This window comes from Sedimenticola selenatireducens, from assembly GCF_007625115.1.
GTDB classification, from domain to species: domain Bacteria; phylum Pseudomonadota; class Gammaproteobacteria; order Chromatiales; family Chromatiaceae; genus Sedimenticola; species Sedimenticola selenatireducens_A.
The window spans coordinates 1-57,671 of record NZ_VMNH01000001.1 but is presented as its reverse complement, the minus strand read 5'-3'; the positions used below and the strand labels follow the sequence as shown (position 1 = coordinate 57,671).

The 57,671-nt window shown below is 47.6% G+C and carries 49 protein-coding genes and 1 riboswitch (1 of these 50 running past the window's edge); of the genes, 32 read left to right on the top strand and 17 right to left on the bottom strand.

From position 1 onward, the window contains the following. The 4 genes in view from fliG to fliJ are tightly spaced (at most 55 nt apart) and all read left to right on the top strand, a layout consistent with a single transcriptional unit that may run on beyond the window. Positions 1-28, top strand: the final stretch of a protein-coding gene (gene fliG, locus FHP88_RS00245; RefSeq protein ID WP_144356986.1) for a flagellar motor switch protein FliG. It extends 986 nt beyond the left edge of the window; only the last 28 of its 1,014 coding nucleotides appear in the window; the start codon falls outside the window, past its left edge; it ends in the stop codon at positions 26-28. Continuing rightward, a complete protein-coding gene (locus tag FHP88_RS00240) occupies positions 9-701 on the top strand; it encodes a flagellar assembly protein FliH (protein WP_144356985.1) in 693 nt (230 codons plus the stop codon). Before fliG ends, FHP88_RS00240 begins: the two co-directional genes overlap by 20 nt. Next, positions 701-2,047, top strand: a complete 1,347-nt coding sequence (gene fliI / locus FHP88_RS00235; protein ID WP_144356984.1) for a flagellar protein export ATPase FliI — start codon at positions 701-703, stop codon at positions 2,045-2,047. The genes FHP88_RS00240 and fliI overlap by 1 nt, the downstream gene beginning before the upstream one ends. Positions 2,048-2,102: 55 nt before the next feature. Then, complete coding sequence (fliJ, locus tag FHP88_RS00230; RefSeq protein WP_144356983.1) at positions 2,103-2,540, top strand: flagellar export protein FliJ; 438 nt, start codon at positions 2,103-2,105, stop codon at positions 2,538-2,540. 3 nt (positions 2,541-2,543) lie between these two features. On the opposite strand, the gene FHP88_RS00225 is transcribed toward fliJ, so the two are convergent. Together FHP88_RS00225 and FHP88_RS00220 are read right to left on the bottom strand one after the other, a co-directional pair. Further along, the gene (locus tag FHP88_RS00225) at positions 2,544-2,840 is read right to left on the bottom strand and encodes an EscU/YscU/HrcU family type III secretion system export apparatus switch protein (RefSeq protein ID WP_144356982.1); all 297 of its coding nucleotides are present in this window, start codon (positions 2,838-2,840) and stop codon (positions 2,544-2,546) included. After that, positions 2,837-4,150, bottom strand: a complete 1,314-nt coding sequence (locus tag FHP88_RS00220) for a flagellar hook-length control protein FliK (protein WP_186297540.1) — start codon at positions 4,148-4,150, stop codon at positions 2,837-2,839. The genes FHP88_RS00225 and FHP88_RS00220 overlap by 4 nt, the downstream gene beginning before the upstream one ends. A 123-nt stretch (positions 4,151-4,273) precedes the next feature. Between FHP88_RS00220 and FHP88_RS00215 the strand changes: the two genes are divergently transcribed. Next, entirely contained in the window at positions 4,274-5,188 is a 915-nt protein-coding gene (locus FHP88_RS00215) for a pentapeptide repeat-containing protein (RefSeq protein WP_144356980.1), read from the top strand. Between the two features lie 18 nt (positions 5,189-5,206). Here the strand turns inward: FHP88_RS00215 and amrA are convergent, their stop codons facing one another. Both amrA and amrB read right to left on the bottom strand, forming a co-directional pair. Continuing rightward, positions 5,207-5,788, bottom strand: coding sequence for an AmmeMemoRadiSam system protein A (amrA, locus tag FHP88_RS00210; protein ID WP_144356979.1), 582 nt, complete (start codon positions 5,786-5,788; stop codon positions 5,207-5,209). Beyond that, positions 5,775-6,566 carry an AmmeMemoRadiSam system protein B gene (amrB, locus tag FHP88_RS00205; RefSeq protein ID WP_144356978.1) on the bottom strand — a complete coding sequence of 264 codons (792 nt, stop codon included), beginning with the start codon at positions 6,564-6,566 and terminating at the stop codon, positions 5,775-5,777. Before amrB ends, amrA begins: the two co-directional genes overlap by 14 nt. 78 nt (positions 6,567-6,644) lie before the next feature. On the opposite strand from amrB, the gene amrS reads away from it, so the two are divergent. Continuing rightward, positions 6,645-7,745, top strand: a complete 1,101-nt coding sequence (gene amrS, locus FHP88_RS00200; RefSeq protein ID WP_260843112.1) for an AmmeMemoRadiSam system radical SAM enzyme — start codon at positions 6,645-6,647, stop codon at positions 7,743-7,745. A 130-nt stretch (positions 7,746-7,875) separates the two neighbouring features. Continuing rightward, complete coding sequence (rdgC, locus tag FHP88_RS00195; RefSeq protein ID WP_144356977.1) at positions 7,876-8,787, top strand: recombination-associated protein RdgC; 912 nt, start codon at positions 7,876-7,878, stop codon at positions 8,785-8,787. Between the two features lie 64 nt (positions 8,788-8,851). Here rdgC and queF read toward each other — a convergent pair whose 3' ends face one another. Continuing rightward, on the bottom strand, positions 8,852-9,241 hold the full coding sequence (gene queF, locus FHP88_RS00190) for a preQ(1) synthase (RefSeq protein ID WP_144356976.1): 390 nt from the start codon (positions 9,239-9,241) through the stop codon (positions 8,852-8,854). Between the two features lie 210 nt (positions 9,242-9,451). On the opposite strand from queF, the gene smc reads away from it, so the two are divergent. From smc to ihfB, 7 genes are all read left to right on the top strand, one after another. Continuing rightward, complete coding sequence (gene smc, locus FHP88_RS00185) at positions 9,452-12,958, top strand: chromosome segregation protein SMC (RefSeq protein WP_144356975.1); 3,507 nt, start codon at positions 9,452-9,454, stop codon at positions 12,956-12,958. A gap of 90 nt (positions 12,959-13,048) precedes the next feature. Next, positions 13,049-13,897, top strand: a complete 849-nt coding sequence (zipA, locus tag FHP88_RS00180) for a cell division protein ZipA (RefSeq protein WP_144356974.1) — start codon at positions 13,049-13,051, stop codon at positions 13,895-13,897. Beyond that, the gene (ligA, locus tag FHP88_RS00175) at positions 13,894-15,909 is read left to right on the top strand and encodes an NAD-dependent DNA ligase LigA (protein WP_144356973.1); all 2,016 of its coding nucleotides are present in this window, start codon (positions 13,894-13,896) and stop codon (positions 15,907-15,909) included. The genes zipA and ligA overlap by 4 nt, the downstream gene beginning before the upstream one ends. 162 nt (positions 15,910-16,071) lie before the next feature. Next, a complete protein-coding gene (gene aroA, locus FHP88_RS00170; protein WP_144356972.1) occupies positions 16,072-17,397 on the top strand; it encodes a 3-phosphoshikimate 1-carboxyvinyltransferase in 1,326 nt (441 codons plus the stop codon). Continuing rightward, positions 17,398-18,063 (top strand): (d)CMP kinase, encoded by a 666-nt coding sequence (gene cmk / locus FHP88_RS00165; protein WP_144356971.1) that lies wholly within the window; start codon positions 17,398-17,400, stop codon positions 18,061-18,063. Positions 18,064-18,173: 110 nt separating this feature from the next. Beyond that, positions 18,174-19,850, top strand: coding sequence for a 30S ribosomal protein S1 (rpsA, locus tag FHP88_RS00160; protein WP_144356970.1), 1,677 nt, complete (start codon positions 18,174-18,176; stop codon positions 19,848-19,850). Between the two features lie 80 nt (positions 19,851-19,930). Further along, positions 19,931-20,239, top strand: a complete 309-nt coding sequence (ihfB, locus tag FHP88_RS00155; RefSeq protein ID WP_144356969.1) for an integration host factor subunit beta — start codon at positions 19,931-19,933, stop codon at positions 20,237-20,239. 145 nt (positions 20,240-20,384) lie between these two features. Here the strand turns inward: ihfB and FHP88_RS00150 are convergent, their stop codons facing one another. Beyond that, entirely contained in the window at positions 20,385-21,005 is a 621-nt protein-coding gene (locus tag FHP88_RS00150; RefSeq protein ID WP_144356968.1) for a glutathione S-transferase family protein, read from the bottom strand. A 103-nt stretch (positions 21,006-21,108) separates the two neighbouring features. Between FHP88_RS00150 and FHP88_RS00145 the strand changes: the two genes are divergently transcribed. The 5 genes from FHP88_RS00145 (at position 21,109) to FHP88_RS00125 (ending at position 26,257) form a co-directional block, all read left to right on the top strand. Further along, a complete protein-coding gene (locus tag FHP88_RS00145) occupies positions 21,109-21,690 on the top strand; it encodes a TetR/AcrR family transcriptional regulator (RefSeq protein ID WP_186297539.1) in 582 nt (193 codons plus the stop codon). Positions 21,691-22,214: 524 nt separating this feature from the next. Continuing rightward, positions 22,215-22,412 carry a hypothetical protein gene (locus FHP88_RS00140; RefSeq protein ID WP_144356966.1) on the top strand — a complete coding sequence of 66 codons (198 nt, stop codon included), beginning with the start codon at positions 22,215-22,217 and terminating at the stop codon, positions 22,410-22,412. Between the two features lie 137 nt (positions 22,413-22,549). Beyond that, the gene (locus tag FHP88_RS00135; protein ID WP_144356965.1) at positions 22,550-24,862 is read left to right on the top strand and encodes a Tex family protein; all 2,313 of its coding nucleotides are present in this window, start codon (positions 22,550-22,552) and stop codon (positions 24,860-24,862) included. A 110-nt stretch (positions 24,863-24,972) separates the two neighbouring features. Continuing rightward, positions 24,973-25,827: a polysaccharide deacetylase family protein gene (locus FHP88_RS00130; protein ID WP_144356964.1), complete on the top strand. Its 855-nt coding sequence runs from the start codon at positions 24,973-24,975 to the stop codon at positions 25,825-25,827. A gap of 88 nt (positions 25,828-25,915) precedes the next feature. Continuing rightward, a complete protein-coding gene (locus FHP88_RS00125) occupies positions 25,916-26,257 on the top strand; it encodes an SET domain-containing protein (RefSeq protein ID WP_260843111.1) in 342 nt (113 codons plus the stop codon). A 35-nt stretch (positions 26,258-26,292) separates the two neighbouring features. On the opposite strand, the gene lexA is transcribed toward FHP88_RS00125, so the two are convergent. The 5 genes from lexA to bluB all read right to left on the bottom strand — a co-directional run bounded on the left by lexA (position 26,293) and on the right by bluB (position 33,054). Beyond that, positions 26,293-26,904, bottom strand: coding sequence for a transcriptional repressor LexA (gene lexA, locus FHP88_RS00120; RefSeq protein WP_144356963.1), 612 nt, complete (start codon positions 26,902-26,904; stop codon positions 26,293-26,295). A gap of 328 nt (positions 26,905-27,232) precedes the next feature. Next, positions 27,233-29,020 (bottom strand): fused response regulator/phosphatase, encoded by a 1,788-nt coding sequence (locus FHP88_RS00115; protein ID WP_144356962.1) that lies wholly within the window; start codon positions 29,018-29,020, stop codon positions 27,233-27,235. Positions 29,021-29,169: 149 nt separating this feature from the next. Then, positions 29,170-29,613, bottom strand: coding sequence for an RNA-binding protein (locus FHP88_RS00110; protein WP_144356961.1), 444 nt, complete (start codon positions 29,611-29,613; stop codon positions 29,170-29,172). Between the two features lie 287 nt (positions 29,614-29,900). Further along, complete coding sequence (locus FHP88_RS00105; protein WP_144356960.1) at positions 29,901-31,907, bottom strand: sodium-translocating pyrophosphatase; 2,007 nt, start codon at positions 31,905-31,907, stop codon at positions 29,901-29,903. Positions 31,908-32,232: 325 nt separating this feature from the next. Further along, entirely contained in the window at positions 32,233-33,054 is an 822-nt protein-coding gene (bluB, locus tag FHP88_RS00100; RefSeq protein ID WP_335341524.1) for a 5,6-dimethylbenzimidazole synthase, read from the bottom strand. Continuing rightward, positions 33,012-33,218: riboswitch (cobalamin riboswitch) on the bottom strand. Its footprint overlaps the gene before it by 43 nt. Before the next feature lie 85 nt (positions 33,219-33,303). Between bluB and cobU the strand changes: the two genes are divergently transcribed. From cobU to FHP88_RS00070, 6 genes are all read left to right on the top strand, one after another. After that, positions 33,304-33,831 carry a bifunctional adenosylcobinamide kinase/adenosylcobinamide-phosphate guanylyltransferase gene (gene cobU, locus FHP88_RS00095; RefSeq protein WP_144356958.1) on the top strand — a complete coding sequence of 176 codons (528 nt, stop codon included), beginning with the start codon at positions 33,304-33,306 and terminating at the stop codon, positions 33,829-33,831. Continuing rightward, on the top strand, positions 33,828-34,877 hold the full coding sequence (gene cobT / locus FHP88_RS00090) for a nicotinate-nucleotide--dimethylbenzimidazole phosphoribosyltransferase (protein WP_144356957.1): 1,050 nt from the start codon (positions 33,828-33,830) through the stop codon (positions 34,875-34,877). The genes cobU and cobT overlap by 4 nt, the downstream gene beginning before the upstream one ends. 24 nt (positions 34,878-34,901) lie before the next feature. Next, entirely contained in the window at positions 34,902-35,495 is a 594-nt protein-coding gene (cobC, locus tag FHP88_RS00085) for an alpha-ribazole phosphatase family protein (protein ID WP_144356956.1), read from the top strand. A 52-nt stretch (positions 35,496-35,547) separates the two neighbouring features. Continuing rightward, complete coding sequence (locus tag FHP88_RS00080) at positions 35,548-36,288, top strand: adenosylcobinamide-GDP ribazoletransferase (RefSeq protein WP_144356955.1); 741 nt, start codon at positions 35,548-35,550, stop codon at positions 36,286-36,288. A 411-nt stretch (positions 36,289-36,699) separates the two neighbouring features. Further along, positions 36,700-37,134: a hypothetical protein gene (locus tag FHP88_RS00075; RefSeq protein WP_144356954.1), complete on the top strand. Its 435-nt coding sequence runs from the start codon at positions 36,700-36,702 to the stop codon at positions 37,132-37,134. A 362-nt stretch (positions 37,135-37,496) separates the two neighbouring features. Next, entirely contained in the window at positions 37,497-39,038 is a 1,542-nt protein-coding gene (locus FHP88_RS00070) for a TIGR03013 family XrtA/PEP-CTERM system glycosyltransferase (protein WP_186297538.1), read from the top strand. A 29-nt stretch (positions 39,039-39,067) separates the two neighbouring features. Here the strand turns inward: FHP88_RS00070 and prsR are convergent, their stop codons facing one another. Together prsR and prsK are read right to left on the bottom strand one after the other, a co-directional pair. After that, positions 39,068-40,423, bottom strand: coding sequence for a PEP-CTERM-box response regulator transcription factor (gene prsR / locus FHP88_RS00065; RefSeq protein WP_144356952.1), 1,356 nt, complete (start codon positions 40,421-40,423; stop codon positions 39,068-39,070). Positions 40,424-40,462: 39 nt separating this feature from the next. After that, entirely contained in the window at positions 40,463-42,475 is a 2,013-nt protein-coding gene (gene prsK, locus FHP88_RS00060) for an XrtA/PEP-CTERM system histidine kinase PrsK (protein WP_260843114.1), read from the bottom strand. Between the two features lie 364 nt (positions 42,476-42,839). Here prsK and FHP88_RS00055 point away from each other — a divergent pair, with 364 nt between their 5' ends. Then, positions 42,840-43,892, top strand: coding sequence for an SDR family oxidoreductase (locus FHP88_RS00055; protein ID WP_144356950.1), 1,053 nt, complete (start codon positions 42,840-42,842; stop codon positions 43,890-43,892). Between the two features lie 122 nt (positions 43,893-44,014). Next, entirely contained in the window at positions 44,015-45,328 is a 1,314-nt protein-coding gene (locus FHP88_RS00050) for a nucleotide sugar dehydrogenase (protein ID WP_144356949.1), read from the top strand. Between the two features lie 59 nt (positions 45,329-45,387). On the opposite strand, the gene FHP88_RS00045 is transcribed toward FHP88_RS00050, so the two are convergent. Further along, positions 45,388-46,230, bottom strand: coding sequence for an ExeA family protein (locus FHP88_RS00045; protein ID WP_144356948.1), 843 nt, complete (start codon positions 46,228-46,230; stop codon positions 45,388-45,390). A 510-nt stretch (positions 46,231-46,740) separates the two neighbouring features. On the opposite strand from FHP88_RS00045, the gene FHP88_RS00040 reads away from it, so the two are divergent. Together FHP88_RS00040 and FHP88_RS00035 are read left to right on the top strand one after the other, a co-directional pair. Beyond that, positions 46,741-49,194: an AAA family ATPase gene (locus FHP88_RS00040; RefSeq protein ID WP_144356947.1), complete on the top strand. Its 2,454-nt coding sequence runs from the start codon at positions 46,741-46,743 to the stop codon at positions 49,192-49,194. Positions 49,195-49,247: 53 nt separating this feature from the next. Continuing rightward, entirely contained in the window at positions 49,248-51,509 is a 2,262-nt protein-coding gene (locus tag FHP88_RS00035; protein WP_144356946.1) for a DUF1631 family protein, read from the top strand. A gap of 32 nt (positions 51,510-51,541) precedes the next feature. Here FHP88_RS00035 and FHP88_RS00030 read toward each other — a convergent pair whose 3' ends face one another. Continuing rightward, positions 51,542-52,558, bottom strand: a complete 1,017-nt coding sequence (locus FHP88_RS00030) for a GlxA family transcriptional regulator (protein ID WP_144356945.1) — start codon at positions 52,556-52,558, stop codon at positions 51,542-51,544. 121 nt (positions 52,559-52,679) lie between these two features. Here FHP88_RS00030 and FHP88_RS00025 point away from each other — a divergent pair, with 121 nt between their 5' ends. Beyond that, positions 52,680-54,710, top strand: coding sequence for an NADPH-dependent 2,4-dienoyl-CoA reductase (locus tag FHP88_RS00025; RefSeq protein ID WP_144356944.1), 2,031 nt, complete (start codon positions 52,680-52,682; stop codon positions 54,708-54,710). Between the two features lie 11 nt (positions 54,711-54,721). Here the strand turns inward: FHP88_RS00025 and FHP88_RS00020 are convergent, their stop codons facing one another. Further along, entirely contained in the window at positions 54,722-55,399 is a 678-nt protein-coding gene (locus tag FHP88_RS00020; RefSeq protein ID WP_144356943.1) for a Crp/Fnr family transcriptional regulator, read from the bottom strand. Between the two features lie 202 nt (positions 55,400-55,601). Between FHP88_RS00020 and FHP88_RS00015 the strand changes: the two genes are divergently transcribed. Further along, positions 55,602-56,000, top strand: coding sequence for a hypothetical protein (locus FHP88_RS00015; RefSeq protein ID WP_144356942.1), 399 nt, complete (start codon positions 55,602-55,604; stop codon positions 55,998-56,000). A 131-nt stretch (positions 56,001-56,131) separates the two neighbouring features. Here the strand turns inward: FHP88_RS00015 and FHP88_RS00010 are convergent, their stop codons facing one another. Beyond that, the gene (locus FHP88_RS00010; RefSeq protein ID WP_144356941.1) at positions 56,132-56,527 is read right to left on the bottom strand and encodes a hypothetical protein; all 396 of its coding nucleotides are present in this window, start codon (positions 56,525-56,527) and stop codon (positions 56,132-56,134) included. Between the two features lie 230 nt (positions 56,528-56,757). On the opposite strand from FHP88_RS00010, the gene FHP88_RS00005 reads away from it, so the two are divergent. Further along, positions 56,758-57,671: transposase (locus FHP88_RS00005; RefSeq protein ID WP_144356940.1), on the top strand; the 914-nt coding region annotated here is incomplete at its 3' end.

Genomic DNA, 57,671 nt, shown 5'->3' with positions numbered 1-57,671 from the left:
AGGTGGCGGTGGAGAAGAGTTCGTCTAAGGTGCTTTCTGGCTCGTCTACCGGTGATGCCCAGCAGTGGGTTCCACCCAGCATGGGTAGCACGGTAGAAAAGGGGGCCGTTAAAAAGCATGCGTCCGGAAGTATGCTGACTGCGGAGCAACTTGAGCAATTGCAAAAAGAGGCCTATGACGAAGGCTTTGCGCTGGGAAAAAAAGAGGGTTTCTCCTACGGGCATAAGGAGTCATTGACCCAGGGTCAGATGAAAATTGATGGACTGATTGGTCAAGTAGAGTCGTTGATGTCGACGCTTGATACGCCACTCAAACAACTTGACGAACAGGTAGAGCGGGAACTGGTAGAGTTGGTTATTTCCATGGTCCGACAATTGGTTCGTCGTGAGATCAGGATGGAACCCAGTCATATTATCGGCATCGTTCGTGAATCACTCTCAATACTTCCTGTATCGTCCCGCAATATCAGGGTTCATCTGCATCCAGAGGATGCTCAGTTGGTCCGCACCATCTATGATATGAGCGACAAAGAGCAAGGCTGGAAAATTATCGAGGACCCTGTACTTGCGCGGGGTGGCTGTCGTGTTATTACCGAAACTTCACAAATCGATGCCACCCTCGAGTCCCGTCTGGCGGCCATGATTACACGCATCATGGGTGGTGAGCGGGATGACGATGCCAGTGAGCGGGGTGAGGGCTGATGGGCATCCCACAGTCTGATCGGGCCGGCATTTGGACAGAACGTCTTAAACAGTGTCACCAGCGTGTAGGCGAGAGTCGCGGTTTGGTTGTAGAAGGCAAGATCACGCGAATGATTGGTCTAACGCTTGAGGCCGTGGGGTGCCGTGCTGCCATTGGTGGGCAGTGCGATGTGATCAGCAGCACGGGTGAACGCATTGAGTCTGAAGTTGTCGGTTTTGCCGGTGAGAGTCTCTATTTAATGCCTACGGGCGATATCAGGGGACTGGAACAGGATGCCAGGGTGGTGCCGACAGGTCGCGTCTGTGAAGCGATCGTAGGCGATCACCTGCTGGGAAGAGTTTTAGATGGTGCCGGCCGGCCGTTGGATGGTAAAGGACGACTGCATGCTATTGAGCGACGTCCACTCACAGGCAAAGTCTTTAATCCCCTCACGAGAACTCCCATTCGAAAACCCCTGGATGTCGGTGTACGCGCGATTAATGCGCTGCTGACGGTGGGACGTGGACAGCGCTTGGGCCTGTTTGCAGGTTCCGGTGTCGGAAAGAGTGTGCTGTTGGGCATGATGACCCGCTATACCGATGCCGATATTACCGTCGTGGGTTTGATCGGAGAGCGTGGTCGAGAAGTGAAAGAGTTTGTTGAAAATAGCTTGGGTGAAGAGGGTATGGCGCGTGCCGTAGTCGTTGCTGTACCTGCCGATAATACACCCTTGAGGCGCATGCATGGCGCAATGTTGGCGACCAGCATTGCGGAGCATTTCCGTGATCAGGGTAAGCATGTTCTGCTGCTGATGGATTCCCTGACCCGATTTGCCCAAGCACAGCGTGAGATTGCACTGGCCATTAATGAACCGCCTGCAACCAAAGGCTACCCGCCTTCTGTATTCGCAAAGTTACCCCAGCTGGTTGAGCGTGCTGGAAATGGTGATAAAGGGGGTGGTTCGATTACCGCTTTTTATACTGTGTTAGCTGAAGGTGATGATCAAAATGATCCCATAGCAGATGCGGCCAGGGCGATCCTTGATGGGCATATTGTGCTCTCTCGTCGGTTGGCAGAGAGTGGGCATTATCCCGCAATTGATATCGAAGCCTCGATCAGTCGAGCCATGAATGATATTACCAGTAAAGAGCATCAGGAATCTGCGCGGGCCTTTAAGCAACTATACTCTCTATACAGACAAAATCAGGATCTGATAAACGTTGGTGCCTATGAACCCGGCAATGATGAACGCATTGATGCCGCTATACAGGCCATTCCTGAACTGGAACGTTTTCTGCGTCAGGATATGAATACTCCAGTTTCGCAGGAAGAAAGTCTGGCTGAGCTGGATGAGTTGTTCTTGTGACCTTTTTGAAATACGAATAAGCCGTATCAACGGCTTGAATGGGAGGAGATGAAGTATGGTTCCCTCAAAGAGACTTCACCCGGTTAAGCGTGTCGCTGAGTCGCGGGAGAATGATGCTGCCCGTGTTTTAGGTGACACACAGAAAAAAATGCGTGATCAGGAAGCCAAGCTGGAAGATCTGAAGCGGTACCATAAGGAGTATCTGGAGCGATTTGAAGCGACTGCTCGACAAGGTATGGCAGCGAATCAGATGCAGGAATATCGTGTGTTTCTTGAAAAGTTGGATAGCGCAATCAAAGAGCAGGAAAAGGTGGTGCTTGCAAGTAAGAGCGAATGCGTCTCCCGGAAAGAGCAGTGGCAAGAGAAGCGGGTTAGGACCCAGGCGTTAGGTAAGGTGATGGACCGTTTCAAGTCTGCTGAACTGAAGGCGATGGAGAAGCGTGAACAGAATGAGATGGATGATCGCAGTCAGCGTGGACCGGGAAATAAGTAACCGTTACGATTTCTTTTCACGGAAACCGGGCGGGCGTTTTCCTGAAACCAGGTAGGCGAAAGCAATCACTTCAGCGATAGCGCGGTACAGCGTCTCCGGAATTTCATCACCCAAGGGTATCTGCGACAGAATTGCGGCAAGCTGGGGATCATTCTCCAGCGGTACGCCGTGTTCTTTAGCAATCTTGAAGATCTGCTCTGCGATTTTTCCTTCACCCTTCGCAGTGATACGTGGCGCATTATCTCCATCATAGAGCAGTGCTACCGCAACCTCCGGTGTTTGGTCATAGGTTTCGTTCATGCCTTCTCATCCAGCAGTGGAAAGGGTTGAGGGGGTGGCTCGTGAATTTTTATTGTTTTACCTTGATGTGCAGAGAGCCTGCCTACAATGAGACCGGCTTTTTCAAATGCCGCACTCAACTTTGGTAGAGTCTGTTCAAGACGGCTGACACCTTCCGCTCGTTCTGCCGTGAAATGGCTGGAGATGACATCACCCGCTAGATTGAGTTTTGCGCTGATGGGCCCTGCAGGAGGAATGTCAAAATTAAGTGTTACCGACCACCGCACCTCTGATGAGTCTGCCTGATTATCCTCTTTTTCAAGTTGAATAAAAAAATCGTCATGCCCATCAGCATGAGGCACAGGTAATTCAAACTGCCAAACTTGCCTGAGGTTACTCTCTTCCTGCGGAAGCGATGCAAGTTGATGCATCTGCACGCGAGCCAATGTTCCTTCTGTCAACTGTTGCAACTCAGAAAAGATCCGTGCAGCCAATAATTGAAGTGTGGTCGCCGTGTCAGCTGCTTTTATAATCGCCGAATCAGTTATGACTGGATTTGCAGTGGCCAGGGTCTGGAGTTCGGCGATGAGTTTTAAAAGGCTCGCCTTAAAATCGGTACCGAGTGGGTTGTTCCCCATTAAGCGTGATTCAAGAAACAGTCCCGACTGCTGAAATGCCTGATGTATGGTGGCTGCAGTAATTGGGCTATTTCCCGGAAGCGTATTGTTTACAACTTGACTGATTTGACTGGCCAGTTGATTTAAATGGTTATTTCCATTTTTTGTTGTTGGCTGGTTAGTGGCATTTTGTAGAGCAGTCATCAGGTTCTGCAGGTTTATTTTAGATGGGCTATGTCCAGCTTGCTGTGGCATGGTTGGCTGGGTGCCCGCACTGCCTGAAAGTTGTAAGAGTTGCCGGACCAGCGTAACGATCATATTCTCTTTCGTGATAGCGGCATCTCTCGCGATAGGCAGTGATTCACTTAACGTTTTTAGCGTATCCAGTAGCTGATGAATGGGTAGTTGTTGCGGAAGGATACGTTTGAGTGTCAGTGCCTGAATGGCCTCTGGTGTGGTGTTTCGGATGAGTTGCAGTTCTGGTGCTTTCCCTCCTTTAATAACATTCAGCGCAAGCTGTTGGCCAATTTCAAGCTTCACACCCGTCTGTACCGGCAATTTTATGCCGCCGATATCAATTTGTGCCACACCATTAGTCGCCGGTTTTATCACCTGCGCAGTTACGGTCTGTCCAGAACGCAGCTGGTTGAGCGTTTCACTCCGAGTCTGCTCAATGAACAGGCGAGGATTGTTGAATGGGTCCGTGATTTGCATGGTAATGTTATACATTAAGATTTGATGTTATTTTAGTTTATCGGCCAGTTGGTCGATAGTTTAATCAGGGTTTTTCCAAGTTCCCGTACTGAGGGGACATGAGTCGACGCATAGAGTTACTTAATGGAAGAGAACGAGCACGAAAAATCAAAACAAAAACTCTGGTTTATTCGGCGTGATAATCAGGTTAAAGGCCCCTATCCCTGTGGCACAGTGAGGCGTTTTGTCCTGCTGGGTAGAGTGCGCATGCAAGATGAAGTGAGTTGTGATCAGGAATCTTGGCGCTCCGTCGCAGAGGTACCAGACGTTATCCCCCCTGAAGTACGCAAGGCCATTGAAGAGGGCTCAGAAGAGGAGTTAATCTCTTCCAGAATGCGTGAAGATGAACGAAATGGCCGAGAACGCAGAGCGGGTTCTGATGATGAAGCCTTTAAAAAACGCCGCAAAGGGGAGCGAAGGCAAGCTGAACTGGAGATTATCCAGCAACACCGAGAGGCAAAAACCGATTTACTGGAGCGGCGGCAGCAAAAGCCATTTCCTATCGTTGGTATGAGCGTCGTTGCCGCGATGGTGACTGCAGTTATAGGGTTTGGTTTCTATTTAGGTGCCCCGCAGACGTTGGCGGACCCGGATTGCGATGCCAAACCGATGCCGGGTGTTAATTGGCGTAACTGTAAATTGGATGGGATACAGCTGGATGCGGCAGATCTCGATGGTGTTCTGCTTAATAATGGGGCCATCCGCCGCGCCAAAATGACCGCTAGTAAGTTAAATGACAGCGATCTGAAATATGTCGATTTATCAGGAACTGATCTCAGTTATGCCGAATTAAAAAGGGCGGCACTAAAGGGAGCAACACTGAGGGGGAGTGATCTCTCCTATGCCGATTTGACGGGGGCCGATCTTAGTTTTGCTGATCTGACGGGGGCTAATCTGGGTGGCGCCAAATTGGAACAGGTTAATCTTGAAAACACTATCTGGCTGGATGGTTCAGTTTGTCTTCCAGGTTCAGTAGGGAGTTGCAGGGTAAAGAAATAGCCTTCTTTTCTGGATGAATTAGCTAAACGATTCTGTGGTGTATCTTGAGACTCGCAGGCTATCAGACCAGTAAAGCGGGGATAGACCGGCCTTAATCTTAAGTTGTCTTAGAAAGTTCTTTGGTTGTGGGAGTTGTTCCCATACGGATGGAAGAAACGTTCCCCGATGGTATCCCTCTTCCAGGATCAAACCATCTTTCCCTGGCGTGAGTAAACTCAGCAGCTCTTCTTCGGTATTGAATGTCAGTGGCTGTGCGGGTGTGAGCAAGGAGAGGTGGATCTCAAGTCGGGGTAATTCGTCTGCCTTTAATGGCGGGAATCGAGGGTCTTGAAATGCTGCCGCGAAGGCATTTTCGGCCACATCTTTCACAAGGGGCTGGATGGCCTCTAAATGTCCAATACAACCACGCAATCGATTCTCTATGTTTAGCGTTACGAAAGAAGCGCGTATCACTCTGAGTGATTCAGGGTAGTCGTTAACCGGTACCGCGAGTGGCTGATGAGAATCAAGTCCATGACGTATTGATGCCCGGGCGAGATCAATCAGGGTTGAACGGTCTTGGGCGCTAAGCGCATCGATTTTTTGATCAGGAGAAGGCATAGGCACCGTATCCAACAACCCGGTCATGTGAACCCGCGGTATCGCCTGAATTGCGCAGATCCAAGGTGTTTACGTTTAAACCGTATCGCTTTGCGCATAACAGTAATCCGCTGATTGGTGTTCTTCCGCACGCACTGTGATAGGTCAATGCCCCAGGCTGCAGGGTTTCAATGGCCTGTGAAGTATCCTGGTCCATTTTCCTTGCGGATTCGTAATCGAGATAGTGGCTAAGATCCGAACTGATTACCACAAGCGTTTCTGAACCGCCCCAGAGTTGTTCAAGCACAGTGGCTACTTGTTCCGCCGATGCCTCGCCGACCAGCAAGGGAACAATACTGAATTCATCGAGTATCTCCTGCAAGAAGGGGAGGTGAACTTCTATGCTGTGCTCATCCTGAAAGGCCTCATTATTTTTCGTAACCATTGGTAGATCAGTAATCAGGGATAAAGCGGATAAGTTGACTGGAATGAGTCCGAGAGGTGTCTGAAAATGGGTGGCTGAACTGTAGGCAATGCCACGAAAGGCGACTCGGTGTGCCGGGGCCAGGATGATAACCCGGTTAATTTTATCTCTGCTTGTTGCATCCAGACTGGCATAAGCGCTGCCCGCGATGGGGCCAGAGTAGACATAGCCTGCATGCGGAGCAATCAGTGCCTTTGGGTGTGAGGTGGTTGCTCTGTGCGCACTGGTTAGGAAGTGCTGTATATCCTGATGCAGTAATGCCGGGTCAGCGGGATAAAATAGTCCAGCGACCGCTGGTGTTTTGATTGTCTGCATAATTCATCATCCGTGGCTGCGATTCTGCGCTCAATGCGTCATAGGGGTCTATAATTAAGTTTAGGATATACGCATTAAATGGCCAATAAAATGAATGCATCCATTAATTATTACCCTACCCAATACTGGCATCGTTTGGAAGATGGACGTGTTCAGTGTGACCTCTGCCCCCGGGAGTGTCGACTTAAGGAGGGTCAACAGGGGCTTTGCTTCGTCAGAGCCTGTCATGATGGTGAAATTGTACTCACAACTTACGGGCGTTCCAGCGGCTTTTGCGTCGATCCAATAGAGAAAAAGCCCCTTAATCATTTTCTGCCCGGTACCCCGGTACTCTCATTTGGTACCGCTGGTTGCAATCTAAGTTGCCGCTTTTGTCAGAATTGGGATATGAGTAAATCACGGGAAATGGATACGCTGGCTGATGATGCGTCACCAAAAAAAATCGCCCAGGTGGCGGCACAGCTAGCGTGTAAAAGTGTTGCCTTTACTTATAATGACCCGGTTATTTTTCATGAATATGCCGTTGATACGGCCATTGCCTGCCATGAGCTGGGAATCAAGACGGTAGCGGTGACCGCAGGTTATATATCACCCAAACCCAGAGTCGAGTTTTTTAAGCACATTGATGCAGCGAATGTTGATCTCAAATCCTTTGATGATGACTTTTACCATAAACTGACTGGGGCCCATTTAAAGCCCGTGCTGGATACGCTGGTCTATCTCAAGGAGAAGACAGGGGTTTGGTTTGAGCTGACGACATTGTTGATCCCTGGAGAAAATGACTCCGATCAGGAGTTGGATAAGATGACCCGTTGGGTCGTTGCCAATCTGGGGCCAGATGTGCCAATGCATTTCACGGCTTTCCACCCTGATTGGAAGATGCGTGATCATCCTCCAACGCCACCTGCAACGCTGAGTCGGGCACGAACAGTGGCAATGGAAAATGGGATCAGGTATGCCTACACCGGGAACGTACATGACGGCATCGGTGGGAGTACCTGGTGCCACTCCTGCAATCAGTTACTCATCGAACGGGATTGGTATGAGCTGGGCGTATGGCATCTTACCGAGGATGGGTGTTGTGATCAGTGCGGTGAACCTTGTGCCGGTCTGTTTGAAGCAAGGCCTGGACAGTGGGGCGGGAAGCGCCAGCCTGTACGCATGAGGGAGATCGCTTGATTGTGATGTTGTCAACATCCGTCATCGTCGGTTCCATAAGGCAACTTCACTAAACAGATCAGGATTAGCGCTGGATACGATCTGATGGTTCCGGGATAATGCGGTACTTTTATCCCGAGACTCTTTCTGCATGTGGTTTAAAAATCTCTACCTATTCAAACTTCTCACGCCCTTCCAATATGATCCAGAAGCACTGCACGAGCGGCTTCTAGAGCGAACCGCAAAAGGTTGTGGCACGCTGGAACTCTCATCACTCGGCTGGCAACCACCCCTCGGGCGCGGCGCGGAGTTACTGACACATGCTTCTGGTAGTTGCATCATGGTCTGCGCGAGAAGGGAAGAGCGTGTATTGCCTGCGGCAGTGGTGCGTGAGCTGCTGGCGGATAAAGTCGCAGAGATAGAGGAGTCGGAAGCGCGTAAGGTCCGGCGCAAAGAACAAGATGAGTTAAAAGATGAATTGATGCTTGATCTGTTGCCGCGTGCATTCATAAAATCTTCCCGCATCTATGCGTACATTGATACGCAAAATCAGTGGCTGGTGGTTGATGCGGCAAGCAGTAAAAAGGCCGAAGAGCTGGTTAGTTTATTACGCGAAACGCTTGGTACACTCCCGGCCAAACCCTTTGAAGTCAACCTGTCACCCGCCTCATTGATGACTGCCTGGGTAAGCGGCACAGAATCTTCAGCAGCTTTTCAGATTCAGGATGAGTGTGAGTTGCGGGATACTGTCGAGGAAGGTGGCATTATCCGTTGTCGCCGCCAGGATCTTGAGGGCGATGAGATTCGCACTCATTTAGAGGCTGGAAAGCAGGTCGTTAAATTGGCATTGGAATGGGGAGAGCGTCTGGGGTTTGTGCTTTCAGATGATTTTTCTATCAAACGGCTCAAGTTCCTGGATATCATTCTTGAGGAGGCCGCTACCGCAGAATCTGAGGATGCAGCAACCCGTTTTGATGTGGATTTTTCCCTGATGAGTTTGGAGCTACAGCGCTTTATAACAGATCTGATTGAGATATTTGGTGGTTTGGCCGACGAGCGTTAGTGAGTAGAGATAAGCGGTGGCTTCCAAATTGTATGGGAGCCACTGCTTATGCGCTGATCTTTAGCTAGGGAAGGTTAACCGGTATGGGCGGCTGCCAATTCTCAGCACGATGCTCAGCTACCACACTGGTGTAGATACCACCTCGGACATTAAAGTTGGCAGTCAGTCGCATAAACCGCGGTTGAGTTGCGGATACCAGGTCACTGAGAATCTGGTTGGTGACGGCCTCATGGAAGGCGCCTTCGTCGCGAAATGACCAAGCATACATCTTCAACGATTTGAGTTCGACGCAGAGTTGATCCGCGATGTATTCAATGGTCAGCTCTGCAAAATCGGGCTGGCCGGTCTTGGGACAGAGGCAGGTAAATTCGGGTACTTCGATGCGGATCGTGTAATCGCGATCGGGTTGTGGATTATCGAAGGTTTCCAGTGACTTGCTGGGTTGACTTGACATGTTCGATTGTTCTCGATCTGTGGAGGAAATTCGGCGATTATACGGGAGATGGCAGCTTGTCTGAAGTAAGCATCTCAGGTTGCTGTTCAATTATTATTCACTATGATAATAAATATATATTAAACAATAAGATAAATAACATATTTAAAGTTAAATAACCTGACCTGGTTCTCTTGTAACCGGGTGAACCTATCTGTATCTTACCGACCTATGCGCTTAGAAAAAATCAAACTGGCCGGATTCAAATCCTTTGTTGATCCTACCACCGTCCACATACCGAGCAATCTGGTGGGTATTGTGGGGCCTAACGGCTGTGGAAAATCCAACGTAATTGATGCGGTGCGCTGGGTGATGGGCGAGAGCTCCGCCAAGATGCTACGCGGCGAATCCATGGCCGATGTTATCTTTAACGGATCAACCAGTCGCAAGCCGGTTGGTACGGCCAGTATCGAACTAGTGTTCGATAACAGTGATGGCAAGGCAGGAGGTCAATATGCCCAGTACAGCACGATTTCTGTCAAGCGCCAGGTTTCCAGGGATGGCCAGTCAAATTACCTAATGAATGGCGTGCGTTGTCGGCGCCGCGATATCACCGATCTGTTTCTCGGTACAGGCCTCGGTCCCCGCAGTTACTCGATTATTGAACAGGGTATGATTTCCCGACTTATTGAGGCCCGTCCTGAAGACCTGCGTGCTTTTCTTGAAGAGGCGGCGGGGATCTCTAAATATAAAGAGCGACGCCGGGACACGGAAAACCGGATACGCCGCACCAAGGAGAATCTGGATCGTCTAAATGATCTGCGTGAAGAGATCTCCAAACAGCTTCAGCACCTACAGCGTCAGGCCACGACTGCCGAGCGTTATAAAGAGTACAAAGAACAAGAGCGACGATTGCAAGCGGAACTTCTGGCATTGCGTTGGCGCTCTATGGATGATGATCTCACCCGTCGTGACAAAGATATCCTGGAGAAGCAAACAGATCTTGAGGCCGCGATTGCTAAACAGCGTCGGCTTGAATCTGAGATAGAGCGTGATCGGGCGGGACATGCTGAAGCCCATGATAATTTCAATGAGGTTCAAGGACGGTTTTATGCCGTGGGCAGCGAGATAGCGCGTCTTGAACAGTCTATCCAGTATGCCAAAGACAGTCGTGCCCAGTTTGAGCATGATTTGCATCAGACTGAGCAGGCGTGGCAGGAGTCAACCGATCATCGTCAGCACGATGAGGCCAGACTTGAAGAGCTGAATGCCACTCTGGAAGAACAAGAGCCACTGCTTGAGCAGGCGCGGGAAATCGAGCTGGTCGCGGCGGAGCGGCTGGCAGATTCAGAACAGGCCATGCAGTCCTGGCAGAATGAGTGGGAACAGTTCAACCGTCAAGCGGCAGAACCGGCCCAGACAGCGCAAGTTGAACGGACCCGCATCAATCATCTGGACGAGAAGAGTAATCAGGTTCAAAAACGACTGGAGCGATTCCACGAAGAGTTGGAAAGATTGAATGACCAACCATTACTGGAGAGTATCGTTGAACTGGAGTCTGAGGAGCAAGAGCGCGTAGAGCAGGCTGAAATCCTGCAAGAGCAACTCGCCTCTGAAGCCGAACGGATAACAACCATCCGCCAGAATAATCATGAGGTCGGAAGCCGCCTTGATGAAGCGCGGGCCAATCTGCAGACCTCGCGAGGGCGCTTTGCGTCACTGGAAGCATTACAACAGGCCGCACTGGGCAAACAAGAACAAGGCGTGACCGAGTGGCTGGATGCCCAGGGTCTTGGACAGGCGTCCCGCCTGGCGCAGAATATTCAGGTTGAATCGGGCTGGGAGCAAGCCGTAGAGACAGTGCTTGGGTTTCATCTGCAGTCTGTGTGTACGAATAACATGGATGACCTGCAAAATGTGCTTGAAACACTGGAGAACGGGAGTCTTACCTTCTTTGATACCACAGCAGGGAAAAGTGGCACCACAGTCGGTCCTGATGCGCTGCTACACCGTATTAAGGCCCCCTGGCCGCTGGAAGGTTTGCTGAGTGGTGTGCAGACTGTATCTGGGGTGACCGAGGCCTATGCAAAAAGATCGATGCTCAAACCCGGTGAATCCCTGATTACGCCAGATGGGATCTGGATGGGGTGTAATTGGCTTCGCTTGAGTCGTGGCGAAGATGAGACCGCCGGTGTATTGGCCAGAGAGCAGGAGATTAGAACGCTCGGTGACGCTATTGAGAAGCTGGGTCAACTGGTTGAGTCTTCTGCGGTAAGTCTCTCGGGGGGTCGTGAACAACTGCAGCAGGCAGAGCAATCGAAGGAACATATTCAGCAACAGTTAAATGATGTGAACCGGGGACTTGCGGAGTTGCGAGCGACGCTGTCTGGTAAAAAGGCCCGTGCCGAGCACTTGAAACATCGTGGTGAAACCATTCGTCATGATATGGATGAACTGCGTAATCAGGCGGAAGAAGATAAAGAAGAGCTGGAGATGTCCAGGGCTCGTTTGCATGTCGCCTTGGAAGAGATGGAGACACTGGGTGAGCGACGTGAGCAACTCATCCAGCAGCGAGAAGCATTAAGTGTACAGTTGACTGAAATCCGCGAGGAGTCATCCCGGCAACGCAATCAGGCCCATTCGATCGCACTGCAGATTGAATCCATGCGCAGTTCACAGACCTCGCTGATGCAGAGTCTGGAGAGGATGCAGGGGCAGTTGGCTCACCTGACCTCGCGTAGAGATGAGCTGATCCAGTCGCTGGAGGAGGGGCAGATACCTTTCCTTGAGAATCAGGATGCACTCAAGATTCAATTGGCATTACGCATTCAGGTCGAGACGGAGCTAGCCAAGGTTCGGGCGACTCTTGAAACATTTGATGCGCAAGTCAGGCAATTGGAACAGGACCGGTCCGGTGCAGAGCAGGAAGTGCTTAAACAGCGTGCTGCACTCGATCAGGCGCGCATGAATAGACAGGAAGTACTGATTCGTTCTAAGACCGTTGAAGAGCAGTTGAAAGAGACTGATTTCCAGCGCGAACAACTCTTCCTTGAACTGCCGGCCGATTCTACGATCGATGAGTGGGTGCAAAAAGTCGAGCAGATGGATGCTCGCATTCGGCGTCTGGGTCCGATCAATCTGGCCGCTATTGATGAATTCCAAGAACAGTCTGAGCGGATGAATTATCTCGATGCCCAGCATGCGGACATCACGGAATCCCTGGAAACACTGGAAAACGCAATTCGCAAGATTGACCGAGAGACGCGAACCCGTTTCAGAGAGACCTTTGATAAAGTTAACAATGGGTTACAGGAGAAATTCCCGAAACTGTTTGGTGGCGGGCACGCCTACCTGCAACTCACGGGAGAAGATTTGTTGGACACTGGTGTCACGGTGATGGCGCGGCCACCCGGTAAACGTAATTCCAGCATCCACTTACTCTCCGGTGGTGAGAAGGCGTTGACGGCTGTGGCACTGGTTTTTGCCATCTTTGAGCTGAACCCCGCCCCATTCTGTATGTTGGACGAGGTGGATGCGCCACTCGACGATGCCAACGTGGGAAGGTTTTGTGAGTTGGTGAAATCGATGTCGTCTCAAGTGCAATTCATCTTCATCAGCCATAACAAAATTACTATGGAAATCGCCAATCAGCTGACCGGCGTGACCATGCATGAACCAGGCGTTTCGCGACTCGTATCGGTTGATATAACTGAGGCAGCGGAACTGGCGGCGATGTAAATTGAGTGCGGCTACTGAAAAGCGTACCAAGATGAATTACAGCGCGGTATGATCTTACTGAATAATATTCACGACTGAATTGATAGAAGAATGGATGCCGATATACTTCGTCTAATCTTGTTTCTGGCCGGTGTCGGGTTGATTCTGGGGATCTACTTTTGGGATCGCCATAAGAAAGTCAATGCCAAGGTCCATGCTATACGAAAAGCGCAATTGGAACCTGAGATTGCGCCGCCATCAGATGAATTTGATGAAGAGAGTGATCAGCGTATTGATCCAAGTTGGGATGCTGCGCTTTATGATTCAGGGTCTGCTAAGAGTATATCTGATGAATTACCGTACGAGCATGATGATGAAGATGATTTTGATGAGGAGTTGAGGCGACTCGGTTCTATTGCTCATGACACCATGCAGGAAGAGCTGTCGGTTGATCGGCAGGAGTCATTTTCATTCACCGCTGATGATTCGAGGAACGAGCCCGACGACCTTTTTCAGGCAGGATTGCCAGGGCTGATTCTGCAAATTAATGTAGTCGCCTCCAAGGGCGACTTCTCGGGTGAAGATATTTTACGCGTGACCCGTGATGTCGAACTTAGACACGGTGATATGAATATATTTCATCGCTACGCCTCGGATGATCCCAAGTCCCGGGTAGTGTTCAGCATGGCCAGTCTGGTCGAACCGGGCATTTTCCCGCTGGATAAGATGAGTGAATTTTCGACACCCGGTCTCGTGCTTTTCGGCCAGTTACCTGGCCCCAAAGATGGCCTTGCGGCCTTTTCTGACATGTTGTTTACAGCAGAACGACTTGCGTCGCTATTAAATGGCGAGCTGCAGGATGAGAGCCATAGCGTTCTGAGTAAGCAAACCATAGAGCACATGCGCGGAAGAATTCTTGAGCATCGGCGTCAGGTGCAGTTAGCCCTGAGTAAACGATGACCATACCCGTTGCCGTTAAATACCGCGCTGACGAGTTGCGCGAGCAGATCAATCTGCATAATTATCGCTACTATGTCCTTGATGATCCGCAAGTACCGGACAGTGAATATGATCGCTTGATGCGTGAATTGCAGGGATTGGAGGCACAGTACCCGGATCTAATTTCTGCGGAATCACCCACTCAGCGTGTCGGCGCCCAGCCCCTGGATGGCTTTGGCGAGGTGCAGCATCAGGTGCCGATGCTGTCGCTTGATAATGCCTTCTCTGATCAGGAGATGATCGATTTCGACCGGCGTGTCAGGGAGCGGCTAGGTAGCGATCAAACGATATCCTACTCTGCAGAGCCTAAGTTGGATGGTCTGGCCATCAGTCTGCGCTATGAACGGGGTGTTTTGGTACAAGGGGCTACGCGGGGGGATGGTAGTAAGGGGGAGGATGTTACTCAGAATGTTCGAACCATCCCTTCTGTGCCATTACGCCTGCTGGGTGATGACTGGCCTGAAGTGCTGGAGGTCCGTGGTGAAATCTATATGCCATTGGCGGGTTTTAATCAGTTAAACCTCCGTGCCCAGGCGAATGGTGAGAAGGGCTTTGCCAATCCGCGTAATGCGGCTGCCGGTTCGTTGCGACAGCTTGATCCACGTATCACCACACAACGGCCATTGGCCATGTATTGCTATGGCTTTGGCGAGATTTCCAGTGGGCCGCTTGCCACTACTCAAAGTGAAAGTATAAGCCGGCTTGCCAATTGGGGGCTGCGGGTCTCGCCTGAGATGCGTGTTGTTAGTGGGGTTGAAGGTTGCCTCGAATACTACGCACAAATAGGGGAGAGAAGATCATCGTTGGATTACGATATTGATGGGGTTGTGTTTAAAGTAGACAGTCTTCAGTTTCAACAGCAACTGGGTTTTGTCTCGCGCGCACCACGTTGGGCTATTGCGCAAAAATTTCCTGCCCAGGAGGAGATGACACAACTGCTGGCTATTGATATCCAGGTGGGTAGGACAGGGGCGTTGACACCTGTTGCCAGATTACAGCCGGTCAGTGTGGGAGGTGTTACCGTCACTAATGCCACATTGCACAATGAAGATGAAATCAAACGCAAGGATATTCGGGTAGGTGATACCGTAATTATTCGCCGGGCCGGTGACGTTATTCCTCAGGTTGTGCGGAGCATCCTTGAGCAGCGCCCACATGATGCTCAACCATTCCAGATGCCCGTGCAGTGTCCAGAGTGTGGTTCAGATGTGATCCGTGACGAAGCTGAGGCGGTGGTTCGGTGTAGCGGTGGTTTATTTTGTCCGGCGCAACGCCGGGAGGCGATAAAACACTTTGCCGCCAGAAGGGCCATGGATATTGAAGGTTTGGGTGATAAGTTGGTTGATCAATTGGTGACGGTTGGTCTGATCAAGACGCCAGCCGATCTCTACAGTCTGGAGTTACCTGCGTTGCAATCATTGGAGCGTATGGGCAAAAAGTCAGCGGAAAATCTCCTCGAAGCCCTAGAGAAAAGTAAACAGACAACACTCGGGCGCTTTCTGTTTGCATTAGGTATACGGGAAGTGGGAGAAACAACCGCAAACTCGCTGGCAAATTACTACGGTACACTGGATCGACTGATGCAGGCTGATGTAGAGGCGCTACAGAAGGTGCCCGATGTTGGACCGATTGTGGCTCAGCACCTGGTGACCTTTTTTAAGCAAGCGCATAATCAGGAGGTTATTCAGGATCTCTTGAATGCGGGCGTGAGTTGGACGCCGATATCAGTACCCGATGAGGCCACTCAGATCCTTGCAGGGAAGACCTTTGTAATTACCGGCACACTCAGTGCGCCGCGTGATGAAATAAAACAGAGACTGCTTAATCTGGGTGCCAAGGTAACCGGCAGTGTGTCCAAAAAGACGGATTATCTGATTGCGGGTGCCGATGCGGGATCAAAACGGAGCAAGGCGGAGTCCCTGGGCATCCCCATTCTCGATGAGTCGGAATTAGAGCATCTTTTGGCTGGATAGCCGACCGGCTATTTCATCAGCAGAGATCGTGTCTGATGCTAGCTTTTTTCCGCTAATATACGCTAACCCATTGTTTATCAATGTGGTTTGATATTTACTTGAGATTCATTTAGGGCTAAGCTGTGCGCCCTTTTCCTTCCTTTGTAAGTTCTGGAGACTCCATTGAGTTTAACCGAAAATCTGGTCTTTCATGTACAGCCTGGTGGTTGTTTGAAAGGTACCTTCCGGGTTCCGGGAGATAAGTCAATTTCACATCGCTCTATCATGCTCGGTTCGCTTGCCGAAGGCATCACTCATATCACTGGTTTTCTCGAAGGGGAAGATAGTTTGGCGACACTTGAGGCATTCCAATCTCTTGGTGTGTCAATAAAGGGTCCGGTTAACAGTGAGGTCACGATTGAAGGCGTCGGTATGCACGGCCTTAAGGCCCCTGATGCACCGCTTGATCTCGGCAACTCTGGAACCTCCATGCGACTGCTTTCAGGACTTTTGGCTGGACAAGGGTTAGATATCACGCTGGTGGGTGACAGTTCGTTGTCAGGCCGCCCTATGCGTCGTGTTACTGAACCACTTCGGCTGATGGGTGCTCAAGTAGAAACAACGGGGCAGGGGACTGCGCCGCTGGTAATTCATCCAGTTAAAAGACTGAAGGCGATTAATTATGAATTACCTGTCGCCAGCGCCCAGATAAAGTCCTGCCTGCTGCTGGCTGGGCTCTATGCAGAGGGTGAGACAACTGTTTCAGAACCGGCACCAACGCGGGATCACACGGAACGCATGCTGAATGGTTTTGGCTACAGGGTTCGGCGTGATGCAAACCGAATCTCCGTTTCAGGTGGGGGCAAGCTGACGGCTTGTGATATTGATGTGCCGGCGGATATTTCATCGGCGGCTTTTTTTCTGGTCGGCGCCACGATTTCACCGGGGTCAGATATCGTGCTGGAACATGTCGGGATCAACCCAACCCGTGATGGGGTGATTAATATTCTCAGGTTGATGGGAGCCGATATCGAGATTTTAAACCGGCGTGATGTTGGCGGAGAACCGGTTGCCGATTTGCGTGTCCGTTCAGCGCCATTGCATGGGATCGATATACCCGAAGATCAGGTTCCGTTGGCGATTGATGAATTTCCTGCGTTATTTATTGCTGCGGCCTGCGCCGAGGGTGTGACCCGTCTGACAGGCGCAGAAGAGCTGCGAGTCAAAGAGAGTGATCGAATTCAGGTCATGGCTGATGGATTAGCCATCCTGGGTGCCGATGTCACACCGACACCGGATGGCATTGTGATTCAGGGTGGTCCCCTTGCCGGTGGGCGGGTAAACAGTCACGGAGATCACAGGATTGCCATGTCATTTGCAATGGCAGCATTGCGCGCTCAGGGTGAAATCGTTATCGATGACTGCAGTAATGTGAATACATCATTTCCCGGGTTTATTGGCCTGGCAAGAGATGCAGGATTGACGATATCGGCCTCTGAGGAGAATTAAATGGCATTCGTAATTACCATTGATGGCCCCAGTGGTTCTGGTAAAGGGACGATTGCCAGTAGACTGGCCGCCCAACTTGGATGGCGCTGTTTGGATAGTGGGGCGCTCTACCGACTTCTTGGCTATGCCGCTGAACAGTCTGGTGTCTCGCTTGATAATGGGGCAAGGCTGGCAGAAATTGCCCTGGGTATGAAGATTGAATTTCAGCAGGATAAGATCCTGCTTGATGGAAAAGATGTCAGTCTGGCGATTCGAACTGAGCAGGCAGGGAATGCCGCCTCAAAAGTGGCGGCAGTTCCCGAGGTAAGGACGGCGCTATTGGAGTGGCAGAGGGCCTGCGCAATCGAACCGGGGCTGGTTGCAGATGGGAGGGATATGGGTAGTGTGGTTTTCCCTTTTGCCGATGTAAAAATTTTCCTGGATGCCAGTGCCGAGGAACGTGCTCGTCGGCGATATAACCAGTTGATAGAGAAGGGTTTAAGTGCTAATCTAGGGAGTCTGATTGCGGAGATAAGTGAACGAGATGATCGGGATCGTAATCGCAGTGTAGCGCCACTAAAGGCTCCTGAGGGGGCTTTGATAGTGGATTCGACAGCACTGTCTATTGATGAAGTGCTAAAAAGGGTGATGGATAGGGTTCGTAAAGCGCTTCCTGATCTCAACTAAATGGTGGCCCAATAATGGGCTGTTTTTTTAACTTTAACCAACATCGACCAGCAGTATATGCCGTACTTAAGGTCGATATTAATCGGTTCGCCGATTAGGACTATTAACCCATGACCGAAAGCTTTGCTGAACTTTTTGAAGAGAGCGTCGCGCAAACTCAGCTGCGCACAGGTGCCATCATCGTTGGTACCGTCCTTGAAATCACCAATGACGCGGTGATTGTTAATGCCGGACTGAAATCAGAAGGCGTTATTCCAAGAAGCCAATTTTTAAACCTGGCCGGAGAGATTGAAGTCTCTGTTGGCGATCAGGTGGAAGTTGCACTGGATGCCGTCGAAGATGGCTTTGGTGCAACCCGTCTCTCACGTGAAAAGGCCAAGCGTCATCATGCTTGGCGAGTACTTGAGACTGCATTTGAAGCTGAAGAGAACGTTACCGGCCGCATCAATGGCAAGGTTAAGGGCGGCTTCACAGTCGAACTTGGCGAGATTCGTGCGTTCCTTCCTGGTTCACTTGTTGACGTGCGCCCTGTTCGTGATACCACTTACCTCGAAGGTAAGGATCTCGAATTTAAGGTGATCAAACTTGATCAGCGCCGCAACAATGTTGTTGTTTCACGTCGTGCCGTTGTTGAGACTGAATACAGTGCAGAGCGCGAAGCCTTGCTGGAAAGTCTGCAAGAAGGTATCGAGATCAAGGGTATCGTCAAGAACCTCACTGATTACGGTGCGTTTGTTGATTTGGGCGGAATTGATGGTCTGCTGCACATCACTGATATGGCCTGGAAACGCGTCAAGCATCCTTCTGAAGTGGTTGAGATTGGCGAAGAGATCAGCGTTAAAGTACTCAAGTTTGACCGTGATAAACAGCGCGTCTCACTGGGTCTGAAGCAGATGGGTGATGATCCATGGGCCAATCTGGCTCGTCGTTATCCAGAAAGCACCCGCTTGTTTGGTAAGGTTACCAATCTGGCCGATTATGGCTGTTTTGTTGAGATTGAAGAGGGCGTTGAAGGTTTGGTTCATGTCTCTGAGATGGATTGGACCAACAAGAACATCCATCCTTCAAAGCTGGTACAGCTGGGCGATGAAGTAGAAGTCATGGTCCTGGATATCGACGAAGAACGTCGTCGTATCTCACTTGGTATGAAACAGTGCAAGAACAATCCTTGGGAAGAGTTTGCTGAAACCCATAAGAAGGGTGATCACGTCTCTGGTAAGATCAAATCAATTACCGACTTCGGTGTATTCATTGGTCTGGATGGTGGTATTGACGGACTGGTTCATCTTTCTGACATCTCATGGGATGAAGGTAGTGACGAAGGTGTTCGTGACTATAAGAAAGGCCAGGAACTGGAAACTGTTGTACTCTCAGTTGACCCAGAGCGCGAGCGTATTTCCCTGGGTATCAAGCAGCTTGATAAAGACCCCTTCTCAGCCTATCTGGCAGGTAATGCCAAAGGCGATATCGTCAAGGGTATTGTCAAAGAGGTTGATAAACGGGGTGCTGTAGTGACCTTGGCTGAAGGTATTGAAGGGTATATTCGTGGTTCTGAGATCTCCAGAGAGCGTGTAGAAGATGCTCGTTCTGAACTCAAGGAAGGTGATGAGGTTGAAGCACGTTTCCTGGGTGTCGATCGTAAGAATCGCACCATTACGCTCTCTATTAAGGCAAAAGATTTTGCTGAAGAGCAGGCTGCAATCAAGTCTTACTCCAGTGCTCCAACAGGTACCGCCACTCTGGGCGATATGCTGAAGGCACAGATGGACGAAGCATCTAAGAAGTGATCTATTGCGCTAACGCGTAGTTGATTTAGGTAGCCGGAACCCGTTGCGGGTTCCGGCCTTATCAAGGGGATTCTAAAAGAATGACAAAATCTGAACTGATTGACGTCATCGCAAAAGAACAAAGCCACCTTGCTTACCGTGACGTTGAGCTGGCTGTCAAATGCATGCTGGAACAGATGAGCCAAACACTGGCTTCTGGCGAGCGAATCGAAATCAGGGGTTTTGGTAGTTTCTCTCTCCATTTTCGTCCGCCAAGACAGGGCCGTAATCCGAAAACGGGTGCATCAGTTACCCTAGCTGGGAAATACGTACCTCACTTTAAACCGGGTAAAGAGCTGCGTGAGCGTGTCAATGAAAGCGCCGCGAGTGGTTCTAAAATCACTGGTTAACTGAATTAACTTCGACTAGATTACTTAATCTGGAAGCATGCGCTTCCAGATTAAATAAGCGATCGGCTATCGAAGTTAGTAATGTGCGTGCAATTTGTTAGCTGTATATTATTTACCGCACTTTAGTTGAACAACTAAAGGGCTTTTATCTTAGTATTTTTATACAACTCTTCCGCTCCAGCATTTTCTTGATGTACTGGGAAACTATTGGGTGTTGCTCAAATAATTCCTCAGCCCTTGGCGCTTTTCTGAGATAGTGCAGCATTGGAATAATTAAGTAATCTGCAATTCCTGGGCGCGAACCCGAAAAATAGTCGGCTCTGGATAAATAGTGATCTAAAGTGGCCAGATATTGAGGGATTAGTTTGAGCGCCAAGTTGATCTTGTCGTCATCGATTGCACCTGTTTTTCCTGATGGGAAAGCAAACTCAAGTAAATAGTTCCGCACAATAATGTCGTCTAGATAGCAGTTGGCAATACTGATCCATTGTTGCATCCTGACCAAGTCAACAGTGTTTGTCGGGGTTAAAGCGGGACCTTGGAACTGGGTATCAATGTATAGACAGATCGCTGCACTTTCATACACCACATAATCCCCATCTTGCATAACAGGGACCCTTCCAAATGGATTCAGATTTAATAACTTTTTCGATTTTAGGGTAATATCCTGAAGGTTATAATCAATATCTTTCTCTTCACAGCATAGCAATACACTTCTCACGTATGTACTGAATTCAGGTCCATAGAGTGTTAACGGCTGTTTCATTTGTTCGCTCCTGTCTCATATTCATCGTTATCAATCAATACACATTTCGTTATACGGCGAAATATAATATGATCAAGAACATATATAGATTGGAGGTCTTATTTTGCCATTAACTAAAGTTCATAAGCAGGAAACACGCGCACGCATACTGGAACAGGCGATTTTTTTGTTTTCAACAAAAGGCTTTGACCAAGTTTCGATTGATGAGTTGATGTCGTGCGCAGGCCTTACCCGTGGTGGGTTTTATGCACATTTTAAAAACAAAAATGAACTTTACGTTGAGGCGATTCTTAACGGTGTAAGAAAAAGTGCAATTGCAACGAATTACCTAAAAGTAGTTGACGATAACCAGGTATTAAATGAGCTTGTCCGCAACTATCTTGCACAAGTCAGTACAGTGACCGGTCCTTCAGCTTGCCCGTTGGCTTTTCTGGTAACAGATGTAGCCAATCGGGAGGCTGAGGTAAGAGATGCATATACGATATCATTCAAGGGGTTGGTTAAAATATTGAACAGGATTATCGCGATTGAAGATGAACCAAAACGTGAAGCTATTGCAAGATCAATTGCGACATTAATGATTGGTGGTGTCGCTGTTGGTCGCGCATTAAATGATCCGCAAGCGTCCCAGGAGTTGATCGATGCTTGTTATAAGATAGCCGGGATGCTTGCGGCATCAGCGTAAGTTGATTGTTGTGCAATTTCTCTATAGAAAACACTGAACATGTGGTGCCACTGGGTCCCTGCCTCATCAGCCTGAGATTACTACTGCAAAAAGGTAGACCGAAGTAACGATTGCAACTGACACAAGATGAAGTTTTGATTCGGCTTTAAAGCTTTTTCTGGTTGGGTTGCATGCCATAAGCGAGGGTATCAGATTACGGACCTGCTCTTTCATGATATAGCCATTATTGTAAGTCATATCTTTACCTATAGGTTATCTGTTGGAGTGCGTATTAAATTGCTTCCCTGTCTAAGCTATTGGTAGGACATTCCGTGTTCTGCTTATGTTCTGTATCCTAACAAAATAAGAACAAAAAGAGAACATTATTTTTTCTGTTTCTAATGAATTTTTAACTAGTGTCTAACTTATTGATATTATGTGAATTAATTACCATAAATAAGTATTATTGCATTTGTTTTGTAGAAGGTTGTCATATGTTTCTTATATAATCTGGCAATCAATATCACGGGTAAGTAGTGTAACGAATGCAGAACGAGAGTATTGAAACGGGTGTAGAGGCTATATGCAAAAAGGGCTGCCGTGAAGTGAGACGCGATATCCAGATGTTAGAGCAGGGCGAAACGCCCCCGGAGTTATCCCACCTCAGCAAGCCTGCACAGCAGATTATTCTTGATGAACTCAAGATAATCATGTCTGTGTATGGTGATAACTGCAGGGTTTAGCTCCAAAGTTAAGTGAATTTCTGTGCTGACAGCCTGAGCAGCACATACAGAGCAAATGACCAGCCGAGCCTTTTTGGCTCGGCTTTATTTTTGTGCGTTATTCTGAGCGATAGTGCATACCTAGGACATAATTAAACATGCAGAAAATAGTAAATCAGATAGCCGAAGAGTTGAACGTTTCTAAGGGACAGGTCACAGCGGCTGTTGAGTTACTTGATGAGGGGGCAACCGTACCCTTTATCTCTCGATATAGAAAAGAGAAGACCGGTGGGTTGGATGATATTCAGCTGCGTAATCTTGAAGAACGCTTAGGTTACCTGAGGGAGTTGGAAGATCGAAGAGATACTGTGCTGAATAGTATCAGGGAGCAGGGGAAACTGACTGAGTCCCTGGAACGGGATATTGTGTCAGCCGACACCAAAACCCGTTTGGAAGATCTTTATTTGCCTTACAAACCAAAAAGAAGAACGAAAGCACAAATCGCACGCGAGGCAGGACTGGAACCACTTGCACTGAAACTGCTTGATGATCCAGTGATTGATCCTGTTGTTGAGGCGTTCCAGTATATCAATCAAGAGGCTGGTTTCACTGATGAGAAGGCAGTCCTTGATGGTGCCCGACAGATCCTCATGGAATTGTTCGCTGAAGATGCAGAGCTGCTAGGTAAGTTAAGGGAGTATTTATGGAATGAAGGCTTTATTAAGTCTCAAGTGGTTAAAGGCAAGGAGCATGAAGCAGCAAAGTTCAGTGACTATTTTGACTATAAGGAAGCTATTCGACAGATTCCCTCTCATCGGGCACTGGCTCTCTTCAGAGGACGAAATGAAGCGCTGTTAAACCTGGAATTGGTCGTCGATGAAGGATTGAGTGAAGTCTCGCCCTGTGAGTTGGTCATTGCAAAAAAGTTTGGTATTGAAGACTTAAATCGCCCCGCAGATGCCTGGTTAAAAGATTGTGTTCGCTGGGCTTGGAAAGTAAAGATTTTCACCCACCTGGATCTTGAACTTAAGATGCGCCTCCGTGAATCGGCGGAAGAGGAGGCAATACGCGTTTTTGGCCATAATCTAGGGGATCTGTTATTGGCAGCACCTGCCGGTAATCTGCCAATTTTAGGCTTGGATCCTGGATTGAGAACGGGCGTCAAGATTGCGGTAGTAGACGCGACCGGTAAGGTGGTGGATACCGAAACGATCTATCCTCATGTCCCTAAAAATCAATGGGATGCCTCTATTGCGGTAATGGCACGGTTAGCGGAGAAACATGGTGTTCGTTTGCTGGCCATAGGAAATGGTACGGCCTCCAGAGAAACAGATCGATTAGCCGCTGACTTAATGAAGCGCCATCCAGCGTTGAAATTACAGAAGGTGATGGTCAGTGAAGCCGGTGCATCCGTCTATTCAGCGTCAGAACTGGCATCGATGGAGATGCCCGATCTGGATGTGACCTTACGGGGTGCAGTCTCTATTGCTCGTCGCTTACAGGACCCCCTGGCTGAGTTGGTGAAGATTGAGCCAAAGGCCATTGGCGTCGGACAGTATCAGCATGATGTAAATCAGAACCGGTTAGCGAAACAACTGAATAACATCGTTGAGGATTGTGTGAACTCCGTCGGTGTTGAAATTAATACCGCTTCACCCTCATTGCTTGAAAAAGTATCAGGGTTGAACAAGACGCTGGCGGATAATATTGTCCAGTTCAGAAATGAGCAGGGAGCGTTTAAAGAGCGCAAGATGCTGTTAAAGGTTCCCCGCTTGGGGGGGAAGACCTTTGAGCAAGCCGCCGGATTCCTTCGCATTAGTAAGGGTGATAATCCTTTAGATGCCTCATCGGTTCATCCAGAGGCTTATCCCGTTGTGGAGCGGATACTGGAGAAGGCTGGTCGTCGAATACAAGATATCATTGGTGACCGTGTATTCCTGCGCTCTCTGAATCCAAACGATTTCATTAATGATCAATTTGGATTGCCAACGGTAACCGATATTATTGCCGAATTAGAGAAGCCAGGGCGTGATCCTCGAGGTGAATTTAAAACAGCCAGTTTCCAAGACGGCGTTGAAACACTCGCAGACCTCAAGCTAGATATGGTATTGGAGGGTGTTGTTACAAACGTGACAAATTTTGGTGCGTTTGTCGATATTGGTGTGCATCAGGATGGATTGGTACACATCTCTGCCATGTCAGATAAATACATCAAAGATCCACGTGCCGTTGTAAAAGCGGGTGACCTGGTAAAAGTAAAGGTGATGGAGGTAGATATTGCGAGAAAGCGTGTTGGGCTCTCCATGAGATTAACGGACAGTAGTGAAACGGCAAGCAGCAGCAAGAATAACCGGATGATTGAAAGTGATAAAGCCAGACCACGGGCACGACAGCGTGTGGAGAAAAGTCAACCACCGTCTGGAGGCGCTATGGCCGAGGCATTGGCAAGCGCATTAAACAAGCGGCGATGATTTTGATTTATGCAGAATAAAATGGTAGTAAGAGGCACGTTAATATTTTTTATCAAGTGTTTAGTCATCTGGGCTTGATGCTGGAAATGTACTACAGGTAAAAACGACCATTGAGAATCGCACTTAGGATAGAAGTCTCAACAGAAAGGGGTGCTCGTGAAGGTGTGCCTGCATTGCTGAGGCTTTTAGATGAGCATCAGGTTAAAGCATCATTCTGTGTTAGCCTAGGGCCGGATTATTCTGGCTATCCCTTAGGCAATCACCTACCCGAAGGAATAAGACGGAAGTTGCCTGCGCGTTATATCGGTCGTAGATATCGAGATCATCTAAAGTCAATTGCCACCGCAGGTCACGACGTAGGTATTGCGTCTTACTCGGCTGCTGGATGGCAGCGGGATTCAGCCTACCAGTCACCTGAATGGGTTCATTCTGAAGTGATCCATGCAGTAGACGCCTTCACTGATCTTTATGGTAAGCCCCCTCATTTTCATGGTGCATTGGGATGGCAGGTTAATGCCAATCTATTTGCCGAGGAAGAGTCACTCAGATTTAATTTTTCTTCTGATGTTCGAGGGCGCCATGCGTTTTTGCCTGAGATGCAAGGTGTTCGATCGAGTTGTCCACAGATTCCAACGACATTGCCTACTTTGGATGAACTGTTGTTACAAAGTGAAGTGAGTGAAGAGAATGTTCACCAGTTTCTCTATGCAGCATGTCAACGGGTACTCCCCAATGGAGAAGTGTTTACCTTGACGGCCGAACGTGAAGGGCGGGACTTGCTGGGAGTGCTTGAGAAGCTGCTGGTTATGTGGAAAGGGGGGCAGTGGGAAGTCCGTCCGTTAACCGAGCTTCTGCAACAGATCGATTTATCAAGTTTGTCGCATCATGTGGTAGGTTGGGCGTCTGCTGATGCTAATAATCGGTATATGGCAACCCAGAGTACAAGGTTGGAACAGCTCAAATAAGACTTTTTTAGCGACTTTTGGATAGGGGCAAACATCTAAAGTCTGGAATTCGGTTTTAGCCACTGAACTGTTAGGGGGAGGGTAGTTGTTGACTACATTGAGAATAAAAAATAGCGAGTTAAAGGAGATGATCTATACAGCATCATCAACAATTCATGGCACAGGGGTATTTGCAAAAAAGACGATTGATGAAGGTGACTATATTGGCACTTATCATGGGCCTGTAGTAAAACGGAATGGCACCTATGTCCTCTGGGTATTTGAATCGGACGACGAAGAGAGCGCTGTGGGTCGCAGCGGAAGAAACCTCCTGCGTTTTTTGAATCATTCCAGTTCAGGAAATGCAGAGTTTGATGGATTCGATCTCTACGCTAAGCGGTCTATTGGGATCGGCGATGAGATTACATTTGACTATCAATCCGATGAGTAAATCGCGTCCTAACGACTGCCTCTATTCAGCTGAAATTAGTGATAGCGGCGCATTTGGCCGACCAATACACCTTGTATTTGTACTTGATCGGTAGCAAATGTCATCGGCTTCATAGTGGAGTTGGCTGGGTGTAAGATGATGCAGTCCTTTTTTTGTTCAATACGCTTAAGCGTTGCATCTGTCCCTTCCACGAGCGCAACCACAATTTCACCATTCCGGGCGTGATCCCGCTGTTCAATTACGATTTGGTCACCGTCAAGGATACCCTCATCGATCATTGACTCTCCCTTGACCTGAAGAACATAGCAGGGTCGATTGGTGCGCAAGTAATCCGGTACCTGAATGATCTCTTTTTGCTCAATGGCCTCAATGGGACTGCCTGCAGCGATATAACCAAGAAATGGCAGACCTTGCTCTTCCTCATTCCGCGCTTCATTAGTCAAGCGAATACCGCGGCGCCGATTGTTCATTGGCTCAACCAGACCCGCATCAATTAAGGCTTGAATCTGTTTATGGAGTGAGCCTTTTGAGCTTAAACCCAGGGCACTGCAGAGTTCATCAAGGGTAGGAGGATGGGGGAAGCTATCTACATTTGATAATAGATAATCGTAAATTTCTTGCTGCCGGCGTGTGAGTGGCTCAGTCATTATCGGTCACCTTGTTCTATTATCGTTCTATAATAGCAAAAGGAGAACAGATAGGAAACTGTTTTTTCGGAGTCTAAATCATTATATGCTCGGTTTAAAATTCGCTTAGGCAACCCTTGCTGTCAGGATAACAATCGTATCGTGATAAATTTACCCTGGTCTAAAGCAAAGTAAGAACGGGTATCGGTAGATGGCTACAGGCCAAATTCGCTCGAGTATTTGTATAGAAACAGCCACATGATTTGGTGACTCAGCTTGACCTGTTATCAACCAAGTAGAACTTTACCAAGAATCCCTCATCACCGCTAAAGCTGAAACCAATCAGTATTTACAATTCATCATTCCAAGAATAGATAACCTCAACACGATTACCAGGCTCTTCATAGCGCACAGATTCACAGAGTGAGTTGAGCAGATGTATGCCTCGTCCGCAGAGTTTTTCTACATTGTGCGTGTCAGCGTTGTTAATCAGCTTTAGATTAAAACCCTTGCCGCTATCTTCAACGCGGATGATCATTTTTCCGCCTTGCACTGTATTATGCGTTTGAATGTTAATTTTTATGAATCCATGATTAAGTGCAGCAAGACGTTTTTCTCGTTCTGAGAAGTAGGCTGAAAAGCCCTCGGGCGAGCTCTTCATTGAGGAATCGAGCTGAAGAAGTCCATGATCAAGCGCATTAATGTAAAGCTCGGTTAGCAGAGTAAAGAGCAATCGACGATGTTTCTGAAGTCCTTCCATCTCCTGGATATGATTGATCAGCAGGGGGATTGGATCGCTATTACTCAATCTGCCGCCAGGTAGTGTGATGGAAAATTCAAGGGGGTCTACAGATATGTTTCCATGAGTGGTTGATGGCGGTTTCGCTTTCGAGGTTGACGGTGAGGCACTGAAATCCTCATCGTCTGCGTCATTTTCAGCCCAGTCGGGTAAGACATCCGGTATGCAAGGTATTTCCGCTAGACTGATATCATCATCCTGAGGGGCATCCTGGCAAAAATCCGCCAATGCCTTGGCTATACTTTCGACAGCAGATTCACCGGGTTTCGTATTTTGGAGTATTGTTTCAAATCGCTCTTTGCCAAAATAGGTGTTGTCGGCGTTTCTTGCTTCTGTGACACCATCGCTGACCAGCAGGATTCGATCACCATGGGATATTTTGCTTCTCACGAATAGCGAATGAAAGTCAATATCCAAGGAAATTCCCAATGGCAGACTGTTTGAACTAATCCGCTGTTTGATCGCTCCGGTTTCACTACTCAACAACAGAATATCAGGCATACCGCAGTTTATCGCATTGACGTATTCAAGATTACTGCTAATTGAAATGAACTGAATGGCGAAAAACATTCCTGTTGGCAGTAAACTGAATAGTTTTTTGTTTATACCTGCGACGATTTGATGAGGAGAGAAACCCTTTGCCGTCATGGCACGGAATACTTCGGAAGCAGGCAGTGCACCTAATGCGGCGGCAAGTCCATGGCCGGTAAAGTCTCCTAATAAAATATGAATATCACTTGAGGGTGCGTGGGCAGTTAATAGCACATCTCCGCTGAATTGCTCAGCGGGTTTTAAGATGGTCTTAATGCAGTCCAGTTTTATGTTGTCTGCAATGACGACGCCATTGAAGACTGTTTCGGCCATTTCCTGATCCATCTTCATTTGTCCATAGAGCCGGAACACTTCTAGATGAAGCTTTCGAATACGCTCCATGGATCTTACTTTAGCCTTTAGCACAATAGGAGAAACAGGCTTTGTTAGAAAGTCATGTCCTCCCACTTCAATACACTTTGCCAAGGCATTTTCATCTGTTAGAGCTGTTAAAAATAGGATCGGTATAAACTGGGCCTCAGCCAGCTTTTGGATTTGCGTCACCGCTTCATAACCATCCATTATCGGCATGATTACATCCATGAAGATGATGTCAGGTGGGCTTTCCTGAAAGGCTTGAATGGCTTCTACTCCATTACCAGCCTCAATCACGCTGTAGCCATCAGCTTCCAGGAAAGTACGCAAGAAGGTGCGATTGGTGTTTTCGTCATCGACGACCAAAGCAACGGGTCGATTTTGTTTTTTACCATATCGCTTGGCGGCGTCTGAATCAGATGTGATTGTCATATGTCGCTACTCATGGCCAAGGAGAGTTACTGTTAACTCGGGTTCTGGAAGCTGTAGCGGCAGGGTATAAGGTTTCTTAAAAGGGAGGTTTTACCCTAAATGGCGTAAATTTTACAGTTAGTGGTGCTGTATCAATCAAATGGTTGTGGTTAAAGCGAGTGAGTGTGTATTGCGAGTGAGTCAGAAGTCACTCCAGCGGTAAGAAACTCGGTATGAATCTGTGGGCGTCGGCGATCCTGTTTTCTTTTTTCAAGTATAGCTTGAGACGGCTGGGCTAATGACGTCCGTCTACGGTCTCTATTGATTGATCGGCGGAAAAATTTTCTTACTTCTACCTGTTTAGTTTTGAAGAATTCGCCATTTAGTTGATTAATTATCATTTTGGCGGCTGATGGCGGTTCTATCTTAGCAATACCATGATATTCAACTAATTTATTAATTGGATCATCAATACGACAGATTTCACAATGTACCAAATGACCAAGTGGGGCAAACTGTAGTCGATACCATTTGGGTTTCAGCGCAATGGATAGAAACTGCATCAAATCGAGGCGGGTGGTTGAGTTTGGCAATCTTCGAATGAAAACTTCCATGATCCTATACCTGCTCTACGTGAGCGTTCGCATACAATTATAGACCGCAATATAACAAAAACGATCATTTTGAGGATAATTAAAGCCTTAAGGTCATGTAAATATTCGCATATTACAGATGAACTAAAGGATTTTGCAGCAGCTACTGATGGAGTATAGATCATCACAGGGACAAAACACTGGTGAAATTATTAAGTTCAGCAATGAATTACTAAAAGAAAAAAAGGCCCTGCAGAATATTGCAGGGCCTTTTAGCATGTCACCGAGTGAATATCGGTTATTGATTATTAACTCAAGAGTGGTGCAATCACCAAACTTACAATGGCCATAACATTGATCAGAATGTTCATGGATGGACCGGATGTGTCCTTGAAGGGGTCACCAACAGTGTCACCCACCACCGCTGCCTTGTGAACATCTGAACCTTTACCGCCAAAGTTGCCCTTTTCGATAAACTTTTTGGCGTTATCCCAAGCACCACCGGCATTGGCCATCATCAGCGCCAACAATACGCAGGAGAGCAAGGCGCCGCCAAGCATCCCGCCGAGTGATTCTGCGCCCAGGATAAAGCCAATAATCATGGGCGAGGCCACCGCGATGACACCGGGGAGAATCATCTTTTTCAAGGCTGCCGTAGTCGCAATATCGACACAGCGCGCACTATCCGGGTCTGCGGTTCCTTCCATGAGACCAGGGATTTCACGAAACTGTCGACGAATCTCCTTGATCATGTCAAAGGCTGCATCACCGACCGCAGTCATGGTGATCGCGGCGATTAAGAAGGGCAGCATACCGCCAATGAACATGCCTATGAGTACGGTTGGGTTACTCAATTCCAGAGAGAAATTGGGTATGTTGGCTGAAACCGTTTCGACATAGGCCGTGATGATTGCCAGCGCAGCCAAGGCAGCAGCGCCGATAGCAAAGCCCTTGCCGATAGCAGCCGTCGTGTTACCGAGTTCATCCAGTGAATCGGTGATTGCACGAGTTTCCGCGCCGAGTCCACCCATCTCTGCAATACCGCCCGCGTTATCGGCAACCGGACCATAGGCATCAATCGCCATAGTGATGCCGACTGTCGCTAACATTCCGACTGCTGCAATGCCTACACCATAAAGGCCAACCAACGAACTGGATACAAAGATAATGGCGCAGATGGTAAGAACCGGTATGACTACAGACTGCATACCCACGGCCAGGCCAGTGATCATCACCGTTGCTGGGCCGGTTTCACCTGATTTGGCAATATCTTTCACCGGCTTGCCGGCTGTGTAGTATTCAGTGACCAGTCCAATAATGATGCCACCGACTGCTCCTGAGAGCACGGCTCCCCAGACAGCTGCCGAGACACCTGTAACCTTAATGAGCCCCAAAGAGGTGATGATAAACAGGATGGTTGCACCAATGGTACCAATGCGCAGGGCAACTTCCGGACTCTTTGCGGAGTACTTGCGTACCAGCAAAATGCCCATGATGGAACAGATTAGACCAAGCGATGCCAGAGCCAAGGGTAGGAACATTAAGTCGGCCTGCTTACCCAGAGGGTCAAGCACATCGGCTGTCATGGTTGAGGCGATTGCAATGGTTGCAATCATGGAACCGCAGTAGGATTCGAAGATATCCGATCCCATACCGGCCACATCACCTACATTATCACCTACGTTATCAGCGATAACGCCAGGGTTACGTGGATCATCTTCCGGGATGCCAGCCTCAATTTTACCGACCAGGTCAGCGCCTACATCAGCAGATTTGGTGAAGATACCACCACCAACACGAGAGAAGAGGGCAACGACCGAGGCGCCCATACCAAATCCATGGATCGCGTGAGCCGTCTCGGGATCACCGCCAAAGAAGAGGTAGAGTGTACCTAATCCAAGCAGACCCATAGAGGCAACGGAGAGCCCCATTATAGAACCACCAAAGAAGGCGATAGAGAGTGCTTCGGAAGCCCCTTTTTCATGGGCTGCAGTCGTTGTTCTGACATTCGCCTGCGTGGCCGAGAACATGCCAATGTAGCCTGCGAGTGCTGAGGCGCAAGCACCCACAACAAAGGCAAAGGCCGTTTTGACGCCAAGTAAAAACAGTAGCAGGATGACAAGAACGGCGGCAAAAGCGCCCATCATCTTGTATTCACGACGCATGAAGACCATAGCGCCTTCGTGAATGGCTTCTGCAATCTTGGTAACCTTCTCATTACCGGTCTCGTATTGCATGACCAGCTGATAGATCTTAAAGGCTACAAAGAGGCCTATTACACCAAATAGTGGTGGTATTAATGTGCTTAAACTCATCTATCCCCTCGATTTTTTTATAGATTTAATAAAAAATGACCGTCCGGGTTTAACAAAAAGAAGCAGTGACCCTTACGATGACAGTCCCAAAATAGGTTGTTCTACGACGGTGAAATAAAGCTGCATAAGATTTAGGTATAATAAAATGCTCAAATGGCATGATTAATAAAAGCAATCAAGAGTATATCCGAATCAGGATCTATTGAAAGTCCCTAAACGGGCTCAGGTATAAAATGTTTGCCTTGGATCAATAGTCTGTGCGGCGGGGTCTAGAAGGGAGGATTGAGTGGCGGGAGTGATAAACCCTCTCCCGCCAAAGAGGTCGTTAGTAGGCTGCCTGTGAGAGGTATTTAACCAATTTCTCCTCGTGTTCGGCATGACTGTTTTCCCACTGGTCAAAGAAAACCAGGTCTTGAAGGGGTAATCTGTCAAGCCATCCAGCGGTTTTGAGTTCCGGTTCTACAAAAAAATGTTCAACATACCCAATGCAGAGATAGGCAACCGGCGTTACTTGGGTGGGCAGTTGCAACAGTTTCTTTAACTCCAGACGATCGAAAATACTGACCCATCCAACGCCCAAGCCTTCTGCCCGCGCAGCAAGCCAGAGATTTTGTACGGCACAGACGCTACTGTAGACATCCATTGCCATGTCATGTGTCCGGCCGATGACGACTGGGCCAGCTCGCTCCCGATCGCAGGTAACGACCAGATTTATGGGTGATTCAAGAATGCCTTCCAACTTCAATGTACTGTAGATCTGCCGTTGTGTTTCTTGCTCAAACATCTCTCCAGCTTCGTGATTAGCCTTTTTGAAGAGATCGTGAACCTGTTGTTTAACCTGTTGCGACTTTATCAGCAGGAAGTTCCATGGCTGCATAAATCCTACCGAGGGTGCATGGTGCGCGGCTTGTAAGATTCTCGCTAACACTTCATCGGGGATGGGATCAGGTTTGAACTGGCCCCTTACGTCTCGGCGTGAGTATATCGACTTATAAACGGCCTGACGTTCAGCGTCAGAGAATTGGTGATCGTGTTGATGGATATTGGTCTGATTTTCCATAGTAGTCCCCTTGGTTGGAAAACCGAGAATACTTGTCCAGGTATTCTTTGAATTTTTCTTCAGGCCGGTCTTCTGACTAAGGTTCATCTTATTCCAGTGCCTTCCCGGACAAAGTCCAGTGGCTGATGTGCCGGTGAGGGCCGATCAACTGGAATAATCACCATTACAGCGTTGGGCACGTAGCGGAGTTTCACCGCTTTCCCGATTCTCCCGCCCTATTAACGGCGAGCACCTGAAGTGTTTGAGTGGTGAAGATACCACCTAGCTTAGTTTAAAGTTTACCTGGCAAAGATTGAACCCCATAATGTTTGCCTTTTACCGATAGAGAATAAAAAGGTGATACAGCTGATTCTTGGTGGAGCCCGATCAGGCAAGAGCACTCTGGCTGAGCGGCTGGCGAGCGGATTAACCGATAATGTGGTCTATATTGCTACGGCTGCTCGGATTGCAGATGATCTTGAAATGATTGAACGAATCAACTTACACAGAGAGCGAAGGCCCACCTCTTGGACGCTTGTTGAGGAACCACTTGATCTCGCAAGCGCCATAGAAACTCATCAGCGCATGGGCTGCTGTATCATCGTCGACTGCCTGACGCTTTGGCTATCCAATATCATGTTATTGGATGAGGGCCGCCACTTTAAACAACAGGTGACGGATTTGTTCTCCGTGCTCTCTGGCTTTCAGGGAAATCTAATCTTGGTGGGGAATGAGGTGGGTATGGGCATTGTACCCATGGGGAAGCTTTCCCGGCGTTTTCAGGATGAGTCAGGACGACTGCATCAGCAGCTTGCGACATTGTGTGATCGTGTTGTATTAACGGTGGCGGGTCTGCCACTTGTAATGAAAGGGGAAAAGATTTGAAACCAGATTGGCTGAATGATCCGGTCAAGTTGCCGGATCAAACCTGTGCAAGCCTTGCCTCTGCAAGGCAAGGGCAATTGACAAAACCTGCTGGATCACTCGGCAGGCTCGAAGAGTTGGCAATACGGCTTAGTGCTTTGCAGGGGGCAGAATATCCGTCAATCGAGAAGATCCATATTACCGTGTTTGCGGCAGATCATGGCGTGGCTGCAGCGGGTGTTTCGGCATTTCCCCAGGAAGTGACTGTACAGATGGTGGCCAATTTCTCTGCGGGTGGGGCGGCTATCAGTGTTTTAGCCAAACATAATGAAGCCCATCTTGAAGTGGTTGATGTAGGGACGCTTCGTGAACCAGGAGACCTTCCTGGCGTCATCAGTCAAAGAGCGGGGGCAGGTACAGCGAATCTTCAGGTTGAGGATGCGATGCGTGTTGAACAGTTAACCATCGCGCTTAATGCGGGTCGTGCTGCTGTACTGAGAGCAAAAGAACGTGGCGCAGATCTGTTTATCGGTGGTGATATGGGGATCGGTAATACCACTCCAGCGGCTGCTTTAGGATGTGTCCTACTGAATGCAGATCCAGGGCAACTCGCTGGACCCGGCACAGGCCTTGACAGTGAAGGTGTGGCGCACAAGGCGAAGGTCTTGCGTGAAGCCTTATCGCGCTACGATAACCTGAACAATCAACCTCTTGAAGCACTGCGTTGTTTGGGTGGTTTTGAGATTGCCGCCTTGGTAGGTGCCTATATCAGCTGTGCTCAGTTGGGTATTCCGGCACTCGTTGATGGCTATATCACTACTGCAGCGGCCTTGGTGGCCGTGAGGGAGCAACCCGAAATTCGTGACTGGTTGCTCTTCTCCCATCAGTCAGCAGAACCAGGACATCAGGCCATGCTTAAGTCACTGGATGCCAATCCGCTTTTGAGTCTTGGTATGCGCTTAGGCGAGGGCAGTGGTGCTGCGGTTGCAATTCCATTACTTAAAGCTGCCTGTGAATTGCACAACAATATGGCAACATTTGCAGATGCAGGTGTGACAGAAAGTTAACGTGTCATTAAACGAGACAGCTAAATGACCACAACAACAGTCGATCTGATACGCCATGGCGAGCCAGAGGGTGGCACCCTATTTAGGGGCTGGCGTGACGACCCTTTGAGCGCACAGGGATGGCAGCAGATGCGCTTGGCTGTGGCGGATCATACTCCTTGGGATTTAATAATCAGTTCACCGCTGGCGCGTTGTGCCGAGTTCGCCGCAGAGTTGAGTCAACGGGAAAGCATTCCTATTAATATTGAAGAGCGCCTAAAGGAGATTGGCTTTGGTCAATGGGAGGGCGTCTCGCCTGATGCACTGTATAACGAATCGCCTGACCGACTGAATGATTTCTGGCAGAATCCGGTTGAAAACCCGCCGCCTGATGGAGAGCCTATGGTGCTGTTTCAATCCAGGGTTGAATCAGCATGGCAGGATATTCAAATTCACCACCCCAATCGACATGTTTTGATTGTGGCGCATGGAGGCGTTAACCGGCTTATCATTGGCAAAGTGCTGGGTATCCCACTGCGCTATCTGTTTCGAATGGAGCTGCCATATGCAGGAATCAGTAGGATACGTATACAGGAAGGCTATCCTAGGCTGGTTTTTCATTGTGGAGCTTTGGGTTGAATCACCTCCGTCACATTCAGCTTTACTATATTAGCAATAATTAAGCGTCCTAATGTTTAAACCTTTTCTATACGCTATAGGTTTTCTGACTCGTCTGCCGGTACCCCATACTTTGGATATGCCAAGTGATCGGGAGCAGGGTCAAAGTGTACTCTACTACCCACTGGTTGGACTCCTTATTGGTCTGATACTGTTTGCACTTGCCAATCTGATGAGCGATGCAGAGCCATTGCTGAGTGCGGCCGTTCTTATAACTGTGTGGGTTGTGGTGACAGGTGGATTGCACATTGATGGTCTTGCTGATGTAGCTGATGCATGGATTGGTGGGCAAGGGGATAGAGAGCGAACCCTGGCTCTTATGAAAGATCCTACCTGTGGTCCCATTGCAGTGGCCACGGTGGTGTTACTCCTGATGGTAAAAGTGGCTGCATTGACGAGCCTTTTATTAGACCAACACGGGACAGTGGTGCTTGTTGTACCCATCCTCGGACGAGCAGCTCTGGTCGCGGGTTTTATTTATATTCCCTATGTCAGGTCAGGCGGATTAGGCGCCGTATTAACAGAAAATATGCCTCAATCGGAGGCTAAAAAAACCTTGGTGATCGCGACCTTATTCCCCTTTTTGTTTTGGGGATGGGATGCTGTTTGGGTATTCGCAGGGTGTTATTTGCTATTTGTTTTTGTTCGACGGTCTGTACTGAACCGAATCCATGGATTGACCGGGGATGTTGCTGGCGCTCTATGTGAGTTAATTGAAGTCACTGCGCTGCTTATCGCGGCTTTCGTATTCTGAATTATCGTAGTGATCCAGGGGGCAGTTTGGGTGGGTTATCTGGGATGAATCGACGTGACATGTTTGGAATGCACTTTGAGCACCGCATCAATATGAGTGACATATTTATATAAAGTATGTCGAAAAACTTTACAGCGCAGCGAATGGCCCTTTTTATTACGCTTAAAATACAGGGAGATATGATTGTGGCTTGGATGTTGCTTGTATATAGCAGTTCTAAATTATAAATAAGAAATATAATACTATCGGCCTTGTAGGATATCACCTATCTCACTGTAGGATACATCCTTAAGTCTGCGTAATAATTTATGCGAATTGCTATGAAAGCGCCAGAAAAGTGATTGAGATTACAAGATATAGCTTGGACACCAGGCGGACTTTTATTCTTTCATTTGTTCGACGGAGTAGAGCATGAGAGTTGCACTATTCTTTGTGGCGTTCAGTTTCCTATTTGCTTTCGTTCTTCCTCAACTGGTTTCTACGTTATTTAAGGATGATGATCAGGTTGCCTGGCAGCTTATGCAGGGTGCCGATCCTACGACTATTCTTGAGGAAACTGCTTCGGGTATTCCAGAGGCTGGCTGTGGAGCCGAGGGGTATCTCTACTACCAGAACCGTGAAGGTTTCCAGTTTATACGCAATGAGAAGAATCCCTATATTCTTGTACTGATAGGCGATAAACCAATCATTTTCAGAATAAAAGATGAATCTAATGACGCTCTACCTGTGGATAATGCCCCAGAAATAAAAAGTATTTTAAAGGTTCTTGAAACGCTGCTAGTTGATTGCATAAAAGGACGTACTCCCCCTCAATCCTCGGTTTTGGTTATACACACGGACAGCTGAATCAGGACTGCTATAATATAACCTGCAAAATGATTGCTATAGCCTCCATGTTTGGAGAGGTCACCGCCAAAATCAATAAACTATTCTTCTTGGCAGATTAATTCTACTGATAAATCATAGATGTTTTTTTGGGTAATTTTCAGTATTTATTTCCTAGGGAAATCTTTACAGAAATCGTCACGGGGTATGCATCGACTTTTCTAAGCGGTACTATGAACACATAATTAAAGAAAAAGCTCTCCAGGCCGATGCTAGCGGGTAACTTTAATAATGATTACGTTTGCCTGAAGCTTAGTTGAAACAATGGTTGTTTATCCTTGATGCCATTGAACAAGGAGCGGGAATGGGTTGGGAGTAAAAACATGAGTACGCATGGAAGTTCACATATATCACTCGTCCAATTTGAACAAGACAAGAAGAATGAACAATTCGTTGAGCCAACTGAATCTGCCATGGAGTTCGTACATGGCAGCATGAGTGTATTTTCCCGCTTACATTCTTTAAGGGGAAAGGTCAGACTTTTTGGGCACTTTTTTCATGCTCAATTTCTGCTGCTCGCATGTGTTGAATTTTTCTCGTTTGTTTGTGCTTACTTGTTTGTTCTTCCACTCCTTTATTCGTCTGCCGAAATGGTGGTTCCCACCGCTTATAAACTGCCCGAAGCAGCATTTTCCGGATTGGTTTTGATGCTGGCTATTGCCTCAATGGGTCTCTATGACACACGTCAGCGCGAAGGTATCAAGGGGGCCTTGGGAAGACTCATGGTGGCCTTTTTGTCAGGCTTGGGGGTACTGACGGCAGCCAATACGCTTTATCCTGTCTTTTCGATAAGTAATATCTTCCTAGTCCAATTTGTTTTAATCGCATTTATCTATTCCATATTATTACGACTCTATTTCTATAAGTTTGTTGATGGAAACGTATTGCAGCGACGTGTACTGGTCATAGGGGCTGGTAAGCGGGCGGCATCGATCGATAAACTGAGGCGCAAGACAGATCAGCGCGGTTTTGATTTGGTCGGTTTTGTCCGGACATCGGCTGAAGAACCGGTACAGGTACGAAAACAGAAAATAGTCGATACGGATGATGATATTAGAACCTTTGCGCTACAGAACCAAATCGACGAAATCGTCATTGCACCGGATGATAGAAGACGCAAGTTGCCACTTGATGGGTTGATTGACTGCAGAATGAGTGGAGTTGCTATCACTGATCTGTTGGATTTCTTCGAGCGTGAAACCGAAAAGATCAGATTAGACCTGATACAACCTAGCTGGTTGATTTATGCGGATGGTTTTAAGCGTGACGTCCTACGCTCATTCTCCAAGCGCGCTTTTGATATCATTGTCAGCTCGATCATGCTTATCCTTTGCGCGCCTTTTATGGCGCTTACGGCATTGGGCATCTTTATAGAAAGTAAGGGTAGAGGGCCTATTCTTTATTCACAAGCCAGAGTGGGTCGGAATGGAAAATGTTTCAAGCTTTATAAGTTCAGGAGCATGCGGACGGATGCTGAGCAGGATGGTATCGCGCGTTGGGCAAAAGAGAATGACTCCAGAGTAACTCATGTAGGCTCTTTTATTCGTAAGTACCGGTTTGATGAACTACCACAACTGTGGAATATCTTCGTTAATGATATGAGTCTTGTGGGCCCAAGGCCAGAGCGCCCGGAGTTCGTTGAGCAATTGTGCAAAATAAACGCATTGTACAAAGAGCGTCACCGGGTTACTCCCGGATTGGCTGGTTGGGCTCAGGTCTGTTATCCCTATGGTGCTTCTAAGAGAGATTCTATGGAGAAGTTGCAGTATGACCTCTACTACGTGAAGAACCATGGAATCCTTTTCGATTTTTATATCCTGGTTCAAACAGCAGAGATCGTCTTCTTCAGGAAAGGTGTTCGTTAGTATCCCATGTTAAGCCCTGAATACTCTACTCAGGGCTTAATGTCGTACTTTTCCATCAGGCTATAGAGTGTTGGGCGTGTAATCCCCAGTATCTTTGCCGTATCAGAAACATTTGAATCGGCATGATTTAATGCTCTGAGGATAGCCTTGCGTTCGGCCTCTCCTCGAACCTCTTTTAAATTCAGGGGCATCGTGTCAACTTTGGCTGAATCTAACTCAAGATCATCCAGTGTGATCATTGATCCGTCCGCCATAATTACGGCTCGTTTTATTCGGCTTTCGATCTCACGAACATTTCCTGGCCAATCATAATTTTCTATGGCCTGGATGGCATTTTTATCGAAGCCACTGATCTGGCGGCCATACTCCTTGCGGAACCGATCTAGGAAGGCCTTTGCTAAGACTAATGCATCACCTTCGCGTTCTTTTAGTGAAGGAATCCTAATGGACACTTCACTGATACGGTAATAGAGGTCTTCTCTAAACCTACCTTCTTCGATCAACTCTTGTATATTTTGGTGAGTTGCGCAGATAATCCTAACGTCTATTGGAATCTCCTCGCGTCCACCAATTCTTTCCAGAACACGCTCTTGTAAGAAGCGGAGTAATTTAGCCTGTAGATCAAAAGGAAGGTCACCAATTTCATCGAGAAAGAGTGTGCCACCGTTAGCGTATTCGATCTTACCCTTGGTCTGTTTCGCGGCACCGGTAAAAGCGCCTTTTTCATAACCAAACAGTTCGCTTTCTATCAGATTGGCAGGAATGGCAGCACAGTTAATAGCGACCATTTTATGGTTTGCGCGTGGGCTTAATTCATGTACTGCCTGAGCAAATAACTCTTTGCCTGTTCCACTGGCTCCAAGCAATAAAGTGGTGATATTTGAGGGGGCGACTTTTTCGATAGTGCGGCAAACCTTGAGCATTTCTGGACTGGTTGCAATGATCCCGTTCAGTGGTGTTTTACTTTGATCCTTTTGAAGTTTTAAATTTTCCTGTTCAAGTTCGTGCACGTGATAAGCACGGTTGACAATCAGTGATAAAATTTCAGGCTCGACCGGTTTTTGACAGAAATCATAGGCACCTAACGCAATCGCGCGAACCGCATTGGCTCGGTCATTGTCTCCCGTCACAACAATGATTTTTGTCCCTGGTGCAATAGCAAGAATCTCTTCCAGTGTGGCCAGTCCTTCAGAGACACCGCCAGGGTCAGGTGGCAGTCCGAGGTCAAGCGTTACAACGACAGGCTGATGTCTGCGTAACTGAGTTATAGCCTCTTGCCGATCTCCAGCAATTAAAACCTCGAAGTCATCAAAACACCATTTGAGTTGGCTCTGCAATCCGACATCATCTTCAACGATTAACAGATGTTTACTTATTTCTGCCACTAGCTACCTCACTGTTGCAAGTTTGTTTTTGTTGTCGGTTCATTCTGTACCCGGTGCGATCGGAAGGGTAATTATAAAAGTGGATCCCTCGCCAGGTATACTCTTTACCCTGATATCTCCACCAAGCGTCCGAATATATTCTCGACTCTCAAATACGCCAATACCCATTCCCGTAAGTCCTTTTGTTGAATCGAAGGGTTGAAAGAGGCGGTGCTGAATGAATGCCTGATCCATGCCGCAGCCGCTGTCCTCAATTTTTATAACAGCATTTCCCGATTCACTGGATAATCTGATAGTAACATGTCCCTCATTAGGGGTCGCATCTTGTGCATTTTGAATGATGTGTCCAAACACGGTATTAAGTTGTTCCTTGTCTGCGTACACAAATACAGATTCACTTGTATCTAGTAGATTAGGGATAGGTTTTCTTGAGGCGTGAGCTGCTTGAGTTTCAGTAAGTAAGCTGAATAAATTGATTTGCCGTACTTTGTGACCCCGCATGCCACTTTTCATTTGTTCCATGAGGCGAGTCATACGGTCTACCGAGTTTTTTACCGTATCGATTACATCGTTAACAAATTCAGGTTTATGTTTATGCTTTTCGGCATTCGAGACAATCAAAGACTGCTGGGCCAAGATGTTTTTGAGATCATGTACGATATAGGCCGACAATCTGTTGAAGGCCTCAAACTGACGAGCCTGAGTGAGCGCTTTTTCTGAAACGTGTTGTGCCAGGTGGCTTGCAATTTGTTGGCCTGCCATCTTCAGCAAGTCGCGGTCTTCCCAGTTGATCGTCTTTTGAGAGGGAGATCGTAATATGATAATGAAACCTAATACTTCCGCTTTGAAAAGTAGAGGAACTACCAGCCAGGCTTTATCAATATCTGCAAGCCAGGAAGGTGATTTGAACCCTTCATACAGATCAGGATTGCGTTGAAACTCATCCAGGTCAATCAACCAGCGGGTTTTCTCCAGAAAACAGCTTAAGGGATCATCCTCATGGGTGAGTGTTACTGTCGGTTCGGGCATATTCAGGCATGAATTAAATGCGTAGCAGTGGTTGTCATTCCTGACCCAGAGGGCACCGCCGGTGCTGTTTACTAATGCAGAGAGTGCCCGAATCGCACGAATAGGAACGATATCGTCACTGTCGGCAAGTGTTTGGGTAAAGCGTAGCCACTCCTCGCGATAATCGTATTTGTAGTTGAAGAAGTGTTTGCTCAGTAAGACCCTGATTTTTGCCCGGATTGTTCCGGAAAAAAGTATGATCAGGAGTAGGGCGCCCGTGCCGCTGATAAAGGCAACTTGGAGAGTGGAGCCCCAGGTGCCGCCGTAAAACTGGATATAGTAGCCTGCCGAGGCCATCACAAGCAGGTATATACCCGCGCCGATCAAGGTGACCGATTGGAAGACGACATTTCGAGAAACATAGATATCTAAGGACCATTTTGGATTGCGGGCAACGGAGATAGCGATCAGTGGAACCATGAGTCCATTAATAATGCCACGCGCGTTCCAGAGTGCTGGATTAAGTTGTTTGAAGAGGAGTGCATCGGCAAACATGAAAAAATCAAACGCAAAGATACAGCCAATACCTATACAAAGGTGCTTGATTGCCCAGCGTTGATCATGATTGGAATTTCTGAAAAGCTGCTCAAGGAGGAGCAAGGCTATGATGTTAAAAAGTACCCAGATACCTAATGTAATATCGCGGCTGAACCAGCTTCTATTCTCAGTTAATGTTGCCACTAATGGACTTACAATAGTAACAATGCCCGCCACCAGCAAAAAAATATAATACATTCTGGCTGGCGTCAGTTTAAATCGATGGGACAGGCTCTCGCTGCTATTGGTTTGAACACTTTTTAGAAGGAAGAGACACCAAAAACCATCACGCGTGAACTCCATTAGCTGTAAAAAGGCTGGCCAAGTGATGATAGCTATGGAGGAGAGTGCAGAAAAGAGCGCCCAAACAGATGAAAACCCACTGGCAAGTATCAGTAGCCGTCCCAATGTTCGGCCTCGCCAGGATGTGACAAGTAGTCCGGTCAAGGCTGTGTAGGCTATAAAAGCGAAGAGATAGCTGGCAAATCCTACGTTCAAATGGACATTCCTAGTCTTATGTGCCCTATTCAGGGGTGGGAAGAGCGAAGAAGCTCAGCGTCATTTTAGATAACCCAGAGAGTGTACCGCGCCTCGCCATTATTTTGAATGATGTCAGAGGCCTTTCAATACTTTGAATGGATTTTATACAGGGGGCTCTATACCTCGGTATACCTGAATATCACTGGCCCCTGATGCTGAATATAAGTACAATCTGTTGATTATTAATGGCTTGAGTCAATAGATGCCAGATGAGAGCGAATTGTCAGTAGTGATAATATTTCTACTGCTAGTAGGTGAGGTGGTTTAAGGGATGTCAGTGTATAAACAAGTACAAAAAGCGCTTTTAGCTGAACCGAAAAGTTGGTTGATCACGGGTGTGGCGGGCTTTATTGGTTCCAATCTTCTCGAGACTCTGTTGGGTCTTAACCAGACGGTAATCGGACTGGATAATTTTGCAACGGGACACCAATACAACCTTGATAAAGTTAAAGCGCTAGTCAGTGATAGTCAGTGGGAACGATTCACTTTTTATGAATTGGATATCAGAAACCCTCAGGATTGTGCGAAAGCAGTCAAGGGTGTCGATTATGTCCTTCATCAGGCAGCACTGGGGAGTGTGCCACGGTCTATCAATGATCCCTTCAGTACCAATGAGACCAACAGTACCGGCTTCCTCAATATGCTGATTGCCGCTAGGGATGCAAAGGTAAAACGTTTTGTCTATGCGGCGTCTTCATCCACCTATGGTGATCATCCAGGATTGCCAAAACAGGAGGCACTGATTGGTAAGCCTCTCTCCCCGTATGCCGTTACAAAGTATGTCAATGAGCTCTATGCGGATGTATTTGCAAGAACCTATGGCGTTGAAACAATCGGCCTGAGGTATTTCAATGTATTTGGTCCAAGACAGGACCCAAAAGGGGCCTATGCGGCCGTGATTCCCCGTTGGATTGAGGAACTTTATACCGGTGTTTCTTGTAGAATCAATGGGGATGGTGAAACCTCAAGAGATTTCTGTTTTATTGATAATACCGTACAAATCAACCTCCTGGCGGCCATGTGCCAAAAGGATGAAGCGGTTAACCAAGTCTATAATGTTGCTTTCGGAACACGAACGACATTAAATGAGCTTTACTCTGAGATAAGAGATCGCCTTGCGGTGAAATTGCCAAAAATTGCGGGAAGAGAACCTGAGTATGCTGATTTTCGACCCGGCGATGTTAGGCACTCACTCGCTGATATCTCCAAGGCTGCTTCATTGTTAGGATATGCCCCTACCCACACGCTTCAACAGGGGCTGGATGTGACTACAGACTGGTTTCTGAATGAATTTAAAGAAAATGGTGTTGTTGCCGAAAAATGATGCAGCCGTCATTATATTTGCGCGAGTTGGTTATCGGCACAATCTGTCAGGATAGTTATTAACCCTTAAATATTCATGTTTGACCCTATTGGATAGGGCGATTACTCAATTCAGGAAAAAAAATGGATAAAATTGCAGTCGTTGGTCTTGGATATGTTGGTTTACCTCTTGCCGTGGCGTTTGGAAAAAAGCGTGACACGATTGGTTACGACCTGGATGAGCGAAAACTGAAGAACTATCGGAATGGTTTTGATCCAAGTGGAGAGGTGGAACCAGAAGGTTTAGCGGCTGCCACCCAACTTGAATATACCAGTGATCCTGCACGCCTCGCAGAGGCATCCATTATTATTGTTGCTGTGCCTACCCCGATTGATCATGCCCGCAAGCCGGATTTGAGTCCTGTGGTCGGGGCGTGTAAGGCTGTCGCTGCCCACATGAGCCCAGGTACTACAGTTGTCTTTGAATCCACGGTGTATCCTGGCTGCACGGAAGAGGTGTGCGTACCTATTCTGGAAGAGATCTCCGGGATGTCCTGGGCCGGGGCGTCGGGCCAAGATGATGTTGATCGAAACACTGGGTTTTTTATAGGCTACTCCCCAGAGCGGATTAATCCTGGCGATAAAGAGAACCGACTCGAAACCATCGTAAAGGTGGTATCAGGCGATACGCCAAAAACCAGTGAACTGGTTGCAGAAATGTATGAGAGCGTGGTTACCGCAGGTGTTTGTCGTGCAGCTACGATCAAAGTGGCAGAGGCCGCAAAAGTGATTGAAAACACGCAACGTGATTTGAATATCGCCCTGATGAACGAACTCGCCATGATTTTCCATAAAATGGATATTGATACGGTAGATGTCCTCGAAGCGGCAGGAACCAAGTGGAATTTCTTACCCTTCCGTCCCGGCTTGGTAGGTGGGCACTGCATTGGTGTAGATCCCTACTATCTCACCTATAAAGCCGAAGCCGTTGGTTATCATCCTCAGGTGATCCTCGCTGGGAGAAAAACAAATGATGGGATGGGTAAGTACATTGCCGAACAAACCGTCAAACGAATGATTCAAGTCGGGCATGCTGTAAATGGGTCAGATGTTATTATTCTTGGGCTCACATTTAAAGAAAACTGTCCTGACCTGAGAAATTCCCGTGTCGTCGATATTGTGGATGAATTAAAAAGCTATCATTGCAATGTGCATATTACAGATCCAATGGCCGATGTAGAGGAGGCGGAACACGAATATGGGGTTCAACTCGTACCCTGGGAGAAGCTGCCCAAGGCGCAGGCCGTCATATTGGCGGTAGCTCACGATCATTACAAGACACTTACTGTTGCTGATTTTAAAGCTATAATGGCTGAAAAATCCGTAGTAATGGATATTAAGTCTAAACTTAATCGTGCAGATTTTGCGGCCGATAATATTGAAATCTGGCGTCTATAGTCACTGTATTTATATATGATAAAAAGGGGCAGTCGGTGCCCCTTTTTTCGGTATGGAATTTAGTAAATTTGGCGTCGTGGGGAAGGAAGCATCTGGTCTTTTAACATCTGATCAAGCACTGAATTAACTTCTGATAAGCCGATGTGGTGGTTATCTTCGGTCATTCCATTCAGCAATAACTGGCTACATATTAAATTAACCAGTCTGGGAATCCCATGACTGTGATTAAAAATTGGGGCATAAATCTCATCGTCAAGTGTGGGATTATTCTCCCAGCCAGCTTGTAAGAGACGGTGCTTGATATAATCCAGTGTGTGTTTCTCATCCAGTGGCTTGAGTGAGATTACGGCGTTGATACGTTCCCTGAGCAGGGGAAGATTGTTCGCAAGTATCGTTTCATGTAAATCCTCACGTCCAATCAAAAATATCTGAATTAAGGGCTCAGACTTCCAGCGTAGTGCCATTAAGCGCTCAATTTTCTTGAGCGATGCAGGTTCCAGGTTTTGCGCCTCATCAATGATCAGTAACACGCGACGCCCAAAATTTCTAATGCCTATTAATAACTGCTCAAGCTCAGCGAGAATGGTAGATTCATCACCGATGAGTTTTTCGATCCCAAAACTGAAGGCGATCATTCTGATTAAATCATCAGACTGAAGCTGTGTAGAAACCATGTCAGCAGTTAGGACGGATTCATGATCGATTGATTGTACGAAATCTCTAAGCAGTGCAGTTTTTCCCGTTCCTGGGCGCCCGGTTACCAACACAACGCCTTCACCCTTACGCAAAGAATAGAGCATATAAGTTTTGGCATAGTTATAACTATCATGCCGGAAGGATGGCTTTGAATCGGGACTAAGTCGGAAAGGATCTGACTCTAAATGGTAGAACTGCTCATACATAATTATTATTTGGCACTGATAGCCATCCCTGTCTTGCGTGTGGATCAGGACTCTTACTCAAATTGCATTGTATGCCATCTTGCGATGGCGAGAGGTCAATTTGTTTCGCGTACATGAAATTACATCGAGATAACATGTTCTCGCGAACAAAGCTTAAAAGCCAGCAAATTAAATCTCCGTGTAGATAGGAGGCAATCGCTATCCCCTACATGGCGAGAATTTGTTAGTATAGGTTACATGATGAAGTTTATTGTACATTAATTACATAACCCTTTGTAATTAATGAATTAATCGCCTTGATGGTCTGTTTTGGTGCAACTAAAGGGAAACGGTTAGCAAAAGCAGGATTACCCCCATAGTCACTCGATTAAAGGGATGCCAGTCTTGACCGCTACAAGGAATGAGTTTGAAGAGTCCAGGACACTCTATTTATTGGGTATCAATAAAGAATAAATTTCGTGAAACTTAATTGTCTGGCTTGTTGTTTAAACAAAGGATTGATCGCCTCTTATGTATGATTCATTTTACCACTTCAAGGCTGAACCGTTCCGGTTAAGTCCTGATCATCGTTTTTGTTTCAGTCATAAAAGCTACGCAAAAGCCAAAGCTTATATGCAGTATGCTATTCACCGTGCGGAAGGTTTTGTCATGGTGACAGGAAAACCGGGGACCGGTAAAACAACACTGGTGAATGATCTGGTTGAAGGCCTTTCATCTTCCAAGATTGTGGTTGCAACGATTGTCAGTACTCAGCTTGAAGCAGACGATCTGCTTCTATTGGTGTCCTGTAACTTTGGTTTGGATATTGATGCCCCTAATAAGGCTGTAGTTTTGCAAGGTTTATCAGTAAGGTTGCGACGTTTTCACGAAGAGGGAACAAGGGCGCTGTTGATCATCGATGAAGCGCAGGATTTGTCGGCTTCAGCCCTGGAAGAACTTCGGCTACTCACCAATCTCCAATTAAATAATCAGCCTTTGCTGCAAATTTTTCTGGTTGGACAAGAGAATTTGCGCGACCTGGTGCAGAAGCCGAGTATGGAACAGGTGCATCAAAGACTGGTAGCCGCTTGTCACCTGGAATCACTGAACGAAGAGGACACCAAGGCCTATATCAAGCACCGACTGGATCGTGTTGGGTGGAAAGACGATCCAACTATTGATGAAGGTGTGTATGACGTTGTTTATCAGTTTAGCCAAGGTATTCCCCGGCGGATCAACTTGGTCTGTAGCCGTTTTTTATTACATGGCAGTGTAGAAGAGAAGCATCGCATTCGTGCGGCTGATGTCAGAACGGTCGTACAGGAACTCCAGCATGAACAGCTCACGCCAATCGGGTTTAAGGCGGAATTGCCCCCACTGTTCGAAGAAGAGGACATGGAAGAGACCGCTGTCGTTGAAGCAGGCGTTGTGGAAGAGTCGATACAGCCTAAACAACCAGAAACCCATAACACGCCATTGAGCAGTAACCCTGAAGAGGTTATGGAAGCTGCTCAGGCCCTGAAAATTGAAGATGTCGCACAATCACCTATGAACGATGCGCCGGTCGCATCGTTGGAATCCAAGATTGATCAGGCAATTAATAGACAGGTAAACAGTGAAAGGGATAGTGCTGACAAGCGAGCAAAATCAAAGACAGAGGATGCTATTCAGGAGAACTATTTCTCACTTGGGGGTGGACTCGAGGCGCCATCAGAACCGATACCGATCAGGCCAACCCAAGCAACGAAAAAAAGCGAGTATGGATACGGCGATCGTTTTGCCAATGCACAACGCAAAAAAGAGCAGGCAAATACGGCTACCCATTACTACAATGAATATCAGGTTAATCGACGGACAGCCGTTGCCGCACAAAAAAAGCGCGGTGTATTCTCCACTCTCTTGCTTTTAATTCTTTTTTTGGGGGTGTTGATTTCTGCAGTCTATGTGGTTCGCCCACAAGTATTGTCCAGTGAGATCACTTATATTGAAGATAAGTTGGGCCATTACATTCAACGGGTACGCGACCGGTTGTCTGGTAGTTCAATTGATTCACCCGTGATGGATAGTGGCGTAATCAAAAAAGAGGAGTCGCTAAATGCCACCCCTCATGTTGATGACAAAGAGGATACGCTCGTCAGTAATGTGTCAATACAAGAAACACCCGGTATTACAAGTCAAGCAGCGCTCACCGAAAAGAAGGTGCATGATGACCAGGCAGCCACGACTGTGAAGGCTACGTCAGAACTTTCTCAGAATGATGTTCATACAACCGCCCCTAGGGTAATTGCGGATAACTTTCAACTACCCACCGCCGGTACGATAACGCCTGATGCAAAGCCTATCGCCAAAAAGATAATAAACTTATCTGGTCAAAAAATAGAAGATACTCTGCCTATTCCCATGGCTACAGAAGAGAAGGCACTTTCAAATCAGCCCGTTATAAATGAAGTGATTAATGAAAAAGATTTGACCACCCAATCAAACGTTAGTGTGAATGCAGAGAATCGAATCGCTGCTGTTAGCATGACTCATCCTGCACCTGACACTGACGTTAAAGTGGTTGCTAAGGAAGATGAAAGTAGTCTTCTTCGAAAATTATCGGAACAGCAGGTAAAAAAAAAGGATCGTCTGAATGTTGAAAAGCCGATAACACAGGTATTTTTCAAGAGTGATAGTACAAGCGTTGATCAGGCATACTATGACGTTCTAAACAATGTTGTTGGTTTTTTGAAGCAGAATGACAATGAAAAAGCCTATATAACGGGTTATGCAGATAGTAGCGGTGATACAAATTACAATCGTATGCTCTCAGAAATGAGGGCAAATGCTGTTGCCGCTTATCTTGAGACGAATAGTATTCAGCGTCAACGCTTGGTCGTGGTCGGACGGGGTGTCCATCCGGCGCCAGATGTTTCCAGTGGCAATAAAAATGATGCTAAAAAAATGCAGCGGTTAGTTGAAATTGTTTTTAATCCATCCAACTAATGATAGTCAGTCAATTTTATACAATCGATCCGTTTTCTCGGATGTGACTGAACATGGCCGATAGAGAACTATCCGTTATTCATCGATACCGTCCACTGGTCTCTTCCTATGAGAAGATTGCAAATAGCTATCTAGAAGAAAGACTGGCTGAAATGTTTACGAAAGTAGAGCCGGTTATGATCGACTTTGCCAGTAAAGCTGAAGCGGATAATGCGCAAACAGTATTCTTTGATGCGATTGGCCAAATTGAAGGGAAAAGAGACTCAGTTACGCAGACCTTTTTCAAGAGCATTAAGGCAGGTTTCAATCAATTCCTGAACGGAGGCTCAATAGTATATCCAAAGCCTATTATTGAGACTGACGATGAAAAACAAATAAGTCTTGTTAAAGATAGTGATCTGGAGCTTCACATCGCCATACAGGCAATGATAACCAAGGCGAAAAATAGAAATCATCAAGATCTTTATCAATTAGTTCAACGCCTTTCTGTACTTCGGCAGGGAAAAAAAATAGCAGGGCAGGATGTGCCCGCCTGTCCTGCTCATATCGCTACTACATTTCAAATTGCTGCCCTAGACTATGAGCTAGAACAGAAGTTGCTGCTCATTTTATATGTGCTGTTTGAGAAAAATGTACTGGTGGATATTGGCCAACTGTATAAGCAGGCTAATTCGCTACTTTCAGAAGCGGGGATCTATCCTCATTTAGCCCCTGTTATTGATATACATACTAGAGACTCGATCAAACCAACTAAAGCGTTACCTGATACTGAGGATACTATCGCAAAGAAAGTGCCGAATGAATCTAAAACGTGCCGGACCGAACCCTTAAAAAATGAAGATTTTGAGTTAGGCGAAGAGGTTTTTCGTTCCATATTGACGCTCTTAACCGAAAGAAGACGCAGTGATCCTCGATTTAAGAATCACCCAGAGTATCTCCCTGACGGTAATTTGGAACAGCTGAGAAGCAAGCCAGAACTGGTCTCTGCTTTGCATGAAGTTGAAACGCCTAAGAATATTGATCTTCAGATTGTCAGTGCTGATGCATTTAGTTATCTACAGCCTGAAGAAAGAAAGACAGCAGTCATTACTTCATTACAAAATCGAATCACCAGTGAACGCGAAGATATCTATCAGAAGCTGGATACCAACACCATCCCGACGGCTGATCTGGATACCATTGAACTGGTGGGCATGCTCTTTGAACATATTCTGGATGACGATGATCTGGCAAGCTTGACTAAAGCGCTGATCTGTCATCTCCACACGCCTTATCTAAAGCTGGCCGTTATTGATCAAACCTTCCTTACAGATGCAGATCACATTGCCCGAAAACTACTTAATCTGCTCGTTAACGCAGGTCGAAGATGGGTTGACGAGAATAATCTCAATGCCGGGATATACAATAGTATGCACAAACTGATTCAGGCACTCATGTCTGAATTTAAAGGCGATTTCTCAATTTTCGAACATCACTATGCAGAGTTCCTGGATGATTTACGGGCATTGGAGCACAAAACAAAGCTTCTGGAGGAAAGAACAAAAGAGGCAACTCGTGGAAGGGATAGACTAGAGTTTTCGCGTGTACATGCAAACGAAGTATTGTCTGAGCAGTGTGCTGAAATTGAGTTTCACCCGGTACTGAATCGTTTCCTCTTTTCCTTATGGAAAAACTACATGACCCTGCTACTTTTGCGAAACCCCGAGATCAAGGGGGGCAAAGAGTGGCGATCAGTCATGATGGTCATCAACAGTATTATCAAGGCTAATAATGCGCTCACTGACCTGGAGACGCGTCAATGGCTAAAACATACGCTGCCAAGCTTGAAGAGGCATATCGAAGAGGGCGTGGAGTTCATTGGTTCTGGGGGAGAGCCATCGGAGTATACACAGCTCAAGGTGCTGTTTGATGAGTGGTTGACCAGCGACATCAAGGAAGTTGCCAACGTTCACCCAGAGAAGGCTGTGCCGCCCACCGGACCGGTTGTTAAGAAGCCAGCAACTAAAAAGAAAAAGACCCGTGCGCCATCAGCAAAACAAAAAGCCGTGCTGGAAACAGTACAGCAGACCAAGATCGGAAGCTGGTTCGAATTTGATGAACCGGACGGAAAACTCCAGCGGGTTAAGTTGTCCTGGTATAGCCCTGTAACCAATAATCACATGTTCATTGATCGCTTCGGAAACAAGGCGTTTATTTTACCAACTGAAGTACTGGTTACCAGGCTCAGCAATAACACGGCTCGTATTGTCGATCCTAATCGTTTCCCATTTGTCGATCAGACGCTGAAGAAGATCTATAGCATGCTGCGAACCTAGTCAGAGCCCTGTCGCTTTGCTATCCGGTAAATTTATTCTGTACTCCTACGCTCTAGTGATTTTATCCCTTGCCCTGTATGGGAGAACGCCTGTCGATAGGCTTGTGGCGAGATGCCCGTTTTTCGTTTAAACAATTTCATAAACGAACTGCTGTCTGAATAACCCACTTGTTGTGTTATAAGCTCCACGGGTAAGCGGCCAGACTCAAGCATCTTTTTTGCAATTTCTATTCGAAGCGACTGAAGATAGGAGAGCGGAGTATCACCGGTCGCCAGTTTGAATCGCCGTTTAAAAGTGCGAGAACTCATTCCATAGCGGCTTCCCAACTGTTCGATATTGATCTTATCGGCGAAATGCTCCTCAAGCCATTGTTGGATGTCCAGTATCTCAGCATCCTTGTGATACTTCTGTCCATGATTGGTGAAGTAGGGTGTTTGAGAATGCTGCTTTCGTTCGATGACTAACGTCTTAGCTGTCTGAACGGCAATATCATGTCCGTAATGCTGTTCTATCAATAACAGAGACAGGTCCAGCCAGGCACTGCCACCCCCCGCACATAAGAGGCTTAGCTCATTGGTGATTAACTGCTCTGGCTTAAGCTGAATGGTTGGATAACGCTCAGAAAATTGATCAATGTAACCCCAGTGAGTAGTGGCCTGTTTCCCCTCAAGAAGTCCGGTCTCAGCCAGCAGGAATGTGCCGGTACAACTGCTGGCAATTTGACTGCCCGCTTCATGTTTTTCTTGCAACCACTGAACAGTTTTCACCTGCTGAGCAATGGTCCGCTCGATATTACCCCCGATGGGTGGAATAAAAATGATATCGGTCTGCCTGATATCGGAAATAGCACAGTCCGGTTGAATCAACAGATTATTCAGACAACGAACGGGTTCGCCATCCTGTGATGCCAGCTTGATATCAAACAGCCGTTGGGAAGGGGTGTTATGAATCCTGTTCCAGGTTACGCCGGCCAGACTGAAAAGATCCAGGAATCCAGTAATGACGGATGAGAAGGCATAATCGAAGCATAAAACAGTGATATTTTTCATGGGCAATCGATCAAATTGTCATAAATGGCCAATAATATGTCATAAGTGACAATTGCATAAACGCCCATAGAATGCAATTCTCTATCGCGACACTGTTGAATCACTTGCTGCTGGGTTATTTATGGAAGTTGACTATCCTCATCTGCTTGAACCGCTCGACCTGGGATTCACCCGATTGAAAAACCGTGTCCTGATGGGTTCTATGCATACCGGGCTTGAAGATCGAAAAGCGGATTTTCCAAAATTGGCAGAATATTTTGCGGAAAGAGCTCGAGGTGGCGTGGGTTTGATGGTAACAGGCGGCTTTGCACCGACTTGGGCGGGATGGCTGGCGCCCTTCGCGTCAAAGCTGACCAATCGATTTGAGGTCAATCGCCACCGCCAAGTGACGGAAGCTGTGCATCAGGAGCAGGGTAAGATTTGCCTGCAAATCCTGCATGCCGGACGCTATGGCTACACCCCGATCACGGTTGCACCCTCTGCAATACAGTCACCCATTTCCCCCTTCAAGCCCCGCTCACTCACTGCGCGGGGGATAAAAAAACAGATCAACGGCTTTGTTCGATGCGCACGGTTTGCCCAACAAGCGGGCTATGATGGGGTAGAGATCATGGGCTCCGAGGGTTATCTGCTCAATGAGTTTTTGGTAGAACACACGAATAAGCGAACCGATGCCTGGGGTGGTAGTTTTGAAAATCGTATGCGCTTTCCCGTCGAGATCGTGCGTTTGGTGAGAGAAGCCGTCGGTAAAGAGTTCATCATCATATTCAGGCTCTCGATGTTGGATTTGATCGAAAAGGGTAGCAGTCTGGAAGAGGTCGTTATCCTGGCAAAGGCGATCGAACAGGCCGGTGCCACGCTCATTAATACTGGTATAGGTTGGCATGAGGCAAGGATCCCAACAATCGCTACCATGGTGCCAAGGGCGGCCTTTACCTGGGTGACCAGCAAGCTACGGGGTAAAGTGGGTATACCGCTCATTACCACCAACCGTATCAATACTCCTGAAGTTGCCGAGGCTGTGCTTGCGCGGGGTGATGCCGATATGGTGTCCATGGCTAGACCCATGCTGGCTGATCCTGATTTTGTGCGTAAGGCGGCTGAAGGACGGGCCGATGAAATCAACACCTGCATTGCTTGTAATCAGGCTTGTCTGGATCACATCTTCTCCAAGCAGCGCGCGACCTGTCTGGTTAATCCGCGTGCCTGTTATGAAACGGAATTGAATTACTCGTCTGCTGAAAAACGTAAACGTATTGCCGTAGTGGGAGCAGGACCCGCTGGATTGGCCTGTGCCACCATTGCTGCCGGCCGGGGACATGAAGTGCATCTGTATGAATCGGCCAATACCATTGGTGGACAGTTCAATATGGCTCGGCAGATTCCGGGTAAATCGGAGTTCAATGAAACACTGCGTTATTTTCGCCGGCAAATCGAACTGACGGGTGTAAAACTGCATCTTGGTCAACACGTCTCATCGGATGTACTGGTATCAGACGGTTACGATGCAGTAGTGATTGCCACAGGTGTCATACCCAGAACACCGCCTATCAAAGGTATAGCGCATCCTATGGTGCTTTCATACATTGACGTGCTACAGGAGCATAAACGGATCGGCGAACGGGTGGCTATCATTGGGGCTGGCGGCATTGGCTTCGATGTGGCGGAGTACCTGTTACACAACGGACAGTCTGATGAGCATGACATTGATGCCTTCCTCAATGAGTGGGGTATTGATAAACAACTCGCTGCGAGAGGAGGCGTAGCAGGTGTAAAACGAGGGAGGTTCACTCCCAGGCGACAGGTCTATCTCTTGCAACGAAAGAGTAGCAAACCGGGTGCAGGGCTTGGCAAAACGACAGGCTGGATTCATCGGGCAACGCTCAAACACCGCGCTGTAGAAATGTTGTCCGGCGTTCAGTATGACCTGATTGATGATGAGGGACTGCATATTCGCATCGGTGATGAGTCACGCCTTCTTGAAGTGGACAACGTTATTATTTGCGCCGGTCAAGAGTCACGCAAACCGCTTTACCTGGCGATGGAGGAGAGCGACATCCCAACCTATCTCATTGGCGGGGCAAAACTGGCGGGGGAACTGGATGCGAAACGAGCTATTCGTGATGGGGCGACACTGGCGGCAGAACTCTAGGCGATGGAGGATCAAGCTTCAAATGATTTCAGAGCTTCTACATCCAGAATAGTAATCGCACCATACTTAACATCCACAATGCCGGCGGTCTGTAAGACATGTAACGCCTGGTTCACCCGTTGACGGGAGATACCAGAAAGATTACCCAGCTCTTCCTGCGATATCTCCAGCTTATAGTGCATGCCCGGATAGAGATCATGATTAAACATGGAAGCCAGTGAGCGGGCTACGCGCGCCTCGGGGGATAGAAATCGATCGTACTCCATATAACCAATAAACTGACCCAGCCGTTCATTAAAGTGAATCAGTAAAAAGCGATTGAAGCTGATGCTCTCCTCAAGCAGTGTAAAGAAGGTCTGTTTCGGCATAAAGGCAATACGGCAATCCCGCAGCGCAACAATGTCATAACGACGGTGTTCATCCTTCAGCAGCGATCCTTCACCAATCCAACTGCCCGATGGAATTCCGGTGATAAAAGAGATCTGCTTGCCGGTGTGCGATTCACAGGATATTTTTGCCAGGCCCTCGATAATGCCCACCCATTCAACCGCGGGAGAACCCTTGCGACAGATAATATCGCCCGCCTGAAAATGCTTCTCAAACAGGGTGTTCCTGACCAGCGCTTGCTGCTCCTGCGTCAGGTTTGTCATCCAGGGGCTTTCAGCCAAAAAGTTTTCGAGTGATTCCATAGCTCCAATTGTCATCTGAATGACAGAGAATAGAGAAATGAGTTGCTATGATAGCAGAACATTAGGGATCGAAGTACGTATGCTGATGTTGTTGTAATAAGAATTAAAATATAATAAAAACAAAAAGTTAAATAATGTCTATCCTTAGTTTGTCGGGTTGTTGCAGGAATTTTAAAAGAGACCGAATTACCGGATAAATACCATGGAGCATCGATATATGTCTGCACACATGAATTTTTCAGTTGTTGGCGCGTCCGTACCACACGTATCACAGCTACCCATTGCTCATAATGATGCTGTGACCGAATCAGAAATAACCGTTGTCCAGATTCCAGATGGTTGCTGGGAACCCGTGGATTTCCTAGAGGGTGATGAAACCGGCACACCCAGTCAGCTTCTGGCCACGCTCTATATCAATAGCTGTCCCATGCATTTTGAGGCCTACCTTGTGGATGAGTTGGGTGAGGTCGCTGACCCCAAACACCATAAGGCCATTTCGCTGCTAAAAGCGGCCCTACGTGACGATGAACCCTGGAAGAGCTTCCAGTACGGCAACCGGGACTATGTCATGATCGCCATACCCTTTGGCATCAGTCGCTAACAATCGAACTTGATTCAGAGTGGAGGTGTTAGGGTTCCTAACACCTCTATGCACTTAATCTTGGCAGATCCCAATCCATACTCGGATTTTTATCTCTACAACACGCCCACACTGATTCGTGAATCAGTGGCTTACTGTCCCAATCCACGTGCCTTAGCCGCTAAGGCTGGAGCAAACAGTAAAAATAGCAGGCCAAACGGCATGTACCCACCCTCCGCTATATTATAGTCTGAAAGCATGCTTTCCCACGAATTGCCAAGTGCCGCGCCCAGGCTGAACTCAAAGATAACTATCAGCACTACCCAGAGAAGACCGACACTAAACTGTTCAGCAAATGATCGGGCACCAATCCATCGAATACATGCCATTGAGATAGCGAAGATGATGGCTGATCCGATAAGCAGGCCAACTTGACGTGCCGGCAGATCACCAAGAGTCGGAGCAATAAATAGTTGACGTACAGTCCCGTTGATTGATTCGGCGATCACGATCAGTAACCACGTTGCTAATGCTCTAGGCCAATTCATTATTATCGTCACTCCGCTACTGCCAAAAGAAAAGAAACAGCAGTGTATCAATCCTCAAACCTGGACACCCACCTATTGACCAATCCTCAAACCTGGACACCCACCTATTGACCAATCCTCAAACCTGGACACCTATCTCTATCTCAAAGCCGGACACCCACCTATTGACTAAACGATTTGACATGCCATAATAGAGAACATACAGGGAACCTATAACTCAAGGAATGAGCATGCCCAAACCCAGAAAAGCCCTCGTCAGTCTTGATTCTACACCCTATTATCACTGTGTCTCACGCTGTGTTCGACGCGCATTTCTCTGTGGAATAGATCAACTGACTGGTCGTTCCTTCGAACACCGCCGAGGCTGGATTGAAGAGCGGTTATTAACGCTTCCTCGCGCTTTTGCCATTGATATCTGCGCCTATGCGGTAATGCATAATCACACCCATGTGGTCCTACATATCGACACGGATCGAGCGGCCAACTGGTCACAGCGGGATGTCATTGAGCACTGGCATGCACTATTCAACGGCACACTGTTAAGTCAGCGCTTTTTGAACGATGACCCACTGAGTAAGTCTGAATTATTTCTAATACATGAACTCGTCGCGTGCTGGCGTGAACGCCTTCAATCGGTCAGTTGGTTTATGCGTTGTCTTAATGAGACCATCGCCCGTAAGGCCAACGAAGAAGACGGCTGTACCGGGCGATTCTGGGAAGGTCGTTTCAAGTGCCAGGCCTTACTGGATGAAGCGGCCCTGGCCGCCTGCATGGCCTATGTGGACTTGAATCCTATTCGAGCCGGTATGGCAGAGACACCCGAATCATCAGAATACACCTCCATCCAACGCCGTATTCGATCTGCCAGCAATAAGACCGCAGCACAAAAGAATATTCGATCGACCCAACCGGCAGCGCTTCAACTTTTTGTCGGTTATCCCCGTGAGCCCATGCCCAAGGGCCTGCCCTTTCGACTTGAAGATTATCTTGAACTGGTTGATTGGACGGGCCGTATTATTCGAGACGATAAACGCGGCGCTATTCCTTCATCCCTGCCTCCCATACTGGATCGGTTAAACCTTGAACCCAAGGCTTGGCTGGATATGACTCGCTCGTTTGAAAATCGCTTCTGTTCACTGGTAGG

What these genes read in the sequence shown, in the direction of transcription:
- fliI (WP_144356984.1), top strand. Translation starts at nt 701, where the DNA reads ATGGGCATCCCACAGTCTGATCGGGCCGGCATTTGGACAGAACGTCTT.
- fliJ (WP_144356983.1), top strand. Translation starts at nt 2,103, where the DNA reads ATGGTTCCCTCAAAGAGACTTCACCCGGTTAAGCGTGTCGCTGAGTCG.
- FHP88_RS00225 (WP_144356982.1), bottom strand. Translation starts at nt 2,840, where the DNA reads ATGAACGAAACCTATGACCAAACACCGGAGGTTGCGGTAGCACTGCTC.
- FHP88_RS00220 (WP_186297540.1), bottom strand. Translation starts at nt 4,150, where the DNA reads ATGCAAATCACGGACCCATTCAACAATCCTCGCCTGTTCATTGAGCAG.
- FHP88_RS00215 (WP_144356980.1), top strand. Translation starts at nt 4,274, where the DNA reads ATGGAAGAGAACGAGCACGAAAAATCAAAACAAAAACTCTGGTTTATT.
- amrA (WP_144356979.1), bottom strand. Translation starts at nt 5,788, where the DNA reads ATGCCTTCTCCTGATCAAAAAATCGATGCGCTTAGCGCCCAAGACCGT.
- amrB (WP_144356978.1), bottom strand. Translation starts at nt 6,566, where the DNA reads ATGCAGACAATCAAAACACCAGCGGTCGCTGGACTATTTTATCCCGCT.
- amrS (WP_260843112.1), top strand. Translation starts at nt 6,645, where the DNA reads ATGGCCAATAAAATGAATGCATCCATTAATTATTACCCTACCCAATAC.
- rdgC (WP_144356977.1), top strand. Translation starts at nt 7,876, where the DNA reads ATGTGGTTTAAAAATCTCTACCTATTCAAACTTCTCACGCCCTTCCAA.
- queF (WP_144356976.1), bottom strand. Translation starts at nt 9,241, where the DNA reads ATGTCAAGTCAACCCAGCAAGTCACTGGAAACCTTCGATAATCCACAA.
- smc (WP_144356975.1), top strand. Translation starts at nt 9,452, where the DNA reads ATGCGCTTAGAAAAAATCAAACTGGCCGGATTCAAATCCTTTGTTGAT.
- zipA (WP_144356974.1), top strand. Translation starts at nt 13,049, where the DNA reads ATGGATGCCGATATACTTCGTCTAATCTTGTTTCTGGCCGGTGTCGGG.
- ligA (WP_144356973.1), top strand. Translation starts at nt 13,894, where the DNA reads ATGACCATACCCGTTGCCGTTAAATACCGCGCTGACGAGTTGCGCGAG.
- cmk (WP_144356971.1), top strand. Translation starts at nt 17,398, where the DNA reads ATGGCATTCGTAATTACCATTGATGGCCCCAGTGGTTCTGGTAAAGGG.
- rpsA (WP_144356970.1), top strand. Translation starts at nt 18,174, where the DNA reads ATGACCGAAAGCTTTGCTGAACTTTTTGAAGAGAGCGTCGCGCAAACT.
- ihfB (WP_144356969.1), top strand. Translation starts at nt 19,931, where the DNA reads ATGACAAAATCTGAACTGATTGACGTCATCGCAAAAGAACAAAGCCAC.
- FHP88_RS00150 (WP_144356968.1), bottom strand. Translation starts at nt 21,005, where the DNA reads ATGAAACAGCCGTTAACACTCTATGGACCTGAATTCAGTACATACGTG.
- FHP88_RS00140 (WP_144356966.1), top strand. Translation starts at nt 22,215, where the DNA reads ATGCAGAACGAGAGTATTGAAACGGGTGTAGAGGCTATATGCAAAAAG.
- FHP88_RS00135 (WP_144356965.1), top strand. Translation starts at nt 22,550, where the DNA reads ATGCAGAAAATAGTAAATCAGATAGCCGAAGAGTTGAACGTTTCTAAG.
- lexA (WP_144356963.1), bottom strand. Translation starts at nt 26,904, where the DNA reads ATGACTGAGCCACTCACACGCCGGCAGCAAGAAATTTACGATTATCTA.
- FHP88_RS00115 (WP_144356962.1), bottom strand. Translation starts at nt 29,020, where the DNA reads ATGACAATCACATCTGATTCAGACGCCGCCAAGCGATATGGTAAAAAA.
- FHP88_RS00110 (WP_144356961.1), bottom strand. Translation starts at nt 29,613, where the DNA reads ATGGAAGTTTTCATTCGAAGATTGCCAAACTCAACCACCCGCCTCGAT.
- FHP88_RS00105 (WP_144356960.1), bottom strand. Translation starts at nt 31,907, where the DNA reads ATGAGTTTAAGCACATTAATACCACCACTATTTGGTGTAATAGGCCTC.
- bluB (WP_335341524.1), bottom strand. Translation starts at nt 33,054, where the DNA reads ATGAACCTTAGTCAGAAGACCGGCCTGAAGAAAAATTCAAAGAATACC.
- cobC (WP_144356956.1), top strand. Translation starts at nt 34,902, where the DNA reads ATGACCACAACAACAGTCGATCTGATACGCCATGGCGAGCCAGAGGGT.
- FHP88_RS00080 (WP_144356955.1), top strand. Translation starts at nt 35,548, where the DNA reads ATGTTTAAACCTTTTCTATACGCTATAGGTTTTCTGACTCGTCTGCCG.
- FHP88_RS00075 (WP_144356954.1), top strand. Translation starts at nt 36,700, where the DNA reads ATGAGAGTTGCACTATTCTTTGTGGCGTTCAGTTTCCTATTTGCTTTC.
- FHP88_RS00070 (WP_186297538.1), top strand. Translation starts at nt 37,497, where the DNA reads ATGAGTACGCATGGAAGTTCACATATATCACTCGTCCAATTTGAACAA.
- FHP88_RS00055 (WP_144356950.1), top strand. Translation starts at nt 42,840, where the DNA reads ATGTCAGTGTATAAACAAGTACAAAAAGCGCTTTTAGCTGAACCGAAA.
- FHP88_RS00050 (WP_144356949.1), top strand. Translation starts at nt 44,015, where the DNA reads ATGGATAAAATTGCAGTCGTTGGTCTTGGATATGTTGGTTTACCTCTT.
- FHP88_RS00045 (WP_144356948.1), bottom strand. Translation starts at nt 46,230, where the DNA reads ATGTATGAGCAGTTCTACCATTTAGAGTCAGATCCTTTCCGACTTAGT.
- FHP88_RS00040 (WP_144356947.1), top strand. Translation starts at nt 46,741, where the DNA reads ATGTATGATTCATTTTACCACTTCAAGGCTGAACCGTTCCGGTTAAGT.
- FHP88_RS00035 (WP_144356946.1), top strand. Translation starts at nt 49,248, where the DNA reads ATGGCCGATAGAGAACTATCCGTTATTCATCGATACCGTCCACTGGTC.
- FHP88_RS00030 (WP_144356945.1), bottom strand. Translation starts at nt 52,558, where the DNA reads ATGAAAAATATCACTGTTTTATGCTTCGATTATGCCTTCTCATCCGTC.
- FHP88_RS00025 (WP_144356944.1), top strand. Translation starts at nt 52,680, where the DNA reads ATGGAAGTTGACTATCCTCATCTGCTTGAACCGCTCGACCTGGGATTC.
- FHP88_RS00020 (WP_144356943.1), bottom strand. Translation starts at nt 55,399, where the DNA reads ATGGAATCACTCGAAAACTTTTTGGCTGAAAGCCCCTGGATGACAAAC.
- FHP88_RS00015 (WP_144356942.1), top strand. Translation starts at nt 55,602, where the DNA reads ATGGAGCATCGATATATGTCTGCACACATGAATTTTTCAGTTGTTGGC.
- FHP88_RS00010 (WP_144356941.1), bottom strand. Translation starts at nt 56,527, where the DNA reads ATGAATTGGCCTAGAGCATTAGCAACGTGGTTACTGATCGTGATCGCC.